The organism is Janthinobacterium sp. SUN206 (assembly GCF_030587305.1).
GTDB lineage: Bacteria > Pseudomonadota > Gammaproteobacteria > Burkholderiales > Burkholderiaceae_D > Janthinobacterium > Janthinobacterium kumbetense.
This window is the reverse complement of the sequence record NZ_JAPWIB010000005.1, coordinates 344,674-401,095: the sequence shown is the minus strand read 5'-3', so window position 1 is coordinate 401,095 and position 56,422 is coordinate 344,674. Positions and strand designations below refer to the sequence as shown.

The following is a 56,422-nucleotide window of genomic DNA, read 5'->3' as shown; positions in this document are numbered from 1 at the left end:
CCCAGGCTGGCGCCGGCGACAAAAAAGCCCAGCAGCATCAGGACCAGGGGGCCGCGAATTTCATAATTGAGGAAAACATGCAGGTCGACAACCTGCGCATTCTTCAGCGCAAAACTGAAGAACAGGACGAAGAGAACACAGCCAACGATGGTGGAGATGATTTTCATCGATACGCCCAGAAAGTACAAAAAATGCCCGTATGGCACAACCTTGGAATGCCTGACAGAAGCGTAGCGAGCGTCAGCGAGGCTCGGCGCCCCCTTTGGTCCGAGAAGCGCAACCGTACTGAAGTACGGTGAGCATCGCAGGCCGCAAAGCGCGACGCGCAGTAGCTTATGTCAGGCATTCTCAGCATATTAACAAAAAAAAGCGGCATCCAAGGACGCCGCTCTTTGTGTCGCCTTCCAGCAGACGATTAATCCTCGATGATCGGTTGTCCGACCATCGCGTCCACCCGCTCGCGCAACTGTTTGCCCGGCTTGAAGTGGGGTACCCGTTTTTCGGGAACCATCACCTTGTCGCCGGATTTCGGGTTGCGGCCGATGCGCGGGGGCCTGCTGTTCAGGGCAAAACTGCCAAAACCGCGGATCTCGATACGCTGACCGGTCGCCAGGGCGTTGGTCATCGCATCGAGAATGGTCTTGACGGCATACTCCGCATCTTTCGCCACCAGCTGAGAATAACGCTCAGCGAGGCGGTTGATCAGCTCGGACTTTGTCATCTGCCGTATCCGCAGTCTTAGTTCTTGTTATCGAACTTAGCTTTCAACAAGGCGCCCAGGCTGGTGGTGCCCGAAGCTGCGTTGTTGTCGGTAGCTGCCATCTTCTGCATGGCTTCCTGGGTTTCAACGTTGTCTTTCGCTTTGATCGACAGTTGGATACCACGGGCTTTGCGGTCGATGTTCAACACCATTGCTTCGACGGTGTCGCCGACTTTCAGGTGCGTACCAGCATCTTCAACGCGGTCGCGCGAGATTTCGGAAGCGCGCAGGTAGCCTTCAACTTCTTCGGACAGTTGGATCACGGCGCCTTTAGGCTCAACCGATTTAACGGTACCGGTTACCAGCGAGCCTTTGTCGTTCATGGCTGCGAAGTTGTTGAATGGGTCACCTTCCAGTTGCTTGACGCCCAGGGAAACGCGCTCGCGCTCAACGTCGATGGCCAGAACGATGGCTTCCAGTTCGTCACCTTTCTTGAAGCGACGCACGGCTTCTTCGCCGGTTTCGGTCCAGGACAGGTCGGACAGGTGCACCAGACCGTCGATGTTGCCGGCCAGGCCGATGAACACGCCGAAGTCGGTGATCGATTTGATCGCGCCGCGGACTTTGTCACCTTTCTTATGGGTAACACCGAAGTCGTCCCATGGATTGGCTTTGCACTGTTTCATGCCCAGCGAAATACGACGACGCTCTTCGTCGATTTCCAGAACCATCACTTCTACTTCGTCGCCCAGTTGGACAACTTTGTTAGGAGCAACGTTTTTGTTCGTCCAGTCCATTTCGGAAACGTGTACCAGACCTTCGATACCCTGTTCCACTTCAACGAACGCGCCGTAGTCGGTCAGGTTCGTTACTTTACCGAACAGACGGGTGCTTTGTGGGTAACGACGGGACAGACCGGTCCAAGGATCGTCGCCCAGTTGTTTCACGCCCAGCGAAACACGGTTCTTCTCTTGATCGTATTTCAGGACTTTGGCAGTGATTTCCTGGCCAACCGTCAGAACTTCCGACGGGTGACGTACACGGCGCCATGCCAGGTCGGTGATGTGCAGCAGGCCATCGATACCGCCCAGATCCACGAACGCGCCGTAGTCGGTGATATTTTTGACGACGCCGGTCACGACCGTGCCTTCTTTCAGCGTTTCCATCAGTTTCTGACGCTCTTCGCCCATCGAAGCTTCGATGACGGCGCGGCGGGACAGAACCACGTTGTTACGCTTGCGATCCAGCTTGATCACTTTGAATTCGAGGGTTTTGCCTTCGAATGGGGTGGTGTCTTTGACAGGACGGGTATCAACCAGCGAGCCCGGCAGGAATGCGCGGATGCCGTTGGTCAACACGGTCAGACCGCCTTTGACTTTACCATTGACGGTACCGACGACGATTTCGCCCGATTCCATCGCTTTTTCCAGAGCCAGCCACGAAGCCAGACGCTTGGCTTTGTCGCGCGACAGGATGGTATCGCCGAAACCGTTTTCCAGCGATTCGATCGCCACGGAAACGAAGTCACCAACTTTGACTTCCAGTTCGCCGTGGTCGTTCTTGAATTCTTCGACAGGGATGAATGCTTCGGATTTGAGGCCAGCGTTCACGATCACGAAATTGTGGTCGAGGCGCACGACTTCAGCGGAAATAACTTCGCCGGAGCGCATATCTTGACGCGACAACGATTCCTCGAAGAGCGCAGCAAAACTTTCCATACCGGTAGATTCGTTAGTTGTAACAGTAGACATAGGGTTCACACAGGTTATCCAGCAGAGATCGCACGATGCGACTTAAACTGGGTTAGGTTTTTGACACACCCGGACAGGCCAGGAGCCGTCAACGGGCACCACATAGCATGCACTACACATCAATACACGCTATTTTGCTGCTTATTTTGCAACTGCGGCATACCATTTCAACACGGTTTCAACGGCATCATCTGCCGTCATGGCCGAGGTATCGAGGACATGCGCCCCTTCCGCAGGAACCAGCGGCGCAATCGCACGGTGAGTATCACGTTCGTCCCGCGCCTGCAAATCCATCAGAAGGTCTTCCATATTAGCAGAAAAACCCTTGTCTATCAATTGCTTGTAGCGCCGTTGCGCGCGCGCCTCGACGCTGGCGGTCAGGAACACCTTCAATGGGGCGTGCGGGAAGATCACCGTGCCCATGTCGCGTCCGTCGGCCACCAGGCCCGGCGTCTTGCGAAAGCCCAGCTGCAAACCGACCAAGGCATGGCGGACAGTTGGCAAAACAGCAATTTTCGACGCCGTATTCCCCACTTCTTCGGCACGGATCTGCTCAGTGACATTTTCATGCGCCAGCAGGATCTCGCCGCCCGCAAAATGGCAGGGCAAGTGTTCGGCCAGCTTGGCCAGCGCGTGCTCGTCGCGCAAGTCCGTGCCGCGGCGCAGCGCGCTCAAGGCCGTCAGACGGTACAGCGCGCCCGAGTCCAGGTAATGAAAGCCCAGCTTGTCGGCCACGCGGTGCGCCACCGTGCCCTTGCCGGAAGCGGTGGGGCCGTCGATGGCGATGACTGGAATGTGGGAGGTCGGCATAGTGTTGGCAATCAATTAAATCAAAGTATCTTTGGCAATCCCCGCGAAGGCGGCGAAATACTCGGGGAAGGTCTTGGCCACGCATTTCGGGTCGTTGATGCGCATCTCGTTGCCGCGGCGCGCGGCGCCGTCCAGCGAAGCCAGCGAAAAGCACATGGCCATGCGGTGGTCGTCATACGTGTCGATGGTGGCGGCAAGAATCTGCGCCGGCGGCGTCACGCGCAGGTAATCGGCGCCCTCTTCCACTTCCGCGCCCAGCTTGCGCAACTCCGTTGCCATGGCGGCCAGGCGGTCCGTCTCTTTTACGCGCCAGCTGGCGATATTGCGCAAGGTCGAAGTGCCGTCCGCGTACAGGGCGGCCACGGCGATCGTCATGGCCGCGTCGGGAATGTGGTTAAAGTCCATGTCGACGGCTTTCAGGACGCCGTTCGAACGGGCTTCGATCCAGTTCTCGCCCATGGTGATGGTCGCGCCCATCTGCTGCAAGGCTTCGACGAAGCGCACGTCGCCCTGGATGCTGTCGCGTCCCACGCCTTCCACGCGCACGGGGCCGCCGCCGATGGCGCCAGCCGCCAGGAAATACGAGGCCGACGAAGCGTCGCCTTCCACGTGGATGGTGCCTGGGCTTTGATATTGCTGGCCCGGCTGCACGGTGAACGACTGCCAGCCGTCATGTTCGACCGTCACGCCGAAACGGCGCATCAGGTTCAGGGTGATCTCGATGTACGGCTTCGAAATCAGCTCGCCCGTGACATCGATGGTGACGGCATGGTCGCGCGCCATCAGCGGCGCCACCATCAAGAGGGCCGTCAGGAACTGGCTCGACACGTTGCCGCGCACGGCGATGCGCTGCGCGTGGATGTGACCACGGCGGATGCGCAGCGGCGGGAAGCCCTGCTCGCCCGTGTATTCGATCTGCGTGCCGACGGCGTTCAGCGCGTCGACCAGGTCGCCGATCGGGCGCTCGTGCATGCGCGACACGCCGTGCAAGGTGTAGTCGCCGCCGATGACGGCCAGCGCCGCCGTCAGCGGCCGGATCGCCGTGCCGGCATTGCCCATGAAGAGGTCAGCCTCGTGGTGCGGGAACACGCCGCCGCAGCCTTCCACGTGGTGGATCTGGTGCGCGGTGGCCGGGTCGCCCTGCAACTCGTCCTGCGTCCATTTGACGCCCAGCGATGTCAGGGCCGTCAGCATGACGAAGGTGTCGTCGGAGGCGAGCAAGTCGACGATCTTCGTCGTGCCCTTGGCCAGCGCGGCCAGCAGCAGCACGCGGTTGGAAATGCTTTTCGAGCCGGGCAAGCGCACCGTGCCCTCGGCGTGCATCACCGGTTTCAAGTCGATATGGTGGGGGTAGTGCTTGGTCTGGGTCATGCTGGAATCCTTGAGTATTTATTGTGCGGGCGCGGGAGCTTCCGCCGTCTCGATCGCCTCGATCCATTGCTGCCGCGCGTGCTGGGCGTTCGCGTACACGCCCTCGATGGCGGCGCCGTCGTTCGCGGCCAGGTGGGCGCGCAAGGTCGTCAACTGCGCCAGGTAGGCATCCAGTTCGTGCAGCAGCGCCGGCTGATTGGCCAGGCTGATGTCGCGCCACATTTCCGGCGATGAGCCGGCGATGCGCGTAAAGTCGCGAAAGCCGCTGGCCGCGTATTGAAACAGCAGGCCCGCGTGCGGTTTGTTGGCGATGTCGTCGACCAGCGCAAAGGCAAGCAAATGCGGCAGATGGCTGACGGCGGCAAACACCTTGTCATGTTCTTCGGGCGTCAACGTGTGCAGGATGGCGCCGCAGGCACGCCAGGCGGCCGCCACGCGCTCGACGTCGTCCGCGGCGTTTTCCGCCAGCGGCGTGAGCACCACTTTCTTGCCTTGATACAGATCAATGATGGCGGCGTCGGGACCATTCGTCTCGCGCCCCGCGATCGGGTGGCCGGGCACGAACTGGCCCACCTTGCCGCCAAGCGCCGCGCGCGCGGCCGCCACCACGTCGCTCTTCGTGCTGCCCCCATCGGTGACGATGGTGCCGGGCTGCAGGTGCGGCGCGATGGATGCCAGGATGGGACCCGTCTGCGCCACGGGCGCGGCCAGCAGCACCAGGTCGGCGCCATGCAAGGCTTGCGCCATGTCGCCGCCGATTTCGTCGATGATACCCAGTTCGAGCGCGCGCACCATCGACGCGCGTGAGCGGCCCATGCCGACTACGGTTTGAACCGCGCCCGCGTGTTTCAAGGCGCGCGCGAACGAGCCGCCGATCAGGCCTACGCCAAAAATGACGACCTTCTTCAGTGCAGGCGTCGTCATGGCGTCAAGCCAGCGCTTTCGTCAGCGCGGCGATGAAGATGGCGTTTTCCTGCGGCAGGCCGATGGAAATGCGCAGCCATTGCGGCAAGCCATAGCTGCCCACGGGGCGCACGATCACGCCCTGTTTCAGCAGCGCCAGGTTCACGCGCGCACCCGCTTCATCATCGTCGCCCACCTTCACCAGCACGAAATTGCCGTGCGACGGCACGTATTCCAGGCCCAGTTGCGCAAACGCTTCCGTAAACTGCTGGTAGCCGGCCGCGTTGTTGCGCGCGCTTTGCTCGAGGAAGGCCTTGTCGTTCAGGGCGGCGATCGCAGCCGCCTGCGCCAGCGAATTGACGTTGAATGGCTGGCGGATGCGGTTCATCAAATCCGTCAGCACCGGCTGGGCGATGGCGAAGCCGATGCGCAGGCCGGCCAGGCCATACGCCTTCGACAGGGTGCGCGAGACCACCAGGTTCGGATACTGGCGCACCCACGCCGTCGACTCGTACTGCTCGTCGGCCGACAGGAATTCGTTGTAGGCCTCGTCCAGCACGACGACGACATGCGCCGGCACTTTCTGCAGGAAGGCTTCGAGCTGCGCCGCCGTCAGGAAGGTGCCGGTCGGGTTGTTCGGGTTGGCGATGAAAATCAGACGCGTGTCGTCGGCAATCGCCGCCGCCATGGCGTCCAGGTCATGGCCATAGGCTTGCGCCGGGACGACGATGTGGCGCGCGCCCAGGCCTTGCGTGGCCAGCGCGTACACGGCGAACGAATACTGCGAGTACACGACGGATTCGCCATGCTGCACAAACGCGTGCGCGGCGATTTCCAGGATGTCGTTGCTGCCATTGCCCAGGGTGATCCAGTCGGCCGGCACGTCATAGCGCTTCGACAGCACGGCTTTCAAGTCGAAGCCGTTGGCGTCCGGGTAGCGGCCCAGGTCATCGATGGCGGCGATCATCGCCTGCTTGGCCGATTCCGGCATGCCGTACGGGTTTTCATTCGACGCCAGCTTGACGATGGCTGCCTCGTCGAGGCCGAATTCGCGCGCGACTTCCGCGATCGGTTTGCCGCTCTGGTAAGGGGCGATGGCGCGGACGTATTCTGGACCGATATTTTTAGACATGGTGTTCTTTAAAAAAGTGGGTGATTGTAAGAATAGCTACAGCTTCACAGGCTGACAGGATATGACCCCAGCACCTTGAAAAACGCCGCATTGCTTTGCAGCTCGGCCAGCGCCTGGGCGACGGCTGCGTCGTGCACGTGGCCCTCCACGTCGACATAGAAATAATACTCCCAGCTGCCCATGCGCGCCGGGCGCGACTCGAAGCGCGTCATCGACACGCCGTGTTTCGCCAGGGGCGCCAGCAACTGGTACACGGCGCCCGCCTTGTTCGGCACGGCCAGCACCAGCGACGTCTGGTCCTTGCCCGACGGCGCCGTCTGCAAGGTGCCGACGACGGCAAAGCGCGTGCGGTTGTGCGGGTCGTCCTGGATATGGCCCTTGACCACGCCCAGCTTGTACTGCGCGCCCGCCAATTCGCTGGCGATGGCCGCCACCGTGCCGTCTTCGCCGGCCATGCGGGCCGCCTCGGCGTTCGACGCCACGGCATGACGCGCGATGTGCGGGTAATTCTGGTTCAGCCACACCTGGCACTGCGCCAGCGCCTGCGAATGGGCGCAGATGGCGGTGACGCCATCCATGTTGCCGCTCTTCGTCATCAGGCTGTGGTGCACGGCGATCGCCACCTCGCCGCTGATGATAAGGCTCGTCTGCAGCATCATGTCCAGGGTGCGGTTGACGGCGCCTTCCGAGGAATTTTCGATCGGCACCACGCCGAAATCCGCCGTTCCCGCCTCGGCGGAACGGAATACTTCGTCGATGGACGCGCATGGCAAGCCTTCCACGGCGCTGCCGAACTGCTGGTACACGGCCTGTTCGCTGAAAGTGCCCGCCGGGCCAAGGTACGCCACAGTGACCCGTTTTTCCAGCGAGCGGCAGGACGACATGATTTCGCGGAAGATGGTCTGCACTTCGCGGTCGCCCATGGGGCCGGGATTGCGTTCGGCCACGCCGCGCAGCACCTGCGCTTCGCGCTCGGGGCGGAACACGGGCGCCTGCGTTTCAGCCTTCACGTGGCCCACTTGCTGAGCGATTTGCGCGCGGCGGTTCAGCAGTTCGAGGATTTGCGCGTCGATCGCATCGATCTGTTCGCGCAGCGGTTTCAATTTATCGGTCATGGTTGGTTTGTTTCGTCAGCTGTACTTCAATCATGGCCGCGCGGCCTGCGCCGGCGGCGGGCCGGCGCGGTCGTCTAGGCGACTCAGCGTCCGGCAAACTCGTTCAAATAGTTGACCAGGGCTTGCACGCCCTCGATCGGCATCGCGTTATAAATCGATGCACGCATGCCGCCGACGGACTTGTGGCCCTTCAGTTGCAGCAGGCCGCGCTGTTTTGCGCCGGCCAGGAATGCGTCGTTCAGACTTTCATCGCGCAGATAGAACGGGATGGTCATGCGCGAGCGGTATTCTGGGGCGACCCGGTTCTGGTAAAAGTCGTCCGCATCGAGCGCCGCGTACAGCAGCGCCGCTTTCTCAATATTACGCTGTTCCATGGCTGCAACGCCACCCTGGCGTTTGAGCCACTGGAAAACCAGGCCGGCGATATAGATGCCGTAGGTGGGCGGCGTGTTGTACATCGACTCATGTTCGGCCACGATGCTCCAGTCGAAGGCCGACGGGCAGATCGGCAGCGCCTTGCCCAGCAAGTCTTCACGCACGATGACCAGGGTCAGGCCGGCCGGACCGATATTTTTCTGCGCGCCGCCGAAGATGACGCCATATTGCGATACATCAATAACGCGCGACAAAATGTGCGACGACATGTCGGCCACGATGGTGGTCCCTGCCGGCACGTTCGGCGCCTGCTGGAATTCCACGCCGTCGATGGTTTCATTGGTGCAAATGTGCAGGTAGGCGGCGCCCGGCGTCAGCTGCCATTCGGCGACCGGCGGCACGCCCGTGAAACGGGCGGCCTTGGACGACGCGGCCACGTTGACGTTGGCGTACTTGGCCGCTTCCTGGATCGACTTGCCGGACCACGAGCCCGTATGCACGAAGTCTACGGTGGCCGGCTGCTGCGCGGCCAGGCCCACCAGGTTCATGGGAATGATGGCGTTCTCGCCCAGGCCACCGCCCTGCAGGAACAGGATCTTGTAGTTCTCGGGCACGGCCAGCAGCTCGCGCAGGTCGGCCACTGCCTGCTGGTAGATGGAAATGAATTCGGGACCACGGTGGCTCATTTCCATCACCGACATGCCACTGCCATGCCAGTCCTGCATCTCGGCAGCTGCTTGCGCCAGCACTTCCTTGGGCAGGACGGCGGGGCCGGCGGAAAAATTGTAGATATGGGTCACGATACGGTCCTTGGCAAAATGGAAATCTTATTGGGGCGACTGCGTGGCCGCCCGCATGACCTGGTCCAGCACCGCATTCACGCGCGGGATCAGCACGCGCTGGCTGATGGCCATCGATTCGGCTGACAGTTGCGGCATGGTCGCCAGCATCTTGCGCCCCAGCGGCGTCTTGTAGAAGGTCGTCAGCTGCTCGACTTCGGGCACCGTGTAAAAGCGCGCGTACAGGGGCACCATTTCGGCGGCCAGCTCGTCGATCAGGGTCGGATCGGCAAGCACCTGCGTCAGGGTGGCGATGGCCAGGGGGATTTCTTCCTCGGCGCTGGCCAGCGCGCGCGCCTTGCGCTGCTCGTCCAGGTTCGGGTTGCTGCTGATTTGCTGCTGCGCCGACTGGCGGATCATGGCCGGCACCGATTGCAGCATCTGGTCGAAGATGTTGCGCGTCAGTTGCGGGAACTGCATCGCGTCGAGCATGCGCCGCACGGCCACCTTCATGGCGGGGCTGGGCGCCGCCTGGCGGGCGGGCGTGGCTTGCGTGCTCTGGGCCAGGGCCGGCAGGGTCGCAAGGAAGGCCAGCGAAAACGCGGCGAAGAAGGTGGCGACGATTTTTCTCATGGCATGCGGGACTTTACAAAAGCGGGGAACTATCTGGGGGTACGCAGGCTGGCGCCGCAACCGGCACGCCAACAGCAATTGGGGCTCCCGAAAGAGCCCCAATCATCTTACTCCGGCTGCGCCGGGTCGACAGGATCGGCCGGTTCAGCCGCTGCCGGCGCGGCCGCAGCCTCCTGGCCCGCCTCCGTCGTCAGCTCGACTTCGTCGATATCCGTCTCCACCACGCGCTGCAGGCCGGACAGCTTGGTGCCGTCTTCCACGGCGATCAGGGTCACGCCCTGCGTCGCGCGGCCCATCTCGCGGATTTCCGACACGCGGGTGCGGATCAATACGCCACCGGTGGTGATCAGCATGATTTCATCACTGGTATCGACCAGGGTCGCGGCAACCACTTTACCGTTGCGCTCACTGGTCTGGATGGCGATCATGCCTTTCGTGCCACGGCCATGGCGCGTGTACTCGGTGATCGGCGTACGCTTGCCGTAGCCGTTTTCCGTGGCCGTCAGCACCGACTGCTGCTCGTTCTCGGCCACCAGCAGGGCGATCACGTGCTGACCTTCTTCCAGGTTCATGCCGCGCACGCCGCGCGCCGTACGGCCCATCGGACGCACGTCGTTTTCGTCGAAGCGCACTGCCTTGCCCGAATCGGAGAACAGCATCACGTCGTGCTGGCCGTCGGTCAGCGCCGCGCCGATCAGGAAGTCGCCGTCGTCCAGGTCGACCGCGATGATGCCGGCCTTGCGTGGATTGCTGAAGTCCTTCAGCGGCGTCTTCTTGACGGTACCGAGGCTGGTCGACATGAACACGTAATGGTCTTCCGGGAACGTGCGGTTCTCGCCCGACAGCGGCAGGATCACGGTGATCTTTTCGTTGTCCTGCAGCGGGAACATGTTGACGATCGGCTTGCCGCGCGAATTGCGCGAGCCTTGCGGCACTTCCCACACCTTCAGCCAGTACATGCGGCCACGATCCGAGAAGCACAGGATGTAGTCGTGCGTGTTGGCGATGAACAGCTGGTCGATCCAGTCTTCCTCTTTCGTCGCCATGGCTTGCTTGCCGCGGCCGCCGCGCTTCTGCGCGCGGTATTCGGTGATCGGCTGGGCCTTCATGTAGCCGGTGTGCGACAGGGTCACGACCATGTCCTGCGGCGTGATCAAATCTTCCGTTTCCAGGTCGGTCGCGTTCAATTCGATCTGCGAGCGGCGCACGTCCTTGTTGCCGGCGCCGTATTCGTTCTTCGCCGCCGTCATTTCGTCGGTGATGATGACGGTGACGCGTTCCGGCTTGGCCAGGATGTCGAGCAAGTCGGCGATGTGTTCCATCACGTCCTTGTACTCGTTGACGATCTTGTCCTGTTCCAGGCCGGTCAGGCGCTGCAGGCGCATTTGCAGAATTTCCTGCGCCTGGTCGTCCGACAGCTTGTACAGGCCATCGCCCTGCATGCCATAGTGCTTCGGCAGGTTTTCCGGACGGTAGGCGTCGATGCCGCCTGGCGTCGAGCCGTCGCCCGTGCGGGCCAGCATTTCGCGCACGACGGACGAATCCCAGGCCTTGGCCATCAGCTCGACCTTGGCGATCGGCGGCGTCGGCGCGGCCTTGATGATGGCGATGAAGTCATCGATGTTGGCCAGCGCGACAGCCAGGCCTTCCAATACGTGACCGCGTTCGCGCGCCTTGCGCAGTTCGAACACGGTGCGGCGCGTCACCACTTCGCGGCGGTGCGACAGGAAGCATTGCAGCATCTGCTTGAGGTTCAGCAGCTTCGGCTGACCATCGACCAGGGCCACCATGTTCATGCCGAAGGTGTCTTGCAACTGGGTCTGCTTGTACAGGTTGTTCAGCACCACTTCCGGCACTTCGCCCCGTTTCAGCTCGATCACCACGCGCATGCCCGACTTGTCGGATTCGTCGCGGATGTCGGAAATGCCGTCGAGCTTCTTGTCGCGCACGTTTTCAGCGATGCGTTCCAGCAAGGATTTCTTGTTGACCTGGAATGGCAGCTCATCGACGATGATGGCGATGCGGCCGCCATCCTTGCCGTATTCTTCGAAGTGGGTCTTGGCGCGCATGACGACGCGGCCGCGGCCCGTGCGGTAGCCGTCGCGCACGCCGGACACGCCATAGATGATGCCGGCCGTCGGGAAGTCCGGCGCCGGGATCAGCTCGATCAATTCATCGATCGTGCACTCGGGGTTGCGCAGCACGTGCAGCGCGCCGTCGATGACTTCGGTAATGTTGTGTGGCGGAATGTTCGTCGCCATGCCGACCGCGATACCGGACGAGCCATTGATCAGCAGGTTCGGGATACGCGTCGGCAAGACCGTCGGTTCCTTTTCCTTGCCATCGTAGTTGGGCTGGAAGTCGACGGTGTCCTTGTCGATATCGGCCAGCAGCTCGCTGGCGATCTTGTCCAGGCGGCACTCGGTGTAACGCATCGCCGCGGCGCCGTCGCCGTCGACGGAACCGAAGTTGCCCTGGCCATCGACGAGCATGTAGCGCAGCGAGAAATCCTGCGCCATGCGCACCAGCGTGTCGTAGATCGAGGCATCGCCGTGGGGATGGTATTTACCCATGGTTTCGCCGACCACGCGGGCGCACTTGACGTAAGGGCGGTTCCACACGTTGTTCATTTCATGCATCGCGAACAAGACGCGGCGGTGCACTGGCTTCAAGCCATCGCGCGCATCGGGCAAGGCGCGACCGACGATCACGCTCATGGCGTAATCGAGGTAGCTCTTGCGCATCTCTTCTTCGAGGGAAATAGGAATTGTTTCTTTTGCGAATTGATCCATTGGCGGTTCGACTGATCTCAGGCTGTGGTTAACTTATCTGTTACGCAATGTATGACGCAATACTGCATATCCTGGGTGGCTGTCGTCGTGGACGCCGCGCCGCGCGCTGCTGGCGCGGCCCGGCTTCCATGTCGCAGAGTGCCGGAACAAATCGGCGGGCTGGCGGCACGGCCAGTACGTGCACCGCAGTGGTACGAGCTGGCCATGCAGTGCCGCCGTGGGCATTTGCCCGACACTCTTAACAGTCAAGCGCACGATTTTAGCATGCGCGCCCAGCTACCTGTACAAATTGGCCATACCAACAAGATTGGCAGTTTGCACGGGAGCCGTGCAGCCTGACCTTTCGATAATGCACAATGGCAATACCAGTTCAAGACACCTGCCCTTAAAAGAGGCAAAAAAAGCGATCAATTGTTACAGACGCGTTACAAATGGGCATTTTCGTTGCGCAAAAACAACGCGCGGTCTAAAATCGGGCAAGCTTTGATTTAACCACGGTCGTGCGCCCCTGATGCGTGTGGCAAAATGACTGGGAAGTTAATTGCTAGTTTCGCAATCTGAAACGAGCGCATATGGTCTACATGATAAAATCTTGGCACGTAGCACCAGTAGCGCAGTGTTGTTCTGCGGATATCACCCCCCGAAAGGAAAAAAGAATGAATAAATTTGTAACGCTGTTTTTCGCTGCATCCGCAGTGATTGCTGGCTCGGCTTCGGCCCAAACCCCAACCTCCCCACCATTCGCGCCAGTTACCACTGACATCAAAGCACCAAGCCCAAAAAGCGCTTACGTGCAAGATGCCCGCGGCGTGATCGTGCGTGACCCATTCGGCCTGTGCTGGCGTACCGGCTACTGGACACCTGCTGACGCAGTGCCAGGTTGCGACGTGCCACTGTGCGTAGAGCCAGAAACCCTGCAAGACGGCAAATGCGTGGCTCCTCCAGCACCAGTCGTACCAGCACCGGCACCAGTCGTTGTCGTACCAGTACCAGTCGTCGTTGCTCCTACCTCGGAAAAAGTCAGCTTCGCTGCTGATGCATTCTTCGATTTCGACAAAGCTACGCTGAAGCCAGAAGGCAAAGCCAAGCTGGACGAGCTGTCCGCACAACTGGGCGGCATCAACCTGGAAGTCATCATCGCTGTGGGTCACACCGACTCCGTCGGCACCGATGCTTACAACCAAAAACTGTCGGTACGTCGTGCTGATGCTGTCAAAGCCTACCTGGTCACCAAAGGCGTTGAAAGCAACCGCGTGTACACCGAAGGCAAAGGCGAGAAACAACCTGTTGCTGATAACAAAACTGCCGAAGGCCGTGCGAAAAACCGTCGCGTGGAAATCGAAGTTGTTGGTACCCGCAATAAGTAATAGCTGAACCCCTGGACTTGCCGCAAGTCATCGCGCAAGTCAAGAACAGCATGAAAAACCCCGCCACGGCGGGGTTTTTTTTCGTCCGTGGCTGCCCAATTGTAAAATTGCCGCTATTATTCGACCTATGAACGCCGACCCTCTCGAAATCCAAAAATTCAGTGAGCTGGCCCACCGCTGGTGGGACCCCACTTCCGAGTTTCGTCCCCTGCACGAAATTAACCCCCTGCGCCTGGAATGGATCAATGCGAAAGTGCCGCTGGCCGGCAAGCGCGTGATCGACATCGGCTGCGGCGGCGGTATCCTGGCCGAATCGATGGCCCGCAAGGGTGCCGACGTGACGGGCATCGACCTGTCCGACAAGGCCTTGAAAGTGGCCGACCTGCACAGCCTGGAATCGGGCGCCAAGGTGCGCTACAAGCTGATCGCCGCCGAAGCCATGGCCGAGGAAGAGGCAGGCCAGTACGACGTCGTGACCTGCATGGAAATGCTCGAGCACGTGCCGGACCCAGCCGCCATCGTCAAGGCTTGCGCCGCGCTGGTGAAACCGGGCGGCCACGTATTCCTGTCGACCCTGAACCGCAACCCGAAAGCGTACCTGTTCGCCATCCTGGGCGCCGAATACCTGCTGCGCCTGCTGCCGAAAGGCACGCATGACTATGACAAATTCATCACCCCGTCCGAGCTGTCGCAATACGTGCGCAGCGCCGGCCTGGACGTCAACAGCATGCGCGGCATGGGCTACAATCCGCTGACCAAGATTTACTCACTTAATAGCGATACCAGCGTCAATTATCTGGTGGCCTGCACCCGGCCGCTGTAACCATCACGCACAATACAAGGCGGCTGCGGCCGCCATTTTTCATTCCTACTTGACACACTTTGTCCGCCATGATCACTGACCATCTGCCAGCCCCGCGCGCCATCCTGTTCGACCTCGACGGCACCCTGGCCGACACCGCGCCCGACCTGGCGGCGGCCATCAACCTGCTGCGCGCGCGCGCCGGCCTGGCGCCGACCCCGTATGACGTCCTGCGCCCCACGGCCTCGGCCGGCGCGCGCGGCATGATAGTCGCGTCCTACGGCATCGGCCCAGGCGAAAGCGGCTACGAAGCCCTGAAAGACGGCTTTCTGAACAATTACGAAGCGGCCCTGGCCGTGGAAAGCCGCCTGTTCGACGGCATCCCCGCCCTGCTGGAAGGCCTGCAAGCGCTGGGCCTGGCCTGGGGCGTGGTCACCAACAAGGCCGCCCGCTTCACCGACCCGCTGGTGGGCCAGATCGGCCTGGGCGCCGCCGGCTGCGTGATCTCGGGCGACACCATGTCCCACCCGAAGCCGCACCCCGCCCCCCTGCTGGAAGCGGCGCGCCGCCTGGACCTGGCGCCGGCAGATTGCTGGTACGTGGGCGACGACCTGCGCGACATCCAGGCCGGCCGCGCCGCCGGCATGCGCACGGTGGCCTGCGCCTGGGGCTACTGCGGCCCCGTCGAACCGCAGCACTGGAACGCCGACCACCTGCTGGATACCCCGCATGCGCTGCTCGAGCTGGTCAGCGCGGTAGTGAAGGCGGCGCAGGCGCGGCAATTGGCGGCATAAATCGGCCTGCGCTTGATCTGGCACACCAGCAAGCGAATGCACCATGCAAGAGTGGGCAGATTGCGCTACAATGAAGGTTCTGTGGGGACGACCTGGTTTCGACGTGGGTTGCAAAGCAGCGCAGGGCATACCGAGGGCGGGCTACCTCGTAAATACAACCTGAAAAAACTTAACTGCAAACGATAACTCGTACGCACTGGCAGCTTAATCGCTGTTAGCTCTAGAACACCTCGTCCCTGGGGTGGGCCGTCAAAAGCTCTAGAGTCATTTACAGGGACTCGTCGTATGCTGGGTTACTTAGCGTCCGACTAAATAATAGGTAACTCGCTTGCCCATAACGTGCACATCCGTGCTGGCTGAGTTAAATTAAATGATAGTGCTAAGTATGTAGAACTGTCTGTGGAGTGCTTGCGGACGCGGGTTCGATTCCCGCCGTCTCCACCACTGAATAAATAAAAAGGGCTTCCCCGTTTTGGCGGGGAGGCCCTTTTTGTTTATTCCATGCATGCAGAACGCGGGCGTCGAATCCGCGTCCGGTACGGGCGCGGGGGTTTTGCGGGACTTCGGCGAGCGCAGCTCGGTGCCGCAAAACCGGGTTGCGCTTGCAAGCGCAACCCTTTCCGATTCCTCTGACTAGCTTTTGCGCCGCAGGCGGTTTTTCCTAACGACAACATGGACCGTTCAGGCCGCGTCCAAATGGCAGACCTGACCCTCGCTCGCAAATGGCGGACATGGCGCTCACACCCATTGTATTGGCGAGAACCATTACTAAACCGTTTGACAAGCCTACACCTGGCTAAGCTGCAGGCCGCTGGATTCGCCGGCAATGCGGCCATGGCAACATAATCCGCAGCCAGCACATGACTGCAAATTGTGCTGCCTAGAAATTTTTAATCTTGAATTTGCTTCTATAGGGAAATAATCTGGAATCACCATTCGTCTTTGACTGAGAAGCAAATATTGCCTTGAGGATCGGTGTACTATGATGCAAACTGCAATTTATTGGACAATTAATGTCACGCACATGTGGCCTTACCCCCAAGAGCGAAAGCATAATGGCTACCAAAAAATATTCAATCAGAAGCGAAGGCGACACTAAATGAGTCACAGGAATTTTGAACCGTTAGCCGCCGAAGCGCTGACCACCTTTGCAGAAATCTCCGAAGGCGCTACGCAAAAATTAGCTACTTCGGTAAATATATCTGCTGATAGCTTTGCTAGCGGCAATACATTGACCGGCGCGCAGGCCTATCAGAATTTGAATGACATTGGCCAAATAAATCGAGAAGCATGGAGAGAGCTAAGCGGAGAACCTTCAATTGCTCGCTTGGTGTTGAAAGCTGAATCTGGGCAAGAGTTGGTGATCTATATCACCCGCAACATCAGTATCAACCTCGCTTCTAACAAGCAGGTTGCCAGTTATAAGTCGGCTATTGGACGTCTCGCTGAACTCCCTGTGGGTGAAGATGCCAGCATAGTCCTTCAGGGGCGGCCGCAAGTTTTTTCAGTAATTGAAAAAACCAGCTTCCGACCTGGCATGACGGACAACGGTTGGGATTCATTAGATAGCCAATACCGTCATGTAGACCTAGGCGTGTTTTCCATAGATTCGCTACGTTCGCTGCTGATTGCTCGAGGAATCGATGCGGTTGATGAACTGGACAAGTTGTTAGAGAAGGCCGCGACGGAAAATGGAGTGCGGGCTGGTATTAGTCATCAAGTCCGTACGGCCATGGGCCTGCGTGATCAGCCTATTCTTGACCAATTCCAAGGCGAAATTTTTCGTTTGCCATTGGATAGTCAATTGATTATCCTTGGCCCCCCTGGGACAGGGAAGACCACGACGTTGATAAAGCGGCTGGGACAAAAACTCGATATTAGCAACTTGGACGAAAATGAACGTCACGTCGCTGACGTATCTGGCCAAAATAAGCCGCACGCAAGTAGTTGGTTGATGTTCACTCCTTCCGAATTGCTGAAACATTACTTGAAGGAAGCTTTCAGTCGAGAGCAGGTGCCCGCTTCCGATGAGCACATAAAGACATGGACTGCCTATCGTAGTGATATCGCTCGCAATACCCTCGGAATTCTGAGAACAGCTAATGGTGGGAAATATACGTTTAAGCCGGAGATGCAAAATCTAGCTCCTGCAGTAACACTCGACCCGCGGGGATGGTACCAGGCATTTAGCAATTTTCATGATAATCGCCTGAAGATCCAGTTGAAGGAAGGGGCAACTATCGTTTTAGAGTCAGCACCTGCCACCGGCAAAGAGATAGCGCAGGAACTTCAGCGTTTAGTGAAGAGACTGGATGGTCGCGTTTGGGTGGATATTTACCGAGATCTAGATAAGCAAGAAATACGACTTAAAGTTTCTCTAGATGAATCCAAGGAAATTACCGACCAGCTGCTCAAACAAGAACGTAATCGCATATTCAATGGAGATAAAGAGGTCTTCCATCGGCTGGCGCTATTTCTTGAAAGCATCCAACAGGACGATGACGAGGCTGATGAAGATGCTGAGTTTGATGAAGATGATTCTGAAACAAGCGTGAGCTCTAGTACCGGTGACATTCAAAACGCTGTTAGAGTCTATCTCGCCAGCCTTAGAGCACTTGCACGAAGCCGTTATCGTAAACGTAGTCTGCCTAAAGATTCACGCGCAGCAAAGATTGTGCCGTGGTTAGGTTCCGCATTGCCCCCCGAAGCCGTATTGTTGGAAATTGGCCAGCGCACTAGTTTTCAGAACGGATTGCGTCGATTTATAAATGCCTTTAGGAGATATGTTACCGATGTTTCTTCTAGCTATCGATTGTTTCGCAAGGAGACAAGCGATTTTAAGGAGTTTTATTGCGAGGCAGCGTCCAATCCTTCGCATTTATCCGTAATGGAGTTGGATGCGATCGTACTTTTGATGCTAAGAAATTGCCGGGCTTTATTGTCACAGTCTTTTATTGACAGGGAGTTAGACGCGCCTCGATTTGAAATATTGAGAAACTTGGCAAGGTTATTCAGGAATCAGATCATGGTGGATGAGGCCACGGACTTCTCAATGCTAGAGTTGGCATGCATGGAAAGTATGACAACACTCAAGGGCCGTTCCTTTTTCGCTTGTGGTGATTTTAATCAACGGATTACCCATACTGGTGTGCGTACTATGGAGCAGATAGATTGGGTGTCGGCCCGTATTTCTGCGAAATCTATCAACCTTGTTTATCGGCAGAGCCGTGCGCTAAACACTTTCGCAGGAGATTTACTGCGAATTTTGGATGGCGACTTAAGCGCGCTTGGCTCATTGCCGAAAGAAAGCACTCATGAGGGTGTTAAACCGGTATTACTGGAGCGAGCAAGTGAGGACGAAGCCGCCGCCTGGGTAGCGCAACGTATAGCGGAGGTGGAGCGAGCCGTTAAGAAAATGCCCACAATTGCCGTACTGGTTAATAAAGAAGACGACGTTAAACCAATGGCCGAGCGATTAACCGGCTATCTCGAAACGGTAAATCTTAAAGCGGTAGCATGTGAGGAAGGTAAGGCGCTTGGTGAGGGCACTGATGTTCGGGTTTTTTCTGTTCAACACATTAAAGGGCTGGAGTTTGAGGCGGTATTTTTTGTTGGTATAGATCGCTGCGCTGAGCAAAACCCAAAATTATTTGATCGTTACTTGTATGTTGGTGCTACCCGTGCGGCAACTTACCTGGGTATGGTTTGCTATCACGGTTTACCGTTGAAAATGAAAAGCTTGGCAGATAGCTTTGACAAAAAATGGTAATTACATCAACCGTCTAAGATGTCTCGAATTTCTCACCAGATCAACCGTGCATTATTTTTTAATATTTTTTGCTTGATTAGATGCCTAGGGGAGAAAATGGCAAATTCACTTGAAACTGTGAAATTACTCCCAAAAACTTGTTCGTATGACGTCCAATGCAATGCAAGCGAAAATTTATGGGTTATTTTTTTGGGGAGAGGGGCTTGCTAGCACAACTCTCTCCGATTCTTTTGGCTAGCTCTTGCGCCTCAGGCGATTTATCCTAGCACGAAGGTGGCCCGGCAAGCCACGCCGGCGGCGAGAAAAAAAATAGCAAGCAAGACTACAAACACGGCCAGCGAGCCATATTCAGCAAAGACAAGACCATCAAAGTAACCAAGCAGCAATGCCACCTGATCGGGCACAATATCGAGGCATTGGCAGAGAAACCCAAACCATGAAAATTGCTCGCCTGCTTTCCTCCAGTTTCCTCGTGCTAGCAGTGGCCCTCGTCGCCTATGGTCTTTTCGGCCTCTCCCGTTTTGCCTGGTACACGGGCGCATACTATGATGAGCGCATGATCTTGTTCGACCACGGCTTCTATCCTTTTGCGTGGGGTATCGCGCTGCTGCTGATGGGACAAATCGCCCGCTTGCACCATCGTCGACCGGCCATGCTTCTCGCCGCGGGTGCCGCACTGTTGCTCCTTGTCTGGAAACGAGCAACCGTGCCCGGTGCCATCACCAATCAGCAACTTTTCCCCGATCCAGCTTTACTGGAGGGAATGATTGTTACCGCTGTCGTGGTCTTCGTTTTGGCGCTGATAGACCGCCCCGTCGAACAAGCCATCCGCAAAGCTCTTGCTCGTACCCGGTGACCGGTCGCCCCCATTACTCCCCACACACCGCCCCGCCCACCGCTCCCCCGATACTCAAGCCCGTCGACAAATCGAAACCAAAATCACAGCGATAGCCATCTTTCGGACGATGCCGGCACAGCAGCATGTCACGATTGCGAAAGCGTATTTGCGGGTCGGGGCAGCCATCGCGCATATCCGGCCCGATGGCGTCAAACATGTCCTTTGCAGCGGCTCCCGTCAAACGAAACGCAACTTTGGTATCGCCCGCAACCGGTGCCACGGCATCGTCGAGATATGCGCCATAAATCGCGTACGCCCCTGAAAAATCCTTTTGCACGAATTCCCATACGGCCCTGGCCTGGTGCGCCAACAACAAGCACAGTAGCGCGACGAATAGCTGGCTGGCGCGCCTCAGCATACGGAGCCGCCGATACTGCGTCCGCTCAGAAGGTCAAAACCGAAGTCGCAATGGTGCCCATCACGGGGATGATAGGAGCAGCGCACTTCCGCCCGCTGGCGCAGGCGATATTCGCCATCCGCGCCGCACGCATTGCGCAAGTCCGGCCCCATCGCATCGAATAGCTGCTTTGCCGCCTTGCCATCGATCCAGAATGCAATGCGCTTGTCTTTACCGGTCGACGGTTGCGGATCGCTCAGGCCTCCGCTATAGATGGCATAGCGGCCTTTGAATGACTGGTAAGAAAATAACCATTTGGGAGCGGACTGAGCCATGGCCATAGCAACGACAAGGAGCGGAAAAACAGCGAGAATGCGTTTCATGTCATCCGTCCCGCTACTTAATCGTGACGTGAAAATGGTCGTCGTGATGTATGAGTGGTCTTATCCGGGGGATAGTAGGGTCATTAAAATAAATAACTTGGACAAAGCTGAATTCAAAAAATATGCGGATTAGCTGCGCCGTTGCATCGCGATGCATACTGCCTGTCAAACCTTGTTGCGCATTTTATTGACGATGTCTCGCGCCGCAGTAATTGGCGAGAATCTTCGCATGATCGCCCAAAAATGCACACTCGACAATTTTTGCCGTAATGCATTCCCGAAGCATTGCGAAGGATCAAATCCCTGTACGTTAATGGCGTTATCGCTAATTGCAGCCATGACATTGAACAAGCGCAAGATCGCGCAGTGCCACGTTGAGACTAAAGAACCTCCCCCAGCAAATATCCCATCGCCCTCCGATACTTCTCCACCCTCTCCAAGTCCTTCCGCGTCGGCGCCCCTATCCTCGACAAATCGCTATTCTCGGCCAGATCCGCCAGCTTGACGGCCTTGCCGACCGGATTCAGGGCTGCGCGGGCGATGAAATCCTCGTACGACTCGCCCTCGATCTTGGTCACGGCGCGCACGCCGTCGATGACTCCCCGGGAAAATCCTTCGCGCGCCAGGTCGTCGAAGGTGATTTTTCCATCGCTGTCTTCCACCACATCATGCAGTACGGCGACAATTTGCTGGGCGCCAGGGGCGACGCGCAGCATGACGCGCAAGGGGTGGAGTATGTATGGCGCGCCGCCCTTGTCCGTCTGGCCGGCATGGGTGGCGGCGGCGATTTCAATCGCGCGTTCCAAGGTGCCGCGTCTTGCGTGTTCACTCATGTTTACTCCTTGTTCACTCCACGTTGGTTGCTGACCCCGTTGTACGCCAGCCGCGGCGCTGCAAATGGCAAACGCTGCTGCACAGCAAGGCTGGCACCAGTAAATTGAGCACCGGTATCAGCATCAGCAAGCACAGCAGCAGACCCAGGGCAAAGATCGCCGGACGCTGCGCGCGGCGCAACGCCGCTTGCTGTTCTGCGCCGAGCACGTCTTCGGCCGCCGCGCCGTAGATCATCCGGACATTCCAGGCCAGCAGGTACGAGACCAGCACGCCCATGGCCCACACGGGAATCAGCAGGGAAAGCAGCAGCAACAGGCGCCGCCAGACGGGGCGCGGGGCGGGCAGCTCCAGGCCGGCCGGAGGTTGCCACGGGGCATAGCGGCGTGCCGCCACAGCCTTGGCCCGTTCCAGCAACAACCAGCGCAACGGCAAACGCGCCGTGCCGATGGCGCCGACGATAAAGACCATGACATAGAACAAGGTGGCCAGCGCCAGCAAGGCCAGGGCGATCTGGCCGACCGACAGCAGGGCCTTGGCGGCGCTGCCCAGGCCGCCGGCGATATTGCCCATCTGCGAGAGCGTGGCAGGCCCGTTGGCCAGTGTCCCGACGCCATCCATCACGCCCAGGCCCAGCAAGCCGGTAACCGACACCAGCGCCAGCATGGCGCTCAGCTCGACAAAAAAACGGCCGAAGCAACCATACAGCCCCAGCCACAGGGCCACGACCGCCATGCACCACAGCGCGGAGCGCCACCACAGCCCCGCATGACGCGCATCGCGCACTCCCAGGCCGATGCACGTGAAGGCTTCCCGCCAGGCCAGCAGCCAGGTTTGCAATGTTTGTGTCACGCTCAGGCGTACTCCGCAATGAAGGGGCGGATACGTCGATCCGGATGTTGCCGATTGTACATGGATCAGCCTGGCGCACGCGCCCCGCCCTCCGCCGTCAGCAATCGCTATCGAAACGCAAAAGCAGTCGCGGCCCGCTCGGCAGGTTCGCAAGGCGAGGCATAACAGACTTGATTTCTGCCGGATGCCTTGGCCTTGTACAGTGCCGTATCAGCAAGTTCAACCAGTTCGACCGCCTGGTTTTCCAGGTGCGTCGGCATGAAAGCCGCCACGCCGACGCTGACCGTCACCACGCCAAGGGGATTTCCCCGATGCTCGACGCCCAGCGATTGCGCTGCCTGGCGAACACCTTCCGCCACCGCCAGGGCGCCCGGCAAATCCGTTCCAGGCAATAAAATGACCATTTCCTCGCCACCATAGCGTGCCGCCAGGTCGCCCGGCCGGCGCATGCTGTAGCCGACCACTTTGCCGATTTTTCTCAGGCACTCGTCGCCGGCCACATGGCCATAGATATCGTTGTATTGCTTGAAGAAGTCGACATCGATCAACACCAGCGCAAGCGAGCCGTCTTCACGCTGTGCACGGCTGAACTCGGCAAGCAGCGACTGGTCGAAGTGGCGCCGGTTCGCCAGCCCCGTCAAGCCATCCTGGTTGGCAAGGCGGGCCAGGGTTTCATTGATCAATTCCAGCTCATTGCGCGCCTCGAGCAATCCAGCCTCGCTCTTGACCCGCAAATCGATTTGCCGCACCACGCGGTATCCGATGAAGGCAATCAGCAGCACCAGCACACCACCCACCGCGTTCTGCAAAATCGTGTCGAGACGCCACGAAGCGAGAACTTCATCCTGTGACAGTGCGGCAGAAACCACCAGCGGGTATTCCTCGACCCTTCGATAGCTATTGATACGCGTCACGCCATCGACGCCCGACTTGATCACGGCCGTGCCAACGGGACTTTTGGGCAAATAATCGTGGAATACGGGGAATTGCGAAATATCGCGTCCCAACAGGCTTTCATCGAAGGGCCTTCGCAATAAAAGAATGCCTTTTCCATTCGCAATGAAAATGGCGCCTTTTTTCCCTATCGAAAAGCGTTCATAAAACAGCCTGAAATAATTCATGTCGATGGTCGCCAGCGCCACGCCGCCGAAACTTCCGTCGGGCATATTGATTCGCCGCGATACCGTGACTATCCATTGCCCCGTTGATTTGCTGCGCACGGGAGGTCCGACATAGGGCCCCCGGTCCTCATGCGTTCGATGGTAGTTGAAATAATCCCGATCAGAATTATTCAGATTGCTCAACAGCGTTTTCTGCGAATTCACGAGCCAGCTGCCATCCCTCGCATAGATGAAGATGCCGTGCAACTGGCGCAGCTCGGCGACACGGGCGACCAGCAATTTGTGCACACGGGCCAATTCGCTATCGGAAACACCGTCTGTTTCCACCCGCTCCACCAGTCCGACCAGCACCGTATCAGCTTCCTTGATGGTGTCATAGGCATGCTGCGCAACAGATTGCGCCAGATTGGCGCTTTCGCGGGCCGCCTCACTCAGCTGTACTTCCCGTGCGCGCAAGGTCATCCAGAACTGGATCGCCAGGAGCGACAGGCACACCAGCACGACAAATGAGATGGCCAGCGGCAGCAAGGAAAAACCACGGAAACCTGCTCCCAACAAGCGTGGCGGCAAGCTGCGTGACCTGATCATGGCGACACTCCCGGATTGACATGCCGCAAAGTGTGCACCAAATAGGCAGCAACATACTCACACATCGTCACAAACAAGATACAAAAAAATTACCACTGCACTTGCCAGGGAGCATGGATGAAGAATCACTTTGCCTGCTGCGCCATTGTGCTCGCTCTTTTCTCAACGGCACATGCGGCTGACAGGCAGCGCCCACTCTACCGCCGGCTCAACGGCACGTATTCCCCCGGCAAGCTGGCCACCTCCAGCGCATCGGCAAACGCCAGCAAGAACTTCGCCGGGCCATGGTCCGACACCAGCAGGGAGGCACCCTTGTGGCGCAGCAGTTTCAAGACTTCCTGCTGGTGCGCCTGGTATTCGCTGGAGTGCCCGTAAAACGTTTGATACATCTCAAGGGTTTCCATGGCCTTGGCGGCCAGGATGAATTCGGGTTTGTCCATGATGTCTCCTCGTTGTCAGTACTGCCAAAACCACGAAAAAAACCTGCAAGACGTGCGGCCCATGCCGGTCGCACTGCATTGCGGCAACCACATCCGTATTTCCATCATACGCCTCAACCCGGCCATTGCGCCGTCCTGTCGCGCATCTTTTTCCATTCCGCCCGTCCTGCTACGTTACCGTGCATCCAGACCTGCGCCATTCCTCGCGTGCGCGCTAGCCGCACGCTCCCGCACATGGCATCATGCGCGTTACCCATTCACTCTGGCGACACATGGACCAATATCACTTCCTCGTTGGCGAATTCAAGAAAAATACCCCCTTCATTGCCGCCGCGGCCAGCGCGCAGCTGTTCGCCTGGTTCGCGCACATCGGCGAACCCGTCGAGCGCTACGGCAACAAGCGCGGCAAGATCGTCAAGTTCTCACAGCGAAATTACGAGAAGATGCTGTTCGCGCCAGAGACCGACGGCATCGGACTGCTTTCGCCGCGCATCGTGCCGCCCGACGAAGCTGACGAGGCCGTCAACTGCGACGCGCAAGCCATGTATTCATCGGGCTCGGAGCTGGTTCTGTCCATACGCGCCAGCAAGCTTGCGCTGATGCCGTTGTTCGACGGTGCCCGGGCCATACCCGGCCTGTTTGAGCATTGCGAATATGTGTACTGCTACGCTGAAACGCAGGGCTATGGCACCGGCTACGCACTCGGCTACCGGCAGATCGATGAAGCCCATCCGATGACCTTTGGCACTCCTTGCCCCGCAAATAACTGGGCCGCCATCAAGCGGCGCGGGCTGCTAGATTCGCACCTGCGCGATGTATATCCCATCAACGGTTTCACGCAAGCCAGACTGGATGCGCTGCCGCCCGAGCGCCGGCAAGCGCTGCGCGACGCGATGCAGGCGTATGGCCGCTGCGAGGAGCATGCCGGCTTGACTTTCTGGTACCTGCCGCCCGAGGAACTGGACGCCGCCCGCACCGCGCTGAACGCACACGCCATGCTGGGCGCCTATATCAGCCACCGACACCCATGAGCACACATCTATCGCTGCACTGCTATCTGCAGGACGCCGCCGCCGAGCGGCCCCTGCCCTGCTCCGACGTGACCATCCAGGCCGACCCGGCCACCCTGCGCGCCATCGCCCATTTTCTGCTGGCCAGCGCCGACACCTTTGATCAGGCGCAAGACCGGGCCGGCATGCACGCCCATCTGCAAGACGAATGGGACGGCTGGCAGGACGACTTCCCCGACCTCGTCGTGGTCGCGGCCTAGGTGGCGGCCTAGCCCGGCGCCTGCGTCGGCGCGCGTCGGGTAACATACGCCACCTTTGCCATACAGAGAACACTCGATGCCCCATTCCCGATACGCCCTGCCGTCGCTGCGCACGGCCGTGCTGGCCGCCGCGCTGGCCAACCTGTCCGCCTGCGCCAGCCCGCCCGCGCACGAAACGCTGTTCCTCGCCACCACCCTCACGCCTGCGCACTCCTTCACCAAGGGCGTCGAAGGCCCGGCCGTGGATGCGGATGGCAATATCTATGCCGTCAACTTTGCGCGCCAGCAAACCATCGGCAAGGTCAGCCCCGGCGGCATGGGCGAGGTGTACCTGACCCTGCCTGGCACCAGCATCGCCAACGGCATCCGCTTCGGCAGCCGCGGGCAGATGTATTTGGCCGACTACATGGAACACACGATTTACCTGGTCGACCCGGCCACGCGCGCGCTCGCCATCCACGCACGCGAACCGCGCATGACGCAGCCGAACGACATCGCCATCACGGCCGACGACGTACTGTATGCGAGCGACCCGAACTGGAAGGAAAACACGGGCCGCGTGTGGCGCATCGCGCAGGACGGCACGGTGACCCTGGCGCTCGACACCATGGGCACGGCCAACGGCATCGAGGTGAGTCCCGACGGCAAGATCTTGTATGTGAATGAAAGCGTGCAGCGCAATATCTGGATGTACGACATCGCCGCGGACGGCAGCCTGAGCGGCAAGCGATTGCTGATCAAGTTCGACGATTTCGGCATGGACGGCATGCGCGTGGACGTCGACGGCAACCTGTACGTGACGCGCTACGGCAAGGGCAGCGTGGTCAAACTATCGCCGCAGGGCCGCATCTTGCGCGAGATCAGCGTGCCCGGCGCCAAGCCGAGTAACATCACCTTCGGCGGCCCCGATGGCCGCACGGCGTACGTGACGGAAGTGGTGCAGGGACGGCTGCTGCAATTTCGCGTCGACCGCCCGGGCCTGGAATGGCAGCGGGCGCAGCAGCATAAGGCAAATGCGGCAAATGCGGCGGCAGCGGCGGCAGCCACGCCACCGGCTGCCGCGGAGTCCGTCAGCGCGGAATGACGCGCTCCGCCTTCAACTTCTCGAACAGCTGGAAGAAGGCGTCTTGCGTATCCTGGTAATCGGGGAAGCCGGCCTTGCGGCTCTTGCCCATGTCCGTCATCACTTCCATCGGCCGGCCCAGGTCGGCATCCGTATGCCACCAGGAAGCGAGGCGGCCGACATCCAGCTCGGCCAGATCATGCTGCTGCGCGATGGCGCGCCACTGGGCGGGGGCATCCTGCATGCGCCCGGCCAGCGGCGCCATCACCTGGGGCAAACCGGCCGCCGCGACGCCGAAATAGGCGGCCAGGCGCGGCCACAGCCACTTCCAGCGGAAGACGTCGCCATTGACGATATTGAAGTCTTCGTTGCGCGCGGCGGGGCTGTCGGCCGCCCACGCCAGGTGGCGCGCGATCTGGCCCGCGTCCGTCATGTCGGACAAGCCGTGCCATTGCGCGGGCGAACCGGGAAACACGAAGGGCTGGCCGCCGGCCTTGCACAAATTCGCATACACGGCCAGGGTCAGGCCCATGTTCATGGCATTGCCCAGCGCGTAGCCGATGATGGTGTGCGGGCGGTGCACGCTCCACGTAAAACCGTATTGCGCGGCCGCTTCAAACAGCCGGTCTTCCTGAGCATAGTAGAAATTCTCGACCGCCTGCCGGCCCTGCTCTTCGCGAAATGGCGTGACGGGCACGCTGCCCTGGCCATACGCATCGAACGGTCCCAGATAATGCTTGAGTCCCGTCACCAGCGCCGCATGGCGCAAGTGGCCGTCCGGTCCCAGCGCGGCCAGCACATTGGCCACCATGGCGCCATTGACGCGGATGTTTTCCTGCTCGTTTGCCTGACGTGCCCAGGCCGTGAAAAAGACGTGGCTGGCGTCCAGGCCCGCCAGGGCGGCGTTTACTGCCGCGCCATCCGTGGCATCCAATTGCAGGGAAGTGCAGCCTGCCGGCACGGGCGTGCGGCCGCGCGAGACGCCCGTCACTTGCCAGCCCTGCGCCAGCAAGTGCGTGGCCAGATTGTTGCCGATGATGCCGCTGGCGCCGATGATGAGAGCGTGTTTTTGCATGAGAGAAAGCCTCCGAAAGAAAAAAACATCATATCCGCGCCATCAATTCTTATCCGCGATACTATTTCCCCTTATTCATGAATAAAATTCGCGAATCATGTTTTCATCGGAACATCTCAAGGGCCTCACGCCATTTCTCGCCACGGCCGACGCGGGCAGTTTTACCAGGGCGGCCGAGCGCCTGCACCTGAGCAGCTCGGCCGTCAGCAAGAGCGTGGCGCGGCTGGAAGAGCGGCTGGGCGTGCTGCTGTTCGAGCGCAGCACGCGCCGGCTGAAACTGAGCGACGCGGGCCGCGCCTACTACGCCACTTGCAAGCGCGTGCTGCAGGAACTGATGGATGCGGAAGACGTGCTGGGCGAGCATGCGACGGAGCTGGCGGGCAAGGTGCGCATCGGCGTACCCGCCTCGTATGGCCGCCTGCGCGTGATGCCGGCCCTGCTGGAACTATGCGTGCAGTATCCGCGCCTGCAGCCGTCGATCGCCTTCAGCGACCGCTTTGTCGACCTGTTCGAAGAGCGCATCGACATCGCCGTGCGCATCGGCGCGCCCTCGCACTGGCCGGCCGCGCTGGGCCAGATGCACCTGGGCGACGAACAGCTGATCCTGTGCGCGGCGCCCAGCTACCTGGCGCGGCGCGGCACGCCCGCGTCCATCGCGGATCTGGATGGCCACGACTGCATCGCCTACGGACGCGGCGATGGTTCGCCCATGCCGTGGGTCTTTCCTGACGTCGCCACGGGCGGGCAGGTCGAGCACCGCCTGGCATCTCCCCGCATGACGGTGGGCGACGCGGAAGCGCGCACGGCCGCCGTACTGGCCGGCCTTGGCGTGGCGCAGCTGGCCACGTGGCTGGTGCACGAGCACCTGGCCACGGGCGCCATCGTGGCGGTGCTGCCGGCACTGGCCACGCAAGGCTTGCCCCTGTACCTGGCGTGGCCGCTGGCGCGCCAGCTGACGCCGAAAACAGGCACCCTGCTGCAGGAACTGCGGCAGCGGCTGACGATCAGTTGATTCAGTTGATTCAGTTGAAAATTCCGCTTGACCCTGACGTTACGTCAGGTGCGATTCTGCTTGCACGCACCCGGAAAGGAGTACCCCATGCTGTTGAAAATCGGTGAACTGGCCAGGATGACAGGCTTGAGCATCCGCACCCTGCACCACTACGACAGCATCGGTCTGCTCTCGCCCTCGGCGCGCACGCAAGCTGGCTACCGCCTGTACCAGCACGGCGACATGGACCGGCTGCACCGGATCATGGCGCTGCGCAAGTTCGGGCTGTCGCTGGCCGATATCGCCAACGCCCTCGCCGGCCCGGACCTGCCTTTGCATTCCATCGTGGCGCAGCAGATCGCCATGCTGGAACGCCAGATCGCGCAAGCTTCCACCTTGCGCGAACGCCTGCGCACCCTGCAGGCGCAACTGGCGCAGGGGCAGGCGCCGGAACTGACCGAGTGGCTCACCACTATGGAGTTAATGACCATGTACGACAAATACTTTAGTCCCGAAGAACTGCAACAGCTGCCGCTGCTGACAGATAGCGCCGTGGAACAGGAATGGAAAGCACTGGTAGCGAGGGTGCGCGCCGTCAAGGAGGCGGGCGCCGGCCCCGGCGATGCGCAAGCACAAGCGCTGGCCACGGAATGGATGGTCAAGCTGGTGCGCGACACGGGCGCCCACCCGGGCCTGTTCGCGCGCCTGAACAGCATGCACGAACAGGAACCATCGATGCAAGCGACGACCAGCGTCGATGCGGACGTGATGCAATTCATCATCGCCGCCTTCAATGCCTCGCGCATTGCGCTGTATCGACCTTTCCTCGATGAGCAGGAATATGCGTACCTGGTGGCCAACTACGGCAGGCGTTCGGGCGAGTGGCCGGCCCTGATCGCCGCCGTGCGCGCCGCCATGGATGCGCGCACGCCGCCCACCGACCCGGCCGTGCTGCAGCTGGCGCGGCAGTGGCTGGAACTGTTCCGCTCATATGCAGGCACGAACCCGGCCACGCAGCTGAAATTCCGCCAGGCGCACCAGCAGGAACCGCGTCTGATGGAAGGCAGCTTCGTCGACGGGGCCATGCTGCAATACCTGGGCACGGCGATGGCCGTGGTGGCGCAGGAGCGTCCCGCCAAATAAGTTGACGTGTGGCATCTCGTGGGCGGGGCCATGTAGAATCGGCCTTCGCCCACGAGAGGAACAACCGATGCGCCGCTTTCTGTTTGCTTGCCTGACCCTGCCCGCCCTGCATGCCGCCATGGCGGCCGAGCCGCCCGTGCAAGGGGTGTGGCAGGGCACCGTGGGCAAGGCCAATATCGTGGCTTGCTTCAACCAGCCCAGCCCCACGCAAGGGTCTGACCGCAGCGGCAACTATTACTACACGCGCTACAAGACGCCGATCATGCTGACCAAGCCGAACGGTAAAGTCCTGTGGCAGGAACTCGACGCCAAGGGCGACACGACGGGCACCTGGTCCCTGAATGCGCCGCAAGACGGCAAAGTCACCGGCACCTGGGCGGACCCGAAAAGCGGCAAGACCCTGCCCCTGGCCCTGACCCTGCTGGAAGCGGCGGGCGACCGCGAGCATCCGTCCTGCGCCAGCGATGCCTACAACCTGGCGCTGGAAGATTTTCCTAATACCAAGACGAGCAAGCCGATCGCCTTCGAAGGCAAGCAATACCGCAACCTGCAAGTGGGCGACACCATCACCGTGGAATTGATCGCGCCCGGCGATGGCGTGACAAAAATCAATGCGCAGTTGCGCGCCGTGCTGGCAAAAAATAAAAAAGACCTGGCCGACTTCTATGCCACGCGGCGCGAATACCTGGGCCGCAACGGGTTCACGACGGAAGACGAAGTGTATGCGGAGCCGACCTACTGGTCGCCGCGCTGGGTGACGGTCAAGTTCTACCGCTGGGCGGCAGGCTATGGCGCCAACGGCATCTCCATCAAATTCCGTACCTGGGACGTCAAAACGGGCCAGGAAACGGACGTGTGGAACTGGTTTGGCGCCAGCGCCAGCGATGGCGACGACAAGGCCGAATTGCCGGACCGCTTGCGCCAGGCCCTGTTCAAGGACGTGAAAATCGATGCCGAATGCAAGGGCACGGATTACGACGGCCGCGGCCGCTTCCACCTGTCCCTGAAGCCGGAAGGCGTGTCCTTCTGGGAAGACTCGAACGGCAGCGGCTGCGAAAACGATTTTTTACTGCCGTACAGCAAGGTCGGCCCCTTCCTCACCGTCAAGGGCCGCGCCGCGCTCAGCGATTTGCTGCCGAAGAACTAAGCAGCACCTCTGCCACCATCTCCGCCGTGGCGGCCGCCAGGGTCCAGCCCAGGTGGCCGTGGCCCGTGTTGTAATACACGCCAGGCGCCTTGCCCGGCCCCACTTTCGGCAGCATGTCGGGCAGCATGGGGCGCAAGCCCGCCCACGGGATCACCTTGCGCGTATTAACACCGGGAAAGCACTGCTCCACCCAGCGCACCAGCGGGCGGATGCGGTCGGCGCGGATGTCGTCATTGAAGCCATTGAATTCCGCCGTGCCCGCCACTCTGAGCCGGTCTTCGCCCAGGCGGCTGCTGACCAGCTTGGTCGCGTCGTCGAGCAGGCTGACCTTCGGCGCCGCCGCGCGGCTGGCTGCGTCGTCGAGCTGCACGGTAATCGAATAGCCTTTCACGGGATATACATTCACGTGGTCGCCCAGCATTGCCGCCATGGCGCGGCTGGCCGTGCCCGCGCAGATGACGACGGCATCGAACACGCTGCTGTCCTCGCCCACGCCCACGCTGATGCGCACCTTGCCGTGTTCGCGCGCCAGCGCGGTGACCTGCGCGCCGTAGCGGCACGCCACGCCCAGGCGCAGGCATGCGTCGGCCAGGCCGCTGGTGAATTTGTGGATGTCGCCCGTGGAATCGCTGTCCGTGTAGTAGCCGCCGTAAAAGTCGCCCTGCAAGGCCGGCTCGATGGCGCGCATTTCCTGCCGCGTGACGGCGCGCCGCTCCAGTCCGCCCTGCGCCAGCAGGCGCGACACGCCGGCTGCCCGCTCGAAGCCGCGCTGGTCACGGTAGACGTGCAGGATGCCGGCGCGGCGATGATCGAAATCAATATGCTCTTCCTGCGCCCAGGCAAACAAGTGTTCGCGCGCGGCGATCGCCAGGCGCGCCGTGGCGATGGTGTTGCGCTCGTAGGCGGGCATGGCGGCAAGGAATTGCGCAAACCAGCTCAGCTTGTGCCAGCTGGGCCATGGATGCAGCAGCAGGGGCGCGTCGCGCCGTGCCATCCATTTCAGGGCGTTCAAAATCGTTGCCTTGTGGTTCCACACTTCCGCGTGCGAGGCCGACAATTGCCCGCCGTTCGCATACGACGTTTCCATGGCCGCATAACGGTGGCGCTCGATCAGGGTGACATTGACGCCCCGTTTCGCCAGCGCGTAAGCGGTGGTGACGCCCGTGATGCCCCCGCCCAGCACGGCCACCCGCGTCATAGTGGCGACACCTTGTGCACGACGGTATCGCCCGCCTGCAGTACGCGGCCATCCTCGGCCAGCACGTCCATCCTGCGCACGGGCAAGCCCGAACCGCGCTGCAGCAGGGTCGAATGCGCCTCGCCCGCCTGGAACAATTGTGCCTCGCTCCACTGGCGCAAACCGACGACGACGGGAAACAGGGCCAGCCCCTTGGCCGTCAGCACGTATTCCTGGTAGGCCGTGCCGTCCGATGCGGGCGCGACCGTAAAGATGCCCTCTTCCACCAGCGTGTGCAGGCGGTCGGCCAGGATGTTCTTCGCCACGCCCAGGCTTTTCTGGAACTCGCCGAACCGGCGCATGCCGTCGAAGGCGTCGCGCACGATCAGGAGCGACCAGCGCTCGCCGATCGCGTCGAGCGCGCGCGCCACGGGACAGGGGTCGGTTTTCAGGCTCTTGCGCTTGGCCACGGGCATTCTCCAGGATTGAGTGGTTGCATTTTAAAACTTCCCGGCGTAGACTCCAACTGGTTTTAATTTGAAACCACTTACATACAAGCCCATGCGCGACACGAACCTCCCCATCACGACAGCACTTCCCCCCACCCTCGTCTGGCTGTTTGCCACGGCGGCCGGCCTCAGCGTGGCCAATGTGTATTACGCCCAGCCCTTGCTCGCCACCCTGGCGCAGGAATTCGGCATGACGGAAGCGGCCAGCGGCATGGTCATCACGGCCACGCAGCTCGGCTGCGCGCTGGCCCTGCTGCTGCTGGTGCCCCTGGGCGACATGCTGAACCGGCGCCGTTTGACCCTGTTCCAGCTGGGTTTGCTGGCCATCTCCCTGGCGGCGCTGGGCTGCGCCCGCTCCACGGCCGCCTTGCTGGGCGGCATGCTGCTGGTGGGTCTGCTGGGGACGGCCATGACGCAGGGCTTGATCGCCTATGCGGCCAGCGCGGCGGCCAGCCACGAGCGGGGCCGCGTGGTCGGCATGGCGCAAGGCGGCGTGGTGATCGGCTTGCTGCTGGCGCGCACCCTGTCCGGCGTGGTGGCCGATGTGGCCGACTGGCGCGCCGTGTACTTTGTGTCGGCGGCCATCGCCTGCGCCCTGCTGTTGCTGCTGTGGCGCAAGCTGCCGCCGGCGCAGCCGGCCAACCGACAACTGGCGTATGGCGCCCTGCTTGCCTCGATGGCGGGGATGTTGATGCACAACAAGGTCTTGCGCGTGCGCGGTACGCTGGCCCTGCTGATGTTTGCCGTGTTCAATATTTTCTGGAGCGCCCTGGTGCTGCCCCTGACGGCGCAAGGCTACAGCCATGCGGCCATCGGCGCGTTTGGCCTGGTGGGCGTGGTGGGGGCGCTGGGCGCGGCGCGCGCCGGGGCGCTGGCCGATAATGGCCGCGCGCAGTGGACGACGGGCGCAGCCCTGTTGCTGCTGCTGGCCGCGTGGCTGCCGCTCAGCTTTGCGGGCGCGTCCCTGTGGCCCCTGGTCGTCGGCATCATCGCGCTGGACCTGGCGGGCCAGGCCATCCACGTGACGAACCAGAGCCTGATTTTCAAACAGGATAGCGACGCGCACAGCCGCCTGGTGGCGTGCTACATGCTGTTTTATGCGGTGGGAAGCGGACTCGGTGCGATTGCCGCCACCAGCGTGTATGCGCTGGCGGGCTGGCATGGGGTATGCGCGCTGGGCGCGGCGGTCAGCTTGCTCGCCCTGCTGTTCTGGCGACTGACCTTGCCTGCTGAAAAAACTGAGAGCGCCTAACAGAACCGTAGCGAGCGGCAGTGAGTTGCGGCTGAGAAGCGCAGCTGTGCGGATGCACAGTGAGCATCGGAGGCCGCAAGTCGCGACGCGCAGTAGGTTATGTTAGGTGCTTAGTTCAGCATGGCCGCGGTAGAACCATGGCGGTAGGTTTTCAAGGCGTCCGGCTGGATCTGGATCAGCGAACCGCTGACTTTAATCAAATGCAAGTCCGTCAACTGGTGCAGCACGCGCGACAGGGTGGCGGGCGCCAGGTTCAGGAACGATGCCAACAGACTTTTCTTCAAGTCCAGCTTGACCTCGTTCGAACGCTGCTGGTCCGACGCTTGCAGCAGGTACTCGACCACGCGCTGGGTGGCGTTCTGCACGGAGCAGCGCTCCACGTTGCGGATAAAACCCATCAGGTGATGCGACAGGCTGTTCATCATCTGGCGCGCGATACGGGGCGACTGGTCCAGCAGGCGCAGCAGCGCGTGCGGCGGAATGCGCAGCAGCAGGCAGTGCTCGAGCGCTTCGGCGCAGAACGGATACGGTTCATCGAGGAAAATCATGGCTTCGCCGAAACTCTGGCCCGGGCGGATCAGTTCCAGTACCTTGTCGGTACCTTCCATGGAAAACACGCTCAGCTTGACGAGGCCGAAGACCACCACATAGGCGCCTTCCGCCACTTCGCCCTTGCGGAACAGTACTTTGCCTTTTTCCACTTCGACGCGCACGACATCCTGGCGCAATTGCTCTAATTGCGAAGGGGAAATATGGCGAAACAGAGCCTGGCTCGATAGCAAGCCATCGACGTTGACCTTATGCATGACACTCTCTTATTAGATTAGCGAATGACTAAGAGTGTAATGCGCAGGCACGGTCAAGGCCATACGTCAAAGGAACTAGGGTTGTCTAGGCCGGAACGCCATGCAGATCAAACAATCGCGCATTCCTTGCGCACTATTTGCACTTTGTTTGATCTTTATTTGCTCAACTCGCGCTCGACGGCATACACGGCGATCTGCACGCGGCTGCTGAGCTTAAGCTTTTTGAGGATATTTTGCACGTGGATTTTCACCGTGCTTTCGGCCACATCGAGCTGGCGCGCGATTTCCTTGTTGCTCAGTCCTTGCGCCAGGCAAGCCATGGCTTCGCGTTCGCGCGGCGTCAGCTTGTCATAGTCGGCCTGGGGCGCGTTCTGCCCCGCGCGGAACTGCGACACGAGCTTGGCCGTCATGGCGTCGGCGATCACGGATTCGCCGGCGGCGGCGCGGCAAATGGCCTGGCCCAGCTGCTCGGCTTCGATATTCTTCAGCAGGTAGCCGCGCGCGCCCGCGCGCAGGGCCGCGCCCAGGTCGGCCGCGTTTTCCGACACGGTCAGCATCAGCACGACCATCTGCGGCAAGTCCTGCAAGATCAGCTGCAGCGCCTCGACGCCGGACACGCCGGGCATGTTCAAGTCCATCAGCACCACGTCGGGCCGCAGTTCGGCCGTCAGGCGCACGCCGTCCAGCCCGTTCGATGCCTCGCCCACCACCTGGAATTGAGGATTGCGCTGCAGCAGCAGCTTGACGCCGCTGCGCAGCAAGGTGTGGTCGTCGACCAGCAGGATTTTGATTGGTGCGTTCACTATGTTTGTGGCCTGATAGGGATAAGTCATCTGTTACGCGGCCTGGCGCCGGGCTGCCGGCAAGGCCAGCGAGATCGTCGTGCCGCCGCCGGGCGTGCTGTCGATGGCAAATTGCGCACCGAGCCGCTCGGCTCTTTCCTGCATGATACGCAAGCCGATCTGCAATTCCGTTTTCTTGTCGCGCAGGTTGGCGGCGAAGCCTTCGCCATCGTCGCGCACCTGCAGCGCGAAATCGCGCCCGTTGACCACGCGCAGCGCCACGTTGCTCGCTTGCGCGTGCTTGCGGATATTCGACAGCGCTTCCTGCACGATGAACAGGATCTGCAACTGCTGCTCGGGCGCCAGCGGCGCGCCATTGCCGCTCATGTCCAGGGTGCCGACGACGCCCGTCTGCAGCTCGAACTTGGCCAGCACTTCCGACAGCTTGCTTTCCAGGTCGCTGCCATGCCAGCGCGTGCGGAAATTGACCAGCAATTCGCGCACGTCCTGGTAGCTTTGCTCGACGCCCATGCGCATCAGCGGCAACACTTCGGCCGCTTCGTCGAGCTGGCCCCGGCGCACGGAATCGTCGAGCATCTGCACTTGCAGGCTGATGAAGTTGAGGCTTTGCGCAATGCTGTCATGCAAGCCTTCGGCCAGCAGGCTGCGTTCGCGCGCCACGGCGAATTCCTTTTCGCGCGCGATCAGGCGCTGGTTTTCGATGGCGATGCCCAGGCTCTGGCCCAGCGTTTCCAGCCAGCCCTGTTGCTGCGCATGCACGGCTTGCGGGCGCGCAAAGTGCAGCGAAAAACTGCCCACCACCTGGTCGCGCGCGAGGATGGGAAAGACGGCGATGGCGATAAATCCTTCATCCTGGCAACGGTAGCGCTGCAAGGCATCGACCTGGCGGAAATCACGGATCTGGATCACGCCCTGCGCCACGGCCGCGCCGCACAGGCAATCGTTGTTGCGGATGCAGTGTTCCTCTTCCACCATGGCATCGGAAATGCCCTCGTGCACGATGATGTGCACGGTATCGTGCTGCGGATCGAGGATGCGCACGGTGCCCCCTTCCGCCTGCGCGAACTGCATCACGTGGCGCAGGAAGCCGCGGCACAGCGCATCGATGGCGTGCTGTCCCGCCAGCAAGGTGGAAATCTCGTGCAGGGTGGCCAGCTGGCGTTCCTGCGCGGCGCTCAGGCCCGATTCGGCTTGCGCCAGGCGGCGCTGGCGCCAGCGCGACGCTGGAAGTTGTTTGCGGGAAGATTGACTGCGCGGCGCATGCATGAAGAACTCGAATCTGAAAAGTGGTGCGCCCGGCAAGCGCTGCGGCTTGCCGGGCTGGTAAAGGTTACAAACGGATCTCGGTACCCAGCAGCTTGACGAACTGCGCCAGCCAGGCCGGATGCGCGGGCCACGCGGGCGCCGTGACGAACTGGCCATCCGTGACGGCGTCCGTGACGGCGATGTCGGCATACGTGCCGCCCGCCAGCTTCACTTCCGGCGCGCAGGCGGGATAGGCGGAAATGCGCTTGCCGCGGATGACGTCGGCGGCGGCCAGCAACTGCGCACCGTGGCAGACGGCCGCGACAGGCTTGCCCGCGTCGGCGAAATGGCGCACGGCGGCGATGACTTTCTCGTTCAGGCGCAGGTATTCGGGCGCGCGGCCGCCGGCGATCATCACGGCGTCATAGTGGGCCGGGTCGATGTCGTCGAAACTGGCGTTCAGGGTGAACAAATGGCCCGGCTTTTCCGTGTAGGTCTGGTCACCCTCGAAATCGTGGATGGCCGTCTTGATCGTCTCGCCGCTCTTCTTGCCGGGACACACAGCATGCACGGTATGGCCGAGCATCAGCAGGGCCTGGAACGGCACCATCGTCTCATAATCTTCTGCAAAATCGCCGGTCAAAAACAGAATTTTCTTCGCTGCCATTTAGTTCTCCTATGAAAGATTGATCCCATATCCTTGCCAGCAGGACACACCGCAAGCCGTATCTTAGCGCGACTTGGCAACCATACTGGATATTTATCAAACTTTTGCGCCTTGATCGAGGATTTTACAGGCTGAGGCAGAATTTTTTACAGGCTGGCAGGTCAAACTCGGACGCCCCCACTCGAAAGCCTGGCCATGCACACCGCCACCAGCCCCCTTGCTGCGCCTGCCCTGATCCGTATCTTCGACCATTTTGCCGATGCGCAACAGGCCCGCAGCGCCCTGCTCGACGATGGTTTCCCCGCGCACGCCGTGCAGCTCGACACGGTCGACGACGAGGCCGTCCCCACCGTCCCCATACAGGGCAAGGCCGCGTGGCGCGGCATGTTCCGCCTCGTCGTGGCCATCGGCAATGCGCAGGAGCGGGAACGGGCGCACGCCATCGTACAGGCGTATCACGGCTGCGATATCGACCAGCGCACGGCCAGCCACGTGGGCGGCCGGCGCGCAGGCGCAGGCGCACACGCGCCGGCCGGCTGACACCCTCCCCCGCGCGGCCAAATTATGGCAAGATCAAGCTTCCTTCATTCCTCAGTGGAACTTGCCATGATTTTTGAAATTGCCCACATCCAGATCAAATCGGCCACGCACGCTGCCTTCGAAGCGGCCGTGACGAAAGCCATCCCCCTGTTCCAGCGCGCGCGCGGCTGCGAGTCGATGCGCCTGGAGCGCTCGATCGAAAACGGCGACGCCTACCGCCTCGTCGTGGGCTGGACGACGCTGGAAGACCATACCGTGCATTTCCGCGGCAGCGACGACTTCCAGGCCTGGCGCGGCCTGGTGGGCGAATTCTTCGCCGCCCCGCCCCAGGTCGAGCACATGAACACGGTGGTGACCGGGTTTTAATATCGGCAGGCGGCACGGGCTGTCAATGTCCGTGCCGGCGCCTTAAACGGCAGGATGGTGAAACACTTGCCGCAAGTAAGCGAGGAAAGTTTCATCCTTGCACAGGGTCTTGCCCGGCGAATCCGACAATTTCGCCACGGACTGGCCATTGCAGCGCACCAGTTTCATGACGATGTTGAGCGGCGTCAAGCCGACATCGTTGGTGAGATTGGTGCCGATGCCGAAGCCCGTCATGATGCGGTCGGCGAAGTGCTGGTACAGGGCAAACGCCTTGTCCAGGTCCAGGCCGTCGGAAAACACGAGGCGCTTGGTATTGGCATCGATGCGCAGGGCCGCGTAATGGGCCAATGCCTTCTCGCCCCACTCGACGGGGTCGCCCGAATCGTGGCGCAAGCCGTCGAACAGCTTGGCGAAATACAGGTCGAAGTCGGCCAGGAAGGCGTCCATTCCCACCACGTCCGTCAGGGCGATACCCAGGTCGCCCCGGTATTCCTGCACCCAGTCTTCCAGTGCCGCCTTTTGAAAGTCGCGCAAGCGCACGCCAAACGACTGGAACGATTGCATGTATTCATGGGCCATGGTGCCGATCGGCACGATGCCGAGCTTTTTCGCCAGGTACACATTCGACGTACCCTTGAAATACTCGGGCACCTCGCGCGCCAGGCGCTGCACCACCTCGTCATGCCAGGCACCGGAAAAGCGCCGGCGCACGCCGAAGTCGGAAAACTCGAATGGATGCTTGCGCCTTGGCAGCTTGCCGAATTCCTTCACGGCCGCCACTTTCAAGCCCAGGCGGTGGCGCCCTTCGCGCATGGCCGCGTCCAGGTCGAAACGGCGGAAATACAGTTCGTTGATGATGTACAGCACGAAAATCTCGAAGCCCATCACGTGCACTTGCGGCCCGGCCGCGTGCACGAGCAAGGTGTCGCCATCCGTGCTCACTTCGATGAACTTGCGCTGGAAGCGGAACACCGTCAAAAAGTCGACGAAATCACTCTTCATGAAGCGCAGGGTGCGCAGATAGGCCAGCTCGTCGTCGGCAAACGACATCGAGCATAAATGGTCGAGCTGCTCTTCCAGCTCGCCCTTCAGTTCGGCCAGGGGAAAGGCCGTGGCGTTGCGGCAGACAAATTCGTATTCGGTATGGGTATTCGGATGACCGTGCAGCAATGCTTGCCACATTGTAAATTTATACAGATCGGTTTCCAGCAAACTGCGCACTATCGGGGTCATGTGTGTTTTCTCCAACTTCCTGAAGCCAGAATAGTACGCCACTGCAAGCATTTCAGCAGGACACAATCGACAATGGCTCAGGCCGGCGCGTTCGCCTGCAGTTCGGGCAAGACGTCGGCGGAGGTGGCCAGCCGCGCGCCGCGCGCATGCATGGCGGCCAGGAAGTCGCGCTGCTGTGATGCAAAGCCCGTGACGGGGCTCATGCAATCCGTCAGCAAGACCAGGCGCGACAGCGCCTGCGGTCCCTGCTGCGCTTGCAGGTAATCGGCGATGTGCTCGGTGCTGGCTTTCACGCAATGGCTGCCCGCTTCGCCGGTGACATAAATCTGCTGCGCCGGCAGCAAGGTATCGAGGAAGGCGCGGTTGAGCTGGGTGGCCGCATCCTGCGGATCGGGCACTTCCGCCATGACGGCCGAGTAATGCTCGGTCCATGGATTCGAACCCTTGCTCAGCTTGGCCACCACTTGCAGCCGCTCCACTTCCCACGCGTTGTAGGCGGCGCGCACGGCCGCGTGGACATTCTGCCCCCAGCTGCCGATCTCGCAATGCACGGGCCACACCATCAATTGATAGCGCCCCGCTTGCTGCAAGGCATCCAGATAAGCCAACGCGCGCGGCAAGGCGCCGCTGGCGGCGGGCAGGAACAGGCGGTCGCGCACCTGCTGCGCGCTGATCTGCGTAAATGGCGGCACGGCGCCGCCATCGCCCGTGCGCCAGAAGGCGGGGTGGGCGATGTCGTAGCGGTGGTGCGCGTCGAGCGTGATGCTGATCTGCGTCAAACCGCCTCCCCCTTCGCGGATCAATTGCGCCACGCGCAGCATATCCTGGTGGGCGCCGGGCACGGCCAGCGCCGGTGCGGCATCTGGCGGCAGCCATGCGGCGGGCAAGTCGCAAAAATCGTTTTGCGGATCGATGACGAGCAGGTGCAACTGGCGTTTCATGGCGGTCCTCTGGCGTGGCAATAGTTCGCATGATACGGGCAACTGCGCCGGCGCGCCTGCACCGGCTACGTGTGCTCACTCGCAATAACTTGCGCCGAAACAAGCCACGCGACGCTTCAGGGATGGAAGACATAGCGGCGCTGGCGCCGCTCGACCAGCTTGACGGCCACCTCGCCCGCCTCCGCCACGGCGTCCGCTTCCGTTGTAAACTGGTGGTCGGCCGACACCCGGCGCTTTTTCACCAGGTTGACCCGGTGCATGGGGTTGCGCGACGGGGCATAGATGGCGACGTAGGCGCCCCATAGCTTGCAGCCCCGCAAGGGTTCCGCCGTGTAATTCACCTCATAAAAATCAACATACTTTATCGGCACGATGTTCGCTCCAAAAATGACATGGCCGGACAGCTTGTCTCTACGGACTGACGCGGTAAAAAGGTAAAACCATGCGTTCACGCCTGCTCGGGATACCCGATGCGGCTTTGTTTTTATAACGCGGCACAGGAGAAAATGGATGAATGACTACCTCATCTTCATGCACGACGACACGGAAACACCGGTGGACGTCGCCACGCCGGCCTGGGAAGATTACTTCGCCATGCTCAGGGCCAGCGGCCGCTTCTGCGGCGGCAGTTCCATCGGTCCCGGTATCTGCGTGCACCGGTCCGGCCAGGCCAAACCGGTCACGCCACACTTGTCAGGTTATATACGTGTACAAGCTGAAAGTATAGACGATGCAAAAAAATTGTTAATCGGAAACCCCGTACTGAACGCAGGGGGGACGGTGGAAATTCGCGAGCTGCCGCGCGACTGACACGGCGTCGCCGGCCCCCTACTTTCCGGCCTCGGCCGCGGAATGCATGGACCACACGACGCTGAGGATTTTCCATTCGCCATCGCGCTTGACCATTTGCCACGCTTCCACGCCATAGTTGGACAATTTATTGCCGACGAGGAATTCGTAGTCGAAGTTGACCCACGCTACATGGCGGTCCTGGGTGATCTTGACGTTGTAGAATTTTTCTTCCGTGCGCTGGGGTTCGCGCTTGATGAAGTTGGCGAAACCGACATAGCCGGCCGCCCCGACGCCGTCGAAGTGGACGTCCGTCGTGTCCCGCATTTTCTTGATGAAATCGTCGTCGGCAGGCGAGGCGAACAGGATGTTCGTATGCAGCAGCAGCGACGACAGCAGCTTGACATCCTTGGCGATCAGGGCCGCCTGGAAGTCGGCGACGACTTTTTCGATGGCGCGGATATCGTCGGGCGTGGAGGCATGGCGCCCCACGTGGGACGGCGCAGCTGGCGCAGTTTGCGCCAGCGCAATGCCTGCTGAAAACAAAGAACATCCGAACAATATTGCGCTTGCCAACTTGTGCATGAGGGACTTTCATGGCGAACCGCTCGCCGGGCCGGCACGGGGCGTGCCGCCGGCAAGCTTATGTCAACCATAGCAGATTGGCAATCCCCCTTTGGAACTAGAGGCGAGCCTGATTCAGGCAGCCAGGGCCTCGATCGACGCGCGGCCCTTGGCGATTGCGCTGCTGACGGCTTCCTCGCCCATGGCCACGCCTTCGGCCTGCACGAACTCGATGTTGGTGATGCCGATGAAGCCCAGCGCCGTGCGCAGATAAGTGCTCAGGTAGTCATACGCGGCGCCGGGGCCTTCGCTGTAGACGCCGCCGCTGGCCGTGAAAATGACCGCTTTCTTGCCCGTGGCCAGGCCGACCGGGCCCGTCGCCGTGTACTGGAACGTGCGGCCCGCGCGCGCCACGTGGTCGATCCACGCCTTCAGGGTCGAGGGCACGGAAAAGTTGTACATGGGCGCGGCCAGCACCAGCACGTCGGCCGCCAGCAATTCGTCGACCAGGGTATCGGACAATTCCACGGCCGCTGCCGCCTGCGCGCTGCGCTGGTCGGCCGGGGTGAAGAAGGCGCCCATCACCTCTTCCGTCAAGTGCGGCACGGGCTGCGCCGCCAGGTCGCGTTCGACGACGCTGGCCCCTTGCGCGGCCAGTTTGGCGACGAATTCGCCGGACAATTGACGAGAAAGGGAACCGCTGTTGCGCACACTGCTATTAATGTATAAGACCTTGCTCATGAAGTGCTCCTGTGAAGATGGGTGACGGGAATGGCCGCATCGCAGCCCTTGCACACAGCATAGTTCGGGTCTACCATCGAGAAAACCGTGTAAATATAAATGATTAGCATCGAATTTCTAGATATGGAGTCAGCATGAGAGAACCGGGCCAGCCTTCGCTCGACCAGTTGCGCGTGTTTGTCGCCGTCATCGACGCGGGCGGTTTCGCCCACGCGGCGCGCCAGTTGCACCGCACGCAGTCGGTGATCAGCTACACCATCGCCAACCTGGAAGAACAACTGAACGTGGTGCTGCTCGACCGCGGCAAGCGCAAGCCCACCCTGACGGACGCGGGCAAGGCCCTGCTGGCCGACGCGCGCGCCGTGGCCCTGAAGGTCGACGGCATGCGCGCGCGTGCCAAGGCCTTGGCCGGCGGGCTGGAGGCGGAAGTGTCGGTGGTGGTCGACGTGATGTTTCCCACCTGCGTGCTGGTGCGCGTGCTCGAAGCGTTCCAGGCGCAGTTCCCCACGGTCGCCCTGCGCCTGCGCATCGAGGCCATGGGCGCCGTGGCGCAACTGGTGATGGATGGCAGTTGCCACATCGGCCTCGGTGGCTGGATGACGGCCACGGCCAGCGTCTTCGAGCGCCTGGCCGTGGGCCACGTGCGCCTGATTCCCGTGGCCGCGCCCAGCCACGCGCTGGCGCAGCTGGCAGGCCCGATCGCCTCCAACGTGGCGCGAGAACACGTGCAGCTGGTACTCAGCGACCGCAGCGTGCTGACGGAAGGCCAGGATTTCGGCGTGCTGGGATTGCGCAACTGGCGCCTGGGCGACCTCGGTTCCAAGCACGCGCTGCTGCGCGCGGGCCTGGGCTGGGGCAACATGCCCGAAGCGATGGTGCGCGACGACCTGGCGGAAGGCCGCCTGGTGCACCTGCCGCTGGCCGTCGACAATGGCGAGAATTACCCGATTTATCTGATCCAGCGCGCCGACACGCCGCCGGGCCAGGCGGGCAAGTGGCTGACGGAGCGGTTTGCGGAACAGTTGCCGCTACTGGCACAAGTCTTCTAGAAGCGCGCGCGGGCGGGTATCATGCGCGCATACATTGATCAGCATCAGAAGGAACCACATGGCCGGCATAGACGACTTCGTCAACAAACAAAAACCTGGCGCGCGCTTCGTCATCACGGCGCAGATGCTGCGCATGACGCCGCAGCAATTCGATTCGCTGGCGCAGGAATGGATGGAAGACGGCGGCCCCGGCTTCGACGTGGCCGGCATCCCGCACCGGGTGGTCGTCGACGGGCAGTTCTATATTGCCCGGCTCACCGTGCAGCGGCACGGCGAGCCGGCATAAGGTCTACTCGACGCCCAGCACGTGCAGGCGGCGCCGCAGGCGCGCCACTTCTTCCGACAAGTCGACCACCAGCGCGGCCAGTTCGGCGTTCGCGTCGAACACGGATTCGATTTCGTGCAGGCGGCGCGCGCGCACCAGGTCCAGGCTGGTGAAGCGCCAGGCCGTGAGTTGCCCCGCCGGCGGGCCATTTTGCAGCAGCACGCCCGTCTGCACGTGCTGCACCACCCAGTCCGGCTCCACGGCGCAGGCGCGCGCCAGTTCTTCCAGGCTCAGGGCACGGTCTTCCAGCAATTCGCCAATTACCTTGTTTGTCATGATTTACCCTCCCAGCTTCTGGCGCGGATTGAAAGCCATCTCGCGCGCCATGGTTGCATACAGTTCGCGCGCCTTGTCATCGTTCGCCGGCGGCAGCACCACTTCCAGCAGCAGATACAGGTCGCCCGGCTGGGCGGCGGGGATGCCGCGCCCCTTCAGGCGCAGCTTGCGCCCCGTCTGCGAATTGGGCGGCACGCTGACGGACACCGTGCCCGATGGCGTGGGCACGTCGATCTCGCCGCCCAGCGCCGCTTCCCACGGCGTGACGGGCACCGTCTCGAAGACGTCGCGCCCTTCCACCTTGTAGCGCGCATCGGGCCGGAAGCGGATTTCCAGGTACAAGTCGCCGGCCGGCGCGCCGCCGCTGCCCGGATTGCCCTGCCCCTTCATGCGCAGCTGCTGGCCTTCCGTGACGCCTTTCGGTATCGTCACTTCCAGCGTGCGTTCGCGCGTCACCACGTGGCCTTGCGCATCCGCCTCGGGCACGCGCATGACAATATGGCGCTTGGCGCCCTGGTAGCTGTCCTGCAAATCGATGGTGATGGCGGCGTGGCTGTCTTCGCCCTGCATCTGGAACGTGCTGTTGGCGCGGCGCCGCCCGCCCACGTGGGCGAACAGGTCGGCAAAGAAGTCGCTGTCGTCGGCGCCCGACGATTCGTAGCCCGAACCCCAGTCCGGCGGCGGGCGGAAGGGCTCTCCCTTGGGATGGCCCTGCGCGCTGCGGCCCAGCTCATCGTAGGCGGCGCGCTTTTCCGCATCGCCCAGCACGCCGTAGGCTTCGTTGAGGGCCTTGGTGCGCTTGTCGGCGTCCGGCTCCTTGCTCACGTCGGGATGGTATTTGCGTACCAGCTTGCGGTACGCCTTCTTGATCTCGGCCTCGGTCGCCGTCTTTTCGACGCCAAGTTCCTTGTAATAATCCTTGTATTCCACCGTGCCTGCTCCCCATAGTTGAAGTGCCTGTAGGAAGAGTACACGAATTGGCCGAAGGACAGCGGACGCACAAACCAAACCGCCCGCGGGACACGGGTCGCGCGGGCGGTGCAAGGGCAGCGGAAAAGGTCTAGCGCACGCGGCGCAGCGAGGAAATGCGGCGATCCAGGCCATGGTGCAGGCGCCCGTAGCTGCCAGGCCCCATCACCACGCAGCGGCCGCGGAAGTTGGCGTCGACGCAGAATTCCCAGCGGCCGTAATTGACGACGATCGATTCGGCGCGGTCGTTGAAGCCATAGCGGCTCAAGTCATGCACTTCGCGGTCCAGGCGCACGGGCCGGCCGCGCATGCCCGCATCGGGGAACATCAGCACGGCGCCGTTCATGTCGGGACGGTGGCCGCCGCCATGGCCGTGGCCAGGGTATGGGCGTTCCGGCTCCGGATACGGACGGTTCGGGCGCGGCGGGTAGGGACGGTGATCGCCGCCGCCGTGACCCGGCCGGCCCACTTCGCGCACCGAGGAAACGGCGTCGTTCATGCCCGGCATGGTGTCGTAGCGGCCCGGTCCCAGGGTGCGGCAGTTGCCACGGTAATTGGCGTCCTTGCACACTTCCCAGGTGCCCGAGCGCACGATGATGCTGGAGGTCTTGTCGTTAAAGCCCATGCGCGACAGGTCGCCCGCATCGGAACGCAGGGTGACCGGACGGCCGCGGAAACCGGCATCCTCGAACAGGGTGATTTCGCCCGCCGATGCGGCAAGGGGGGCGAGGAAGGTGGCGGCGCACAGCAGCGCGGGCCGGAAAGATCGAACCATGACAACTCCAATACTGAGACATTTTCGCCAGTGTAGTCCAGGCGGCAGGCGGCGAGTGTAACAAAGGGCAAGCAAATGTCAGCACACGGCACGGAATGTAAAAACCGCCTGGCGGGATCAACCCGGCAGGCGGCCTGTCAGTACCGCGTCAAGACGCGATCAGCGCACGCGGCGCAGCGAGGAAATCTGGTTTTCCATGCTGTTCAGGCGGCCGTATTCTCCCGGCCCGATCACTTCGCAGCGGCCGCGGAAGTTCGAATCGCTGCACACTTCCCACTGCCCCTCGTTGACGACGATGGACGAGGCGCGGTCGTTGAAGTTGTAGCGCACCAGGTCTTCCGCATTGCGGTCCAGCGCCAGCGGTTCGCCGCGCATGCCCGCTTCGGGGAACAGCAGGACGGCACCGCGCTGCTGGTACTGCTGTTGCGGATATTGCTGTTGCGGATACTGCTGCTCGTATTGCGGCCGCTGGTACTGCTGCTCATACTGCTGCTGGCGGCGCGCTTCGCGCTCGTCGACCATGCGCGCCGACGACACGCGCCCATCGAGGCCGCGCCCCAGGTCGTCGTGGCGGCCGGGGCCGAAGATGCGGCACACGCCGTTGTAGTTCGAATCGCTGCACAGCTGCCAGTAGCCGTTGTAGATGACGATGCTCGTGGTGCGGTCGTTGAAGCCGATACTGACGAAATCGTCCGTATCGCGGTTCAGGCGCGCCGAGCCGCCATTCTGCCCCGCGCCCGAATACACTTCCAGGGTGCCGCCACGGCCATAGCCGCCATGGCCGCGGTCCGGATCGCGCCCGGGGCGTCCCGGATTGTAGCCGTCGCCGCGCCCCGATTCGCGCACCGAACTGATGGCGTCGTTCATGCCCGGCATCGAGCGGTACTCGCCCGGCCCCAGGGTCTTGCAATTGCCGCGGAAGCCGGCATCGGTACACACATCCCAGGTTCCTGAACGCACCAGGATGCTCGACGTCTTGTCGTTGAAGCCAAAGCGCGACAAATCGTCCGTCGTCTCGCGCAGGTTCACGGCGCGGCCCCGGAAATTATCATCCTCGAACAAGGTGATATCGCCCGCATGGGCGGTTGCATGCGCCCCCAGCGAGAGCAGCAAGGTCGCCGCGCATGCCAGCGCGTGTTTGAAAGGGCCCGTCATGATTAACTCCATTCTTCATTCTTTGGTGATGATTCGCCTGGCCAAAACGCCAGGGTGTTAGTGTAACAAATACAAGGCCTCGGCGAAGGCCCGGTCGCGCATTCAATACAGGCGACGCAGCGAGGAAATGCGCTTTTCCAGCGTCGCGCCCAGGGTTTCATACTTGCCCGGCCCCATGCGCTCGCAGGTGCCGCTGAACTGCGAGTCCGTGCACACTTCCCAGGTGCCTTCGTGGATGTTCATGGAGGCCGCCTGGTCGTTGAAGTTCAGGCGCACCAGGTCGCTGACGTCGCGGTTCACCTGCAGCCCGGGGCCATTCAGGAACGCGCGGCCGTACAGCACCACCAGTCCCTCGTTATTCTGCGGACGGTTCTCTTCGCGCGGATCGACGAGGCGCGCCGACGACACGCGCCCGCTCAGGCTGCCCAGGTCGTCGTGGGTGCCAGGCCCGAACACGCGGCAGCTGCCGCGGTAGTTGGAATCGCTGCACAGCTGCCAGTAGCCATACTCGATGCGCGCGCTGCTGGCGCGGTCGTTGAAGCGGATGTCGACCAGGTCGTCGCGGTCCGCGTTGATGCCGGCAGACGCGCCGCGCTGGCCGCCGTCCGCATACAGTTCCAGCGCCGCGCGGCGCCCGCTGCTGCTGCCGCTGCCGCCGACTTCGCGCACGGATGAAATCTTGTCGTTCATGCCCGGCATCGAACGGTAGTCGCCGCGCTCCAGCGTCTTGCAATCGCCCTTGAAATCGGAATTCGTGCACACTTCCCAGCTGCCCGACTCGACCTGGATGCTCGACGCGGTGTCATTGAAATTGACGCGCGACAGGTCATCGGTCGTATCGCGCAAGACCACCACCCTGCCCTTGAAATTATCGTCGGTGTACAGGCGGATCTCGCCGGCCTGCGCCGCGAGGTGGACAAACAGCGAACTGGCGCACAGCAGGGCAAAAGCGAACGGGCGATTCATGGGGCGGTCTCCGGTGGCGGCAAAGGCAAGTGATCGACATGACAACTGATGTCAGTGTAGCCATCCGTAGAAAAAACGGTGTAACAAAGTATGAGAAAAGGACAACAAATTGTTACCAAAAGCAATAACCGGCCCTGCGGGAGCCGGTTATTGCCATTTCGCTGACGCGCAGCCCCGCGTCAGCGCACTTCGCGCACCGACGAGATGCGGTTGCTCAGGCGCTCCAGGCTCGCGTATTCACCGGGTTCCAGGGTGCGGCAGCGGCCGCGGAAATCCACGTCCTCGCACACTTCCCAATAGCCGGAGCGCACGCGCACGCTTTGCACCGTGTCGTTGAAATCGCGTTCGCGCAAATCGGCCGAGGCGTTGCGCACGGTCAAGCTGCGGCCGGCGAAATCGTCGCGCGTATAGAAGGTCAGTTCGCCGCCCAGCGAGCGCCCCGGCAAATGGCCGCGCTCGCGGTCGCGGTCACGGCGGCCGTCCCAGTCGCGCCCCCGGTCGCGGTCGCGGCCCGGATAACCATCCCAGCCGCCGCGCACTTCGCGCAGCGAGGTGATCTTGTTGGCATGGCCGTCCAGCGATGGATACTCGCCCGCCTCGAGCAGGAAGCAGGCGCCGCGGAAATCGGCTTCCTCGCACGCTTCCCAGCGGCCCGAGCGCACGCGGATGCTTTGCGTCGTGTCGTTGAAACGGACCTCTTCCAGGTCGGCGACGGCGTCGCGCACGGTGTGCGAGCGGCCGTGATAATCGTCGCGCGAATACAGGGTCAGTTCGCCGGCGCCGGCCAGTTCGGCCGTCATGGCGGCGCCCAGCAGCAGGGCGCAGTTCAAAGCTTTCTTCAACATGGTCTTACTCCATAGTCAGGGTACTGCGGTTGACTATTTGGTCATTTTGCCAAATAGAGCGCGCAGTCTATCCGCGACTGGCCCACTTAGCTGTAACAAATGATTACCGCGCGCCGCCCCCGGGGGCGGCACGGCGGACAAGCACGGCGAATGCCGGTAGAATCTTGTGTTTAGTCAAGCTTGCCGACCATGCCACACACTACCTCGTTCACCCTGCCCGCCGTCCGTACTGAAATTTCTTCGCTGTGGAAGCTGGCGTGGCCCATCCTGATCGGCCAGCTGGCCACCGTCGGCATGGGCGCGGCCGACGTGGCGATGACGGGCCATACGAATCCCGAGGAACTGGCCGCCGTCTCGCTGGGCGCGGCCATCTGGTCCATCGTACTCGTCACCGTGAGCGGCATCATGATGGCGATCAATACGCTGGTGGCGCATGAAATCGGCGCCGCGCGCCACGACCGGGTGCCGCACATCGTGCGCCAGTCGCTGTGGAAGGCGCTGCTCGTGGGCCTCGTGGCTTGCCTGCTGACGAACATGGCGGCGCTGGTGTTCGACCACCTGATGCTGGAGCCAAACGTGGCGGCCAAGGCCAAGCTGTTCGTGCACATCATCAGCTGCGCGCTGCCGCCGTTCGCCGCCTACCGCGCGCTGTACGGCTACAGCACCAGCATCAACCAGACCAAGCCCGTGATGGTCATCGCGCTGGCCGCGCTGGGCCTCAATATCCTCGTCAACTACCTGCTGATCTACGGCCACTGGGGCATGCCGAAGATGGGCGGCGTGGGCTGCGCCGTGGCCACCACCTGCTGCGTGTGGATGATGTTGCTGGCCATGCTGGCCTGGATCAAGATCGCGCCCGCCTACCGCGCCACGTACCCGTTCACGCACTGGGAAGGGCCGCAGCTGTCGTCCATCGGCCCCATGCTGCGCCTGGGCCTGCCCATCGGCGTGACCTACTTTGCCGAAGTGAGCGCGTTTGGCGTCATCAGCCTGCTGGTGGCGCGCTTCGGCGTGATCCAGGTGTCCGCGCACCAGATCGCCCTGAATTTCTCGTCCGTCGTCTTCATGGTGCCGCTCACGTTCGGCATCGCGCTGGTCACGCGCGTGGGCCATGCCGTGGGCGAAGCCAACCTGCGCCGCGCGCGCTTCATTTCGTGGGTGGGCGTGGCCATGTCGCTGACGGCGGCCATCGTCTCGGCCACCGTCATCACCGTGTTCCGCCACCAGATCGCGCAAGCCTACACGTCCGACCCGCAAGTGCAGGCCCTGTGCGCGCAACTGCTGCTGTTCGCCGCCCTGTTCCAGCTGTCCGACGCGACGCAGGTGGCCACGTCCTGCGCCATCCGCGGCTACAAGGTGACGCGCCAGCCGATGCTGATCCAGCTGCTGGCCTTCTGGGGCTTCTCGCTGCCGATCGGCTACGTGCTGGGCCTCGCGCCAGCCGGTTTCCCCTGGTCGCCGGCCGAGCCGATGGGCGCCGCCGGTTTCTGGATCGGCCTCGTCACGGGTTTGACGGTCGCCGCCGTGCTGCTGACCTGGTACTTGAACCGGCTGTCGCTGCAGCGCCTGCGCGCGGCGCATTGAAACAATGCATGGAACACAGGGCGGCGCGCAACTTATGCATGCCGCCCTCCCTGCTTCGCCATACAAAGCCCCAGCGCCGCACTCTTTCTACCAAAGTAAAGAAGGCAATTGCTGGATTATTCCGTGACTGGCCCTATCGCATTAAACGCCGTGCTCTGGTATCGTTTGCTGTCAAGCATCTTCTTGACATCCCTTTACAATCACCGAGACATCCATGCGTTTTATTCTTTGTTTTCTGGCCGCGATGGCCAGCGTTCCCGCATCGGCTGAAAAGCTGACCCTGGAACGCATCCACGCCGATCCGGCGCTGGCCGGCCCCGGCGTGCGCAACCTGAAGGTCTCGCCCGACGGCGAGCGCGTCACGTTCCTGCGCGGCCGCGCGGACAACCAGTTCCAGCTCGACCTGTGGGAATTCAAGCTGAAGGACAAGAGCACGCACCGCCTGGTCGACTCGAAGGCGCTGGTGCCGAATGAAACGATTTCGCCCGAAGAGCAGGCGCGCCGCGAACGCGAGCGCACGGCCAGCCTGAACGGCATTCTCAGCTACAGCTGGTCGCCGGACGGCAAGCAGCTGCTGGTGCCGCTGGCCGGCAATCTGTACCTGGTCGACGCGGCCCACCCGGACAAGGCGCGCCTGGTCGCCAAGGGCAATGTGCTCGACCCGAAAATCTCACCAAAAGGCCGCTACGTATCGTTTGTGCGCGATCAAAACATCTATGTGATCGACCTCAAGACGAACAAGGAACGCCAGCTGACGACCGATGGCAAGGGCACGATACGCAACGGCGAAGCCGAATTCGTGGCGCAGGAAGAAATGGGTCAGCGCACCGGCTACTACTGGGCTCCCGACGATTCCGCCATCGCCTATAAACGCTATGACGAAGCGCCCGTGCCCGTCGTGCGCCGCTTCGAAATCTTCGCCGACCGCACCGACGTCGTCGAGCAGCGCTACCCTGCCGCGGGTGACCCGAACGTGCTGGTGCAGCTGCTGATCGTCTCGCCGGAAACGGGCGTGCAGCGCCAGGTGGACCTGGGCACGAACCCGGACATCTACCTGGTGCGCGCCGACTGGAGCGCGGACGGCAAGTCGCTCGTGTACCAGCGCCAGTCGCGCGACCAGAAGACCCTCGACCTGGTCGCCGTCGATGCGGCCACCCTGGCGCAGCGCACCTTGCTGACGGAAACGTCAAAGACCTGGGTCAGCATCCATGACGACCTGCGCTTCCTGCCGAACGGCCAGTTCCTGTGGTCGTCCGAGCGCACGGGCCGCAACCACCTGTACCTGTACGACATGGGCGGCAAGCTGCTGCACCCGGTCACTTCCGGCGAGTGGGGCATCGACAGCGTGCTGGCCGTGAACCAGAAGACGGGCAAAGTCTACGTATCGTCGAACCGCGACGCCGTCATCGACAAGCAGACCTACGCCCTGGCCCTCGATGGCAGCACGGCCGACAAGCCGCAGCGCGTCACCAAGGCCGATGGCTGGCACGACACGACGTTCTCGCGCAATGGCGAAGTCTTCGTCGACACGTATTCCGACCCGGCCACGCCGCCGCAAGTGAGCATCCGCCGTCCGGACGGCGCCATGGTGGGCTGGCTGGAAGAAAACGCGCTGAACGCCAGCCACCCGTACTACAAGTACAAGGCGGACCACCTGCCGACCGAATACGGCACCCTGAAGGCCAACGATGGCCAGACCTTGCACTATTCGATCGTCAAGCCGTCGAACTTCGACGCCGGCAAGCGCTATCCCGTCTACCTGTCGACGTATGGCGGCCCGCACTCGCAGCACGTGGCTCGCCGCTGGGGCAACAACTTCGACCAGTACATGGCGCAGCAGGGCTTTGTCGTCTTCCGCCTCGATAACCGCGGCTCGTCGCGCCGCGAGCGCGCGTTCACGGACGCCATCTATCACAACCTGGGCGCGGCGGAAGTGGCGGACCAGCTGGTCGGCATCGACTGGCTGGGCAAGCAAAGCTTCGTCGATGCAAAACGCATCGGCGTGTTCGGCTGGAGCTACGGCGGCTTCATGACCCTGCGCTTGCTGTCGGCAGCGTCCGACAAGATCGCCATGGGCGTCTCGGTGGCGCCCGTGACCGACTGGTCGCTGTACGACACCCACTACACGGAGCAATTCCTCGGCATGCCGAAGGAAAACGTCGACGGCTACAAGGCCAGCACCGTGTTCGCCCACCTGGACGGCCTGAAGTCGCCGCTGCTGCTGGTGCACGGCATGGCCGACGATAACGTCTTGTTCAGCAACAGCACGCGCCTGATCGACGCGCTGGTGAACCGCGGCGTGCAGTTCGACCTGATGACGTATCCTGGCGCCAAGCACGGCATCTCGTCGCGCGCGGGCCAGCGCCACGTGTACAAGAAAATCGAGCTGTTCTTCAAACAGAACCTGGCCAATCCAGTGAAATAGGTTTGATCGGCATCAAATAAAAAACCGCCGCCTGTCTCGCGACAGGCGGCGGTTTTTTTATGCGTGCGCCAGATTACGGTTTGCGCGTGACGGTTTCCACCGCGTCCTTGACGTCGCCGACTTTCTTCTGCACTTTGCCTTCGACCTGGTTTGCCAGGCCCTTGGCTTGCTGTTCTTCGCTGCCGACGATCTTGCCAGCGGCTTCCTGGATTTTACCGCCGACTTCCTTCAGTTTACCTTCGACTTGATCTTTGTTCATGATGGATCCTCACTGTAGTTGGTACATCTGTTGTCCGGCCCCGAAGGGCCGGTACTGCGGCTCACACGCTGTTGCAAACTGCTGGCTGCGTGTCGATGTGTCCATACTACGGGGCGGGGGATCAATGCTCTGTACGGTTCCTAACACATGCTCAATTTGCGCCAATATCGGCGATCACGCGGGCTTGCGCCACACGGTGGCCAGCCACGGCTGCTGCTCGCGCGGCAAGCCCGGCGGGCGGTAGTACTGGTCGAGCAGGCTGAAACCGGCCGCCTGTACATACGCAGCCCACGTTTCCTCGTCGTGATAGCTGCCGTAGCGGGCACCATTCCAGCCTTCCTGGTTCTGCCCGCGCGGATTCGAGCTGAACAGCACGCCACCGGGCTTCAGGCAAGCGTGCAAGGCGCGCAGCACGCCGGGCAAGACGGCGCTGGGCACGTGGAACAGCACGGCATTGGCGAACACGCCGTCGAAGTGCGCTGCGGGCAAATCGAGGTCGACGAAATCCTGCTGCCACACGGTGCAGCCGCTGTAGGCGCGCGCCATCTCGACGAAGCGGGGGCAGCCATCGACGCCCGTGGCGTGATGCCCCATGGCCGTGAACGCCTTCAGGTCGCGGCCCGGGCCGCAACCGAGGTCGAGGATGGCCAGCGGCGCCGGCTTGCCGATGGCGTCCAGCAGCGCGGCGATGTTCTGGCTGACGTCGTGGTCGCGCGTGCCTTCGAAAAACTGCTCGGCGCTGGCGTCGTAATGGGCCAGGGTGCGGCCCGTGATGGCGTGGATGGGGTCTTGCGGTGGGCTTGGCTGCATGGCGGTCCTGTCGATATGTTCCGCCATTTTACGCTGCCGACCAGTTCCCCGGCCGGCAGCGTCAGCACTCTTACCAGACGCGCACGCGCTGCTCCGGCGCCAAGTACAGCTGCTGGCCCGGCTGGACGTCGAAGGCCGGGTACCAGGCGTCGAGATTGCGCACGGTGGCGGCACGGTATTGCGCCGGCGCATGGCCATCCGTGAGGATTTGCTGGCGCGCCGCCGCTTCGCGCGCCTTGCTGCGCCAGCTGACGCCATAGCCCGTGAAGAAATCGCGGTCCGCGCCCGCCTGCAGCGGCTTGCCCTGCTGCGACAGGGTGAACGCATCATGCGCTGCCGCCACGCCGGCCAGGTCGGCCAGGTTTTCGCTCAGGGTCAGCTGGCCATTCACGGCCAGGTCGGGGAACGGTTTATAGGCCGCGAACTGCGCTACCAATTGCTTGGATGCCGTCTGGAAATGCGCCAGGTCGGCCGGCGTCCACCAGTCGCGCAGCTTGCCCTGGGCGTCGAACTGCGCGCCCTGGTCATCGAAGCTGTGGCTGATCTCGTGGCCGATGGTGGCGCCGATGCCGCCATAATTGGCCGCATCGGATGCCTGCGGGTCGAAGAATGGCGGCTGCAGGATGGCGGCCGGGAAGTTCAGCGCGTTTTGCAGCGGCAGGTTGACGGCGTTGACCAGCTGCGCCGGCATGGCCCAGGCCTTGCGGTCGGGCGACTGGCCCAGCTTGGCCAGTTCCTGGCGATAGTGGAACTGTTCCGCCCGCTGCACATTGCCCAGCGCATCGCCGCGCACCACGCGCAAGCCAGCATAACTGTCCCAGCGTTCCGGATAGCCCACGCCCACGTACAGGGTTTGCAGTTTTTCCTGCGCCTGCGCCTTGGTGGCCGGCGCCATCCAGTCCAGCTTGTCGATGCGGCGCGAGAAGGCGGCGACGATATTCGTCACCATCTCCTGCACGCGGGCTTTCGATTCCGGCGGGAAATAGCGTTCCACGTACAGCTTGCCGACGGCGTCGCTGAGGGCCGCATTCGTCGCGGCCAGCGCGCGCTTGCTGCGCGGCGACTGCTGCGGCGTACCGCTCAGGGCGCTGCCATAGAAGGCGAAGCGCTGGTCGGCGGCCGCCTTCGGCAAGGTGGTGCTGAAATGGTTGATGGCGTGGAAGGCCAGGAAATCCTTCCACGTGGCCAGCGGCACGCTCGCCACCAGCGCGGCACTGCCCGTCATGGCCGACGGATGCCAGACGATGAAATCCATCTGCTTGCCCAGGCCGGCCGCCTGGAAGAAGGCTTGCCAGTCCAGGCCCGGCGCCTTGCTGGCGAAGTCGGCGGCGCGCCACGCGTTGTTGCCCTTGGCGACATCGGCCGAATCCTCGCGACTGGCGTGGCTGGCGGCAATTTGCTGTTCCAGCGCAAACACGCGCGCGGCGCGGGCCGGCGCATCGCGGTAGCCGGCCTGCTTGAGCATGGCGGCGATATGCGCCTGGTAGCCCGCGCGCAAGCCCTGCATGCGGGCGCTGTCGTCCTGGTAAAAGGCACGGTCGGGCAAGCCCAGTCCGCCCTGCAGCAGGTAGGCGACATTGCGCGTGGTGTCGTTCAAGTCTTGCGCCACCCACAGGCCGAACAGGTTTTCCGTATAAAAATTGGTGGAATTGAGCGGATCGACATCGGCGCGCAAGCTCTCGCCCAGCGCGCGGGCCAGCCCGGCCTGGTCGCGTATGCCATTGATCTTGCTCAACAAGGGCTTGATCGGGGCCCAGCCTTTCGCTTCGATAGCCGATTCATCCATCCAGGAACGGTAAAAATCGCTGACCTGGCGCGCGGAGGCATCGGCCTGCGGCGCCGCCGCCAGGCCCTCGACGAGGGCGATGATGCGCTCGTTGGTCGCATTGGCGAGGATGGCGAACGAACCCCAGCTGCTGCGGTCGGCGGGAATCTCCGTGCTGCGCAGCCAGTCGCCGTTCACGTAGTCATAGAAGTCGTCGCCGGGCAAGACTTTCACGGGGACGGCAGCCGTGTCGCCGGCGGCCTGACCGTGCGCCTGGGCCGGCAAACCAGCCAGCGAGACGCCGGCCAGGGCGAGGACGATGGCGGCCTGGACAGGCGTCCGGGACCAGGAAAA

57 protein-coding genes and 1 other RNA gene (2 of these 58 running past the window's edge) are annotated in these 56,422 nt (G+C 61.8%); 20 read left to right on the top strand and 38 right to left on the bottom strand.

Annotation, left to right across the window (positions count from 1 at the left end; genetic code table 11):
- The 11 genes from O3300_RS25130 to gyrA form a co-directional block, all read right to left on the bottom strand.
- Positions 1-167, bottom strand: the 5' portion of a protein-coding gene (locus tag O3300_RS25130; protein WP_077400759.1) for a lipopolysaccharide assembly LapA domain-containing protein. Its footprint begins 136 nt before the window's first position; only the first 167 of its 303 coding nucleotides appear in the window; its start codon is at positions 165-167; its stop codon lies beyond the left edge, outside the window.
- Positions 168-415: 248 nt separating this feature from the next.
- Positions 416-721 carry an integration host factor subunit beta gene (locus tag O3300_RS25125; RefSeq protein ID WP_008446215.1) on the bottom strand — a complete coding sequence of 102 codons (306 nt, stop codon included), beginning with the start codon at positions 719-721 and terminating at the stop codon, positions 416-418.
- A gap of 17 nt (positions 722-738) precedes the next feature.
- Complete coding sequence (gene rpsA / locus O3300_RS25120; protein ID WP_071650172.1) at positions 739-2,451, bottom strand: 30S ribosomal protein S1; 1,713 nt, start codon at positions 2,449-2,451, stop codon at positions 739-741.
- Positions 2,452-2,592: 141 nt separating this feature from the next.
- On the bottom strand, positions 2,593-3,261 hold the full coding sequence (cmk, locus tag O3300_RS25115; RefSeq protein ID WP_251349951.1) for a (d)CMP kinase: 669 nt from the start codon (positions 3,259-3,261) through the stop codon (positions 2,593-2,595).
- 15 nt (positions 3,262-3,276) lie between these two features.
- Complete coding sequence (gene aroA, locus O3300_RS25110; protein ID WP_099665146.1) at positions 3,277-4,632, bottom strand: 3-phosphoshikimate 1-carboxyvinyltransferase; 1,356 nt, start codon at positions 4,630-4,632, stop codon at positions 3,277-3,279.
- A gap of 18 nt (positions 4,633-4,650) precedes the next feature.
- Positions 4,651-5,556: a prephenate dehydrogenase/arogenate dehydrogenase family protein gene (locus O3300_RS25105; protein WP_251349949.1), complete on the bottom strand. Its 906-nt coding sequence runs from the start codon at positions 5,554-5,556 to the stop codon at positions 4,651-4,653.
- Positions 5,557-5,560: 4 nt separating this feature from the next.
- A complete protein-coding gene (gene hisC / locus O3300_RS25100; protein ID WP_289906213.1) occupies positions 5,561-6,667 on the bottom strand; it encodes a histidinol-phosphate transaminase in 1,107 nt (368 codons plus the stop codon).
- 44 nt (positions 6,668-6,711) lie between these two features.
- Complete coding sequence (pheA, locus tag O3300_RS25095; protein ID WP_077400751.1) at positions 6,712-7,782, bottom strand: prephenate dehydratase; 1,071 nt, start codon at positions 7,780-7,782, stop codon at positions 6,712-6,714.
- Between the two features lie 83 nt (positions 7,783-7,865).
- The gene (serC, locus tag O3300_RS25090; protein ID WP_289906214.1) at positions 7,866-8,957 is read right to left on the bottom strand and encodes a 3-phosphoserine/phosphohydroxythreonine transaminase; all 1,092 of its coding nucleotides are present in this window, start codon (positions 8,955-8,957) and stop codon (positions 7,866-7,868) included.
- 27 nt (positions 8,958-8,984) lie between these two features.
- Positions 8,985-9,569 (bottom strand): DUF2059 domain-containing protein, encoded by a 585-nt coding sequence (locus O3300_RS25085; RefSeq protein ID WP_251349946.1) that lies wholly within the window; start codon positions 9,567-9,569, stop codon positions 8,985-8,987.
- 107 nt (positions 9,570-9,676) lie between these two features.
- On the bottom strand, positions 9,677-12,361 hold the full coding sequence (gene gyrA / locus O3300_RS25080; protein WP_251349945.1) for a DNA gyrase subunit A: 2,685 nt from the start codon (positions 12,359-12,361) through the stop codon (positions 9,677-9,679).
- Positions 12,362-13,017: 656 nt separating this feature from the next.
- Between gyrA and ompA the strand changes: the two genes are divergently transcribed.
- From ompA to O3300_RS25050, 6 genes are all read left to right on the top strand, one after another.
- Positions 13,018-13,728, top strand: coding sequence for an outer membrane protein OmpA (gene ompA / locus O3300_RS25075; protein ID WP_034782001.1), 711 nt, complete (start codon positions 13,018-13,020; stop codon positions 13,726-13,728).
- 127 nt (positions 13,729-13,855) lie between these two features.
- Positions 13,856-14,551, top strand: a complete 696-nt coding sequence (gene ubiG, locus O3300_RS25070) for a bifunctional 2-polyprenyl-6-hydroxyphenol methylase/3-demethylubiquinol 3-O-methyltransferase UbiG (protein WP_077400739.1) — start codon at positions 13,856-13,858, stop codon at positions 14,549-14,551.
- A gap of 68 nt (positions 14,552-14,619) precedes the next feature.
- On the top strand, positions 14,620-15,324 hold the full coding sequence (locus O3300_RS25065) for an HAD family hydrolase (RefSeq protein ID WP_305054426.1): 705 nt from the start codon (positions 14,620-14,622) through the stop codon (positions 15,322-15,324).
- Between the two features lie 83 nt (positions 15,325-15,407).
- Positions 15,408-15,768: a transfer-messenger RNA gene (ssrA, locus tag O3300_RS25060) on the top strand.
- Between the two features lie 655 nt (positions 15,769-16,423).
- Positions 16,424-19,093, top strand: coding sequence for an ATP-binding domain-containing protein (locus O3300_RS25055; RefSeq protein ID WP_305054425.1), 2,670 nt, complete (start codon positions 16,424-16,426; stop codon positions 19,091-19,093).
- A gap of 436 nt (positions 19,094-19,529) precedes the next feature.
- Positions 19,530-19,949 (top strand): hypothetical protein, encoded by a 420-nt coding sequence (locus tag O3300_RS25050; protein ID WP_099665155.1) that lies wholly within the window; start codon positions 19,530-19,532, stop codon positions 19,947-19,949.
- Positions 19,950-19,962: 13 nt separating this feature from the next.
- Here the strand turns inward: O3300_RS25050 and O3300_RS25045 are convergent, their stop codons facing one another.
- From O3300_RS25045 to O3300_RS25020, 6 genes are all read right to left on the bottom strand, one after another.
- On the bottom strand, positions 19,963-20,349 hold the full coding sequence (locus O3300_RS25045; RefSeq protein ID WP_305054424.1) for a hypothetical protein: 387 nt from the start codon (positions 20,347-20,349) through the stop codon (positions 19,963-19,965).
- Entirely contained in the window at positions 20,343-20,711 is a 369-nt protein-coding gene (locus tag O3300_RS25040; protein WP_305054423.1) for a hypothetical protein, read from the bottom strand. Before O3300_RS25040 ends, O3300_RS25045 begins: the two co-directional genes overlap by 7 nt.
- A 380-nt stretch (positions 20,712-21,091) precedes the next feature.
- On the bottom strand, positions 21,092-21,544 hold the full coding sequence (locus tag O3300_RS25035; RefSeq protein ID WP_305054422.1) for a GTP pyrophosphokinase: 453 nt from the start codon (positions 21,542-21,544) through the stop codon (positions 21,092-21,094).
- Positions 21,545-21,557: 13 nt separating this feature from the next.
- Positions 21,558-22,394, bottom strand: a complete 837-nt coding sequence (locus O3300_RS25030) for a hypothetical protein (RefSeq protein WP_305054421.1) — start codon at positions 22,392-22,394, stop codon at positions 21,558-21,560.
- 107 nt (positions 22,395-22,501) lie between these two features.
- Positions 22,502-24,103 (bottom strand): sensor domain-containing diguanylate cyclase, encoded by a 1,602-nt coding sequence (locus tag O3300_RS25025; protein ID WP_305054420.1) that lies wholly within the window; start codon positions 24,101-24,103, stop codon positions 22,502-22,504.
- Between the two features lie 197 nt (positions 24,104-24,300).
- Positions 24,301-24,543 carry a hypothetical protein gene (locus tag O3300_RS25020; protein WP_099665161.1) on the bottom strand — a complete coding sequence of 81 codons (243 nt, stop codon included), beginning with the start codon at positions 24,541-24,543 and terminating at the stop codon, positions 24,301-24,303.
- Between the two features lie 272 nt (positions 24,544-24,815).
- Between O3300_RS25020 and O3300_RS25015 the strand changes: the two genes are divergently transcribed.
- The 3 genes from O3300_RS25015 (at position 24,816) to O3300_RS25005 (ending at position 26,897) form a co-directional block, all read left to right on the top strand.
- A complete protein-coding gene (locus O3300_RS25015) occupies positions 24,816-25,574 on the top strand; it encodes a hypothetical protein (protein ID WP_305054419.1) in 759 nt (252 codons plus the stop codon).
- On the top strand, positions 25,571-25,813 hold the full coding sequence (locus O3300_RS25010) for a hypothetical protein (RefSeq protein ID WP_305054418.1): 243 nt from the start codon (positions 25,571-25,573) through the stop codon (positions 25,811-25,813). The genes O3300_RS25015 and O3300_RS25010 overlap by 4 nt, the downstream gene beginning before the upstream one ends.
- Before the next feature lie 76 nt (positions 25,814-25,889).
- A complete protein-coding gene (locus tag O3300_RS25005; RefSeq protein ID WP_305054417.1) occupies positions 25,890-26,897 on the top strand; it encodes an SMP-30/gluconolactonase/LRE family protein in 1,008 nt (335 codons plus the stop codon).
- Here the strand turns inward: O3300_RS25005 and O3300_RS25000 are convergent.
- Positions 26,884-27,951: an SDR family oxidoreductase gene (locus O3300_RS25000; protein ID WP_305054416.1), complete on the bottom strand. Its 1,068-nt coding sequence runs from the start codon at positions 27,949-27,951 to the stop codon at positions 26,884-26,886. The two genes, O3300_RS25005 and O3300_RS25000, sit on opposite strands and share 14 nt — an antisense overlap.
- A 97-nt stretch (positions 27,952-28,048) precedes the next feature.
- Here O3300_RS25000 and O3300_RS24995 point away from each other — a divergent pair, with 97 nt between their 5' ends.
- The 3 genes from O3300_RS24995 to O3300_RS24985 all read left to right on the top strand — a co-directional run bounded on the left by O3300_RS24995 (position 28,049) and on the right by O3300_RS24985 (position 31,232).
- On the top strand, positions 28,049-28,963 hold the full coding sequence (locus O3300_RS24995) for a LysR family transcriptional regulator (protein WP_289899969.1): 915 nt from the start codon (positions 28,049-28,051) through the stop codon (positions 28,961-28,963).
- 87 nt (positions 28,964-29,050) lie between these two features.
- Positions 29,051-30,085 (top strand): MerR family transcriptional regulator, encoded by a 1,035-nt coding sequence (locus tag O3300_RS24990; protein WP_305054415.1) that lies wholly within the window; start codon positions 29,051-29,053, stop codon positions 30,083-30,085.
- 67 nt (positions 30,086-30,152) lie between these two features.
- Positions 30,153-31,232 (top strand): hypothetical protein, encoded by a 1,080-nt coding sequence (locus O3300_RS24985; RefSeq protein ID WP_305054414.1) that lies wholly within the window; start codon positions 30,153-30,155, stop codon positions 31,230-31,232.
- Here O3300_RS24985 and O3300_RS24980 read toward each other — a convergent pair.
- Positions 31,207-32,430: a D-amino acid dehydrogenase gene (locus O3300_RS24980; protein ID WP_305054413.1), complete on the bottom strand. Its 1,224-nt coding sequence runs from the start codon at positions 32,428-32,430 to the stop codon at positions 31,207-31,209. The genes O3300_RS24985 and O3300_RS24980 overlap by 26 nt on opposite strands.
- Entirely contained in the window at positions 32,427-32,879 is a 453-nt protein-coding gene (locus tag O3300_RS24975) for a helix-turn-helix domain-containing protein (RefSeq protein WP_305054412.1), read from the bottom strand. The genes O3300_RS24980 and O3300_RS24975 overlap by 4 nt, the downstream gene beginning before the upstream one ends.
- 91 nt (positions 32,880-32,970) lie before the next feature.
- On the opposite strand from O3300_RS24975, the gene O3300_RS24970 reads away from it, so the two are divergent.
- Complete coding sequence (locus O3300_RS24970; protein ID WP_305054520.1) at positions 32,971-34,170, top strand: MFS transporter; 1,200 nt, start codon at positions 32,971-32,973, stop codon at positions 34,168-34,170.
- A 110-nt stretch (positions 34,171-34,280) separates the two neighbouring features.
- On the opposite strand, the gene O3300_RS24965 is transcribed toward O3300_RS24970, so the two are convergent.
- From O3300_RS24965 to O3300_RS24950, 4 genes are all read right to left on the bottom strand, one after another.
- Positions 34,281-34,976: a Crp/Fnr family transcriptional regulator gene (locus O3300_RS24965; protein ID WP_034781930.1), complete on the bottom strand. Its 696-nt coding sequence runs from the start codon at positions 34,974-34,976 to the stop codon at positions 34,281-34,283.
- 155 nt (positions 34,977-35,131) lie between these two features.
- The gene (locus O3300_RS24960) at positions 35,132-35,809 is read right to left on the bottom strand and encodes a response regulator (protein ID WP_170846465.1); all 678 of its coding nucleotides are present in this window, start codon (positions 35,807-35,809) and stop codon (positions 35,132-35,134) included.
- Positions 35,810-35,812: 3 nt separating this feature from the next.
- Positions 35,813-37,045, bottom strand: coding sequence for a GAF domain-containing protein (locus O3300_RS24955; protein ID WP_099665170.1), 1,233 nt, complete (start codon positions 37,043-37,045; stop codon positions 35,813-35,815).
- Positions 37,046-37,109: 64 nt separating this feature from the next.
- A complete protein-coding gene (locus O3300_RS24950) occupies positions 37,110-37,691 on the bottom strand; it encodes a DJ-1/PfpI family protein (RefSeq protein WP_099665171.1) in 582 nt (193 codons plus the stop codon).
- 195 nt (positions 37,692-37,886) lie between these two features.
- On the opposite strand from O3300_RS24950, the gene O3300_RS24945 reads away from it, so the two are divergent.
- Positions 37,887-38,231, top strand: a complete 345-nt coding sequence (locus tag O3300_RS24945; RefSeq protein ID WP_305054411.1) for a hypothetical protein — start codon at positions 37,887-37,889, stop codon at positions 38,229-38,231.
- A gap of 66 nt (positions 38,232-38,297) precedes the next feature.
- On the top strand, positions 38,298-38,597 hold the full coding sequence (locus tag O3300_RS24940; RefSeq protein WP_034781921.1) for an antibiotic biosynthesis monooxygenase: 300 nt from the start codon (positions 38,298-38,300) through the stop codon (positions 38,595-38,597).
- A 42-nt stretch (positions 38,598-38,639) separates the two neighbouring features.
- Here the strand turns inward: O3300_RS24940 and pncB are convergent, their stop codons facing one another.
- From pncB to O3300_RS24925, 3 genes are all read right to left on the bottom strand, one after another.
- Positions 38,640-39,830 (bottom strand): nicotinate phosphoribosyltransferase, encoded by a 1,191-nt coding sequence (gene pncB / locus O3300_RS24935; protein ID WP_099665174.1) that lies wholly within the window; start codon positions 39,828-39,830, stop codon positions 38,640-38,642.
- Between the two features lie 77 nt (positions 39,831-39,907).
- Positions 39,908-40,771 carry a cysteine hydrolase gene (locus tag O3300_RS24930; protein WP_305054410.1) on the bottom strand — a complete coding sequence of 288 codons (864 nt, stop codon included), beginning with the start codon at positions 40,769-40,771 and terminating at the stop codon, positions 39,908-39,910.
- 116 nt (positions 40,772-40,887) lie between these two features.
- Positions 40,888-41,142: a hypothetical protein gene (locus O3300_RS24925; RefSeq protein ID WP_099665176.1), complete on the bottom strand. Its 255-nt coding sequence runs from the start codon at positions 41,140-41,142 to the stop codon at positions 40,888-40,890.
- A gap of 139 nt (positions 41,143-41,281) precedes the next feature.
- Between O3300_RS24925 and O3300_RS24920 the strand changes: the two genes are divergently transcribed.
- Positions 41,282-41,581: a hypothetical protein gene (locus tag O3300_RS24920; protein WP_099665177.1), complete on the top strand. Its 300-nt coding sequence runs from the start codon at positions 41,282-41,284 to the stop codon at positions 41,579-41,581.
- Positions 41,582-41,599: 18 nt separating this feature from the next.
- Here the strand turns inward: O3300_RS24920 and O3300_RS24915 are convergent, their stop codons facing one another.
- Both O3300_RS24915 and O3300_RS24910 read right to left on the bottom strand, forming a co-directional pair.
- On the bottom strand, positions 41,600-42,106 hold the full coding sequence (locus O3300_RS24915) for a nuclear transport factor 2 family protein (RefSeq protein ID WP_305054409.1): 507 nt from the start codon (positions 42,104-42,106) through the stop codon (positions 41,600-41,602).
- Positions 42,107-42,259: 153 nt separating this feature from the next.
- The gene (locus O3300_RS24910; RefSeq protein ID WP_305054408.1) at positions 42,260-42,865 is read right to left on the bottom strand and encodes an FMN-dependent NADH-azoreductase; all 606 of its coding nucleotides are present in this window, start codon (positions 42,863-42,865) and stop codon (positions 42,260-42,262) included.
- Between the two features lie 134 nt (positions 42,866-42,999).
- Here O3300_RS24910 and O3300_RS24905 point away from each other — a divergent pair, with 134 nt between their 5' ends.
- A complete protein-coding gene (locus O3300_RS24905; RefSeq protein ID WP_305054407.1) occupies positions 43,000-43,914 on the top strand; it encodes a LysR family transcriptional regulator in 915 nt (304 codons plus the stop codon).
- A 58-nt stretch (positions 43,915-43,972) separates the two neighbouring features.
- On the top strand, positions 43,973-44,200 hold the full coding sequence (locus O3300_RS24900) for a hypothetical protein (RefSeq protein ID WP_099665181.1): 228 nt from the start codon (positions 43,973-43,975) through the stop codon (positions 44,198-44,200).
- A 3-nt stretch (positions 44,201-44,203) separates the two neighbouring features.
- Here O3300_RS24900 and O3300_RS24895 read toward each other — a convergent pair whose 3' ends face one another.
- The 6 genes from O3300_RS24895 to O3300_RS24870 form a co-directional block, all read right to left on the bottom strand.
- Positions 44,204-44,515: a MerR family transcriptional regulator gene (locus O3300_RS24895; RefSeq protein WP_046685292.1), complete on the bottom strand. Its 312-nt coding sequence runs from the start codon at positions 44,513-44,515 to the stop codon at positions 44,204-44,206.
- 3 nt (positions 44,516-44,518) lie between these two features.
- Positions 44,519-45,445 carry a DnaJ C-terminal domain-containing protein gene (locus tag O3300_RS24890; protein WP_176374871.1) on the bottom strand — a complete coding sequence of 309 codons (927 nt, stop codon included), beginning with the start codon at positions 45,443-45,445 and terminating at the stop codon, positions 44,519-44,521.
- Positions 45,446-45,575: 130 nt separating this feature from the next.
- Positions 45,576-46,259, bottom strand: coding sequence for a beta/gamma crystallin-related protein (locus O3300_RS24885; protein ID WP_099665184.1), 684 nt, complete (start codon positions 46,257-46,259; stop codon positions 45,576-45,578).
- Between the two features lie 159 nt (positions 46,260-46,418).
- Complete coding sequence (locus tag O3300_RS24880) at positions 46,419-47,414, bottom strand: beta/gamma crystallin-related protein (RefSeq protein ID WP_180278612.1); 996 nt, start codon at positions 47,412-47,414, stop codon at positions 46,419-46,421.
- 102 nt (positions 47,415-47,516) lie between these two features.
- On the bottom strand, positions 47,517-48,380 hold the full coding sequence (locus tag O3300_RS24875) for a beta/gamma crystallin-related protein (protein ID WP_305054406.1): 864 nt from the start codon (positions 48,378-48,380) through the stop codon (positions 47,517-47,519).
- Positions 48,381-48,559: 179 nt separating this feature from the next.
- Entirely contained in the window at positions 48,560-49,225 is a 666-nt protein-coding gene (locus tag O3300_RS24870; protein WP_099665187.1) for a beta/gamma crystallin family protein, read from the bottom strand.
- Between the two features lie 189 nt (positions 49,226-49,414).
- Between O3300_RS24870 and O3300_RS24865 the strand changes: the two genes are divergently transcribed.
- Together O3300_RS24865 and O3300_RS24860 are read left to right on the top strand one after the other, a co-directional pair.
- Positions 49,415-50,809: an MATE family efflux transporter gene (locus tag O3300_RS24865; protein ID WP_289899957.1), complete on the top strand. Its 1,395-nt coding sequence runs from the start codon at positions 49,415-49,417 to the stop codon at positions 50,807-50,809.
- A gap of 214 nt (positions 50,810-51,023) precedes the next feature.
- Positions 51,024-53,234, top strand: coding sequence for a S9 family peptidase (locus tag O3300_RS24860; protein WP_305054405.1), 2,211 nt, complete (start codon positions 51,024-51,026; stop codon positions 53,232-53,234).
- 73 nt (positions 53,235-53,307) lie between these two features.
- On the opposite strand, the gene O3300_RS24855 is transcribed toward O3300_RS24860, so the two are convergent.
- The 3 genes from O3300_RS24855 to O3300_RS24845 all read right to left on the bottom strand — a co-directional run.
- On the bottom strand, positions 53,308-53,493 hold the full coding sequence (locus tag O3300_RS24855) for a CsbD family protein (protein ID WP_077400637.1): 186 nt from the start codon (positions 53,491-53,493) through the stop codon (positions 53,308-53,310).
- Positions 53,494-53,667: 174 nt separating this feature from the next.
- Positions 53,668-54,303, bottom strand: coding sequence for a bifunctional 2-polyprenyl-6-hydroxyphenol methylase/3-demethylubiquinol 3-O-methyltransferase UbiG (locus O3300_RS24850; RefSeq protein ID WP_305054404.1), 636 nt, complete (start codon positions 54,301-54,303; stop codon positions 53,668-53,670).
- Positions 54,304-54,373: 70 nt separating this feature from the next.
- A protein-coding gene (locus tag O3300_RS24845; RefSeq protein WP_305054403.1) for a M13 family metallopeptidase crosses the window boundary here: on the bottom strand, positions 54,374-56,422 show its 3' portion. The gene runs 15 nt beyond the window's last position; the window shows 2,049 of its 2,064 coding nt (coding positions 16-2,064); its start codon lies beyond the right edge, outside the window; its stop codon occupies positions 54,374-54,376.

Coding starts and splice junctions, on each gene's coding strand:
- O3300_RS25125 (WP_008446215.1), bottom strand. CDS start 721: ATGACAAAGTCCGAGCTGATCAACCGCCTCGCTGAGCGTTATTCTCAG.
- rpsA (WP_071650172.1), bottom strand. CDS start 2,451: ATGTCTACTGTTACAACTAACGAATCTACCGGTATGGAAAGTTTTGCT.
- cmk (WP_251349951.1), bottom strand. CDS start 3,261: ATGCCGACCTCCCACATTCCAGTCATCGCCATCGACGGCCCCACCGCT.
- aroA (WP_099665146.1), bottom strand. CDS start 4,632: ATGACCCAGACCAAGCACTACCCCCACCATATCGACTTGAAACCGGTG.
- O3300_RS25105 (WP_251349949.1), bottom strand. CDS start 5,556: ATGACGACGCCTGCACTGAAGAAGGTCGTCATTTTTGGCGTAGGCCTG.
- hisC (WP_289906213.1), bottom strand. CDS start 6,667: ATGTCTAAAAATATCGGTCCAGAATACGTCCGCGCCATCGCCCCTTAC.
- pheA (WP_077400751.1), bottom strand. CDS start 7,782: ATGACCGATAAATTGAAACCGCTGCGCGAACAGATCGATGCGATCGAC.
- O3300_RS25085 (WP_251349946.1), bottom strand. CDS start 9,569: ATGAGAAAAATCGTCGCCACCTTCTTCGCCGCGTTTTCGCTGGCCTTC.
- gyrA (WP_251349945.1), bottom strand. CDS start 12,361: ATGGATCAATTCGCAAAAGAAACAATTCCTATTTCCCTCGAAGAAGAG.
- ompA (WP_034782001.1), top strand. CDS start 13,018: ATGAATAAATTTGTAACGCTGTTTTTCGCTGCATCCGCAGTGATTGCT.
- ubiG (WP_077400739.1), top strand. CDS start 13,856: ATGAACGCCGACCCTCTCGAAATCCAAAAATTCAGTGAGCTGGCCCAC.
- O3300_RS25065 (WP_305054426.1), top strand. CDS start 14,620: ATGATCACTGACCATCTGCCAGCCCCGCGCGCCATCCTGTTCGACCTC.
- O3300_RS25055 (WP_305054425.1), top strand. CDS start 16,424: ATGAGTCACAGGAATTTTGAACCGTTAGCCGCCGAAGCGCTGACCACC.
- O3300_RS25050 (WP_099665155.1), top strand. CDS start 19,530: ATGAAAATTGCTCGCCTGCTTTCCTCCAGTTTCCTCGTGCTAGCAGTG.
- O3300_RS25045 (WP_305054424.1), bottom strand. CDS start 20,349: ATGCTGAGGCGCGCCAGCCAGCTATTCGTCGCGCTACTGTGCTTGTTG.
- O3300_RS25040 (WP_305054423.1), bottom strand. CDS start 20,711: ATGAAACGCATTCTCGCTGTTTTTCCGCTCCTTGTCGTTGCTATGGCC.
- O3300_RS25035 (WP_305054422.1), bottom strand. CDS start 21,544: ATGAGTGAACACGCAAGACGCGGCACCTTGGAACGCGCGATTGAAATC.
- O3300_RS25025 (WP_305054420.1), bottom strand. CDS start 24,103: ATGATCAGGTCACGCAGCTTGCCGCCACGCTTGTTGGGAGCAGGTTTC.
- O3300_RS25020 (WP_099665161.1), bottom strand. CDS start 24,543: ATGGACAAACCCGAATTCATCCTGGCCGCCAAGGCCATGGAAACCCTT.
- O3300_RS25015 (WP_305054419.1), top strand. CDS start 24,816: ATGGACCAATATCACTTCCTCGTTGGCGAATTCAAGAAAAATACCCCC.
- O3300_RS25010 (WP_305054418.1), top strand. CDS start 25,571: ATGAGCACACATCTATCGCTGCACTGCTATCTGCAGGACGCCGCCGCC.
- O3300_RS25005 (WP_305054417.1), top strand. CDS start 25,890: ATGCCCCATTCCCGATACGCCCTGCCGTCGCTGCGCACGGCCGTGCTG.
- O3300_RS25000 (WP_305054416.1), bottom strand. CDS start 27,951: ATGCAAAAACACGCTCTCATCATCGGCGCCAGCGGCATCATCGGCAAC.
- O3300_RS24995 (WP_289899969.1), top strand. CDS start 28,049: ATGTTTTCATCGGAACATCTCAAGGGCCTCACGCCATTTCTCGCCACG.
- O3300_RS24990 (WP_305054415.1), top strand. CDS start 29,051: ATGCTGTTGAAAATCGGTGAACTGGCCAGGATGACAGGCTTGAGCATC.
- O3300_RS24985 (WP_305054414.1), top strand. CDS start 30,153: ATGCGCCGCTTTCTGTTTGCTTGCCTGACCCTGCCCGCCCTGCATGCC.
- O3300_RS24980 (WP_305054413.1), bottom strand. CDS start 32,430: ATGACGCGGGTGGCCGTGCTGGGCGGGGGCATCACGGGCGTCACCACC.
- O3300_RS24970 (WP_305054520.1), top strand. CDS start 32,971: ATGCGCGACACGAACCTCCCCATCACGACAGCACTTCCCCCCACCCTC.
- O3300_RS24965 (WP_034781930.1), bottom strand. CDS start 34,976: ATGCATAAGGTCAACGTCGATGGCTTGCTATCGAGCCAGGCTCTGTTT.
- O3300_RS24960 (WP_170846465.1), bottom strand. CDS start 35,809: ATGACTTATCCCTATCAGGCCACAAACATAGTGAACGCACCAATCAAA.
- O3300_RS24955 (WP_099665170.1), bottom strand. CDS start 37,045: ATGCATGCGCCGCGCAGTCAATCTTCCCGCAAACAACTTCCAGCGTCG.
- O3300_RS24950 (WP_099665171.1), bottom strand. CDS start 37,691: ATGGCAGCGAAGAAAATTCTGTTTTTGACCGGCGATTTTGCAGAAGAT.
- O3300_RS24945 (WP_305054411.1), top strand. CDS start 37,887: ATGCACACCGCCACCAGCCCCCTTGCTGCGCCTGCCCTGATCCGTATC.
- O3300_RS24940 (WP_034781921.1), top strand. CDS start 38,298: ATGATTTTTGAAATTGCCCACATCCAGATCAAATCGGCCACGCACGCT.
- pncB (WP_099665174.1), bottom strand. CDS start 39,830: ATGACCCCGATAGTGCGCAGTTTGCTGGAAACCGATCTGTATAAATTT.
- O3300_RS24930 (WP_305054410.1), bottom strand. CDS start 40,771: ATGAAACGCCAGTTGCACCTGCTCGTCATCGATCCGCAAAACGATTTT.
- O3300_RS24920 (WP_099665177.1), top strand. CDS start 41,282: ATGAATGACTACCTCATCTTCATGCACGACGACACGGAAACACCGGTG.
- O3300_RS24910 (WP_305054408.1), bottom strand. CDS start 42,865: ATGAGCAAGGTCTTATACATTAATAGCAGTGTGCGCAACAGCGGTTCC.
- O3300_RS24905 (WP_305054407.1), top strand. CDS start 43,000: ATGAGAGAACCGGGCCAGCCTTCGCTCGACCAGTTGCGCGTGTTTGTC.
- O3300_RS24900 (WP_099665181.1), top strand. CDS start 43,973: ATGGCCGGCATAGACGACTTCGTCAACAAACAAAAACCTGGCGCGCGC.
- O3300_RS24895 (WP_046685292.1), bottom strand. CDS start 44,515: ATGACAAACAAGGTAATTGGCGAATTGCTGGAAGACCGTGCCCTGAGC.
- O3300_RS24885 (WP_099665184.1), bottom strand. CDS start 46,259: ATGGTTCGATCTTTCCGGCCCGCGCTGCTGTGCGCCGCCACCTTCCTC.
- O3300_RS24880 (WP_180278612.1), bottom strand. CDS start 47,414: ATGACGGGCCCTTTCAAACACGCGCTGGCATGCGCGGCGACCTTGCTG.
- O3300_RS24875 (WP_305054406.1), bottom strand. CDS start 48,380: ATGAATCGCCCGTTCGCTTTTGCCCTGCTGTGCGCCAGTTCGCTGTTT.
- O3300_RS24870 (WP_099665187.1), bottom strand. CDS start 49,225: ATGTTGAAGAAAGCTTTGAACTGCGCCCTGCTGCTGGGCGCCGCCATG.
- O3300_RS24865 (WP_289899957.1), top strand. CDS start 49,415: ATGCCACACACTACCTCGTTCACCCTGCCCGCCGTCCGTACTGAAATT.
- O3300_RS24860 (WP_305054405.1), top strand. CDS start 51,024: ATGCGTTTTATTCTTTGTTTTCTGGCCGCGATGGCCAGCGTTCCCGCA.
- O3300_RS24855 (WP_077400637.1), bottom strand. CDS start 53,493: ATGAACAAAGATCAAGTCGAAGGTAAACTGAAGGAAGTCGGCGGTAAA.
- O3300_RS24850 (WP_305054404.1), bottom strand. CDS start 54,303: ATGCAGCCAAGCCCACCGCAAGACCCCATCCACGCCATCACGGGCCGC.